The 56,791-nt window shown below is 61.7% G+C and carries 53 protein-coding genes (1 of these 53 only partly in view); 34 read left to right on the top strand and 19 right to left on the bottom strand.

Translation table 11 applies throughout. From position 1 onward, the window contains the following. Positions 1-289: 289 nt before the first annotated feature. Positions 290-859, bottom strand: coding sequence for a pseudouridine synthase (locus KHO31_RS05095; protein WP_201140552.1), 570 nt, complete (start codon positions 857-859; stop codon positions 290-292). Between the two features lie 338 nt (positions 860-1,197). Here KHO31_RS05095 and icd point away from each other — a divergent pair, with 338 nt between their 5' ends. Then, a complete protein-coding gene (gene icd, locus KHO31_RS05090) occupies positions 1,198-2,454 on the top strand; it encodes an NADP-dependent isocitrate dehydrogenase (RefSeq protein ID WP_201070822.1) in 1,257 nt (418 codons plus the stop codon). Positions 2,455-2,764: 310 nt separating this feature from the next. Here the strand turns inward: icd and KHO31_RS05085 are convergent, their stop codons facing one another. Next, positions 2,765-2,971 (bottom strand): cold-shock protein, encoded by a 207-nt coding sequence (locus KHO31_RS05085; RefSeq protein ID WP_007180614.1) that lies wholly within the window; start codon positions 2,969-2,971, stop codon positions 2,765-2,767. A 554-nt stretch (positions 2,972-3,525) separates the two neighbouring features. Here KHO31_RS05085 and clpS point away from each other — a divergent pair. Together clpS and clpA are read left to right on the top strand one after the other, a co-directional pair. Continuing rightward, positions 3,526-3,840 (top strand): ATP-dependent Clp protease adapter ClpS, encoded by a 315-nt coding sequence (gene clpS / locus KHO31_RS05080; protein ID WP_028197902.1) that lies wholly within the window; start codon positions 3,526-3,528, stop codon positions 3,838-3,840. Beyond that, the gene (gene clpA / locus KHO31_RS05075) at positions 3,837-6,134 is read left to right on the top strand and encodes an ATP-dependent Clp protease ATP-binding subunit ClpA (protein WP_120289911.1); all 2,298 of its coding nucleotides are present in this window, start codon (positions 3,837-3,839) and stop codon (positions 6,132-6,134) included. The genes clpS and clpA overlap by 4 nt, the downstream gene beginning before the upstream one ends. 120 nt (positions 6,135-6,254) lie before the next feature. Here clpA and dut read toward each other — a convergent pair whose 3' ends face one another. From dut to KHO31_RS05045, 6 genes are all read right to left on the bottom strand, one after another. Then, positions 6,255-6,701: a dUTP diphosphatase gene (dut, locus tag KHO31_RS05070; RefSeq protein WP_201070820.1), complete on the bottom strand. Its 447-nt coding sequence runs from the start codon at positions 6,699-6,701 to the stop codon at positions 6,255-6,257. Between the two features lie 14 nt (positions 6,702-6,715). Further along, positions 6,716-7,735 (bottom strand): LLM class flavin-dependent oxidoreductase, encoded by a 1,020-nt coding sequence (locus tag KHO31_RS05065; protein ID WP_201070819.1) that lies wholly within the window; start codon positions 7,733-7,735, stop codon positions 6,716-6,718. Positions 7,736-7,810: 75 nt separating this feature from the next. Further along, a complete protein-coding gene (gene coaBC, locus KHO31_RS05060) occupies positions 7,811-9,025 on the bottom strand; it encodes a bifunctional phosphopantothenoylcysteine decarboxylase/phosphopantothenate--cysteine ligase CoaBC (RefSeq protein WP_201070816.1) in 1,215 nt (404 codons plus the stop codon). Between the two features lie 63 nt (positions 9,026-9,088). Continuing rightward, positions 9,089-9,595 carry a signal peptidase II gene (gene lspA, locus KHO31_RS05055; RefSeq protein WP_201070813.1) on the bottom strand — a complete coding sequence of 169 codons (507 nt, stop codon included), beginning with the start codon at positions 9,593-9,595 and terminating at the stop codon, positions 9,089-9,091. Next, the gene (gene ileS / locus KHO31_RS05050) at positions 9,595-12,432 is read right to left on the bottom strand and encodes an isoleucine--tRNA ligase (protein WP_201070811.1); all 2,838 of its coding nucleotides are present in this window, start codon (positions 12,430-12,432) and stop codon (positions 9,595-9,597) included. Before ileS ends, lspA begins: the two co-directional genes overlap by 1 nt. Positions 12,433-12,601: 169 nt before the next feature. Then, the gene (locus KHO31_RS05045) at positions 12,602-13,597 is read right to left on the bottom strand and encodes a bifunctional riboflavin kinase/FAD synthetase (RefSeq protein WP_201070808.1); all 996 of its coding nucleotides are present in this window, start codon (positions 13,595-13,597) and stop codon (positions 12,602-12,604) included. Positions 13,598-13,715: 118 nt separating this feature from the next. Between KHO31_RS05045 and purN the strand changes: the two genes are divergently transcribed. The 6 genes from purN to nadC all read left to right on the top strand — a co-directional run bounded on the left by purN (position 13,716) and on the right by nadC (position 20,636). Then, entirely contained in the window at positions 13,716-14,369 is a 654-nt protein-coding gene (purN, locus tag KHO31_RS05040) for a phosphoribosylglycinamide formyltransferase (protein WP_201070805.1), read from the top strand. Continuing rightward, positions 14,366-15,625, top strand: coding sequence for an RsmB/NOP family class I SAM-dependent RNA methyltransferase (locus KHO31_RS05035; RefSeq protein WP_201070802.1), 1,260 nt, complete (start codon positions 14,366-14,368; stop codon positions 15,623-15,625). Before purN ends, KHO31_RS05035 begins: the two co-directional genes overlap by 4 nt. 74 nt (positions 15,626-15,699) lie before the next feature. Beyond that, entirely contained in the window at positions 15,700-17,055 is a 1,356-nt protein-coding gene (locus KHO31_RS05030; RefSeq protein WP_201140550.1) for a mechanosensitive ion channel family protein, read from the top strand. A gap of 203 nt (positions 17,056-17,258) precedes the next feature. Continuing rightward, positions 17,259-18,455, top strand: coding sequence for a DesA family fatty acid desaturase (locus tag KHO31_RS05025; protein WP_201070797.1), 1,197 nt, complete (start codon positions 17,259-17,261; stop codon positions 18,453-18,455). 142 nt (positions 18,456-18,597) lie between these two features. Beyond that, positions 18,598-19,737, top strand: coding sequence for a quinolinate synthase NadA (gene nadA / locus KHO31_RS05020; protein WP_201070794.1), 1,140 nt, complete (start codon positions 18,598-18,600; stop codon positions 19,735-19,737). Beyond that, positions 19,737-20,636: a carboxylating nicotinate-nucleotide diphosphorylase gene (gene nadC / locus KHO31_RS05015; protein ID WP_201070791.1), complete on the top strand. Its 900-nt coding sequence runs from the start codon at positions 19,737-19,739 to the stop codon at positions 20,634-20,636. The genes nadA and nadC overlap by 1 nt, the downstream gene beginning before the upstream one ends. A gap of 90 nt (positions 20,637-20,726) precedes the next feature. Here the strand turns inward: nadC and nadB are convergent, their stop codons facing one another. The 4 genes from nadB to radC form a co-directional block, all read right to left on the bottom strand. Further along, the gene (gene nadB, locus KHO31_RS05010) at positions 20,727-22,325 is read right to left on the bottom strand and encodes an L-aspartate oxidase (protein ID WP_201070788.1); all 1,599 of its coding nucleotides are present in this window, start codon (positions 22,323-22,325) and stop codon (positions 20,727-20,729) included. 233 nt (positions 22,326-22,558) lie between these two features. After that, positions 22,559-22,726 (bottom strand): 50S ribosomal protein L33, encoded by a 168-nt coding sequence (rpmG, locus tag KHO31_RS05005; RefSeq protein ID WP_006050116.1) that lies wholly within the window; start codon positions 22,724-22,726, stop codon positions 22,559-22,561. Between the two features lie 10 nt (positions 22,727-22,736). Further along, a complete protein-coding gene (gene rpmB / locus KHO31_RS05000) occupies positions 22,737-22,970 on the bottom strand; it encodes a 50S ribosomal protein L28 (protein WP_007180631.1) in 234 nt (77 codons plus the stop codon). A 239-nt stretch (positions 22,971-23,209) separates the two neighbouring features. Beyond that, positions 23,210-24,055 carry a RadC family protein gene (gene radC, locus KHO31_RS04995; RefSeq protein ID WP_211622825.1) on the bottom strand — a complete coding sequence of 282 codons (846 nt, stop codon included), beginning with the start codon at positions 24,053-24,055 and terminating at the stop codon, positions 23,210-23,212. Between the two features lie 196 nt (positions 24,056-24,251). Here radC and KHO31_RS04990 point away from each other — a divergent pair, with 196 nt between their 5' ends. From KHO31_RS04990 to KHO31_RS04960, 7 genes are all read left to right on the top strand, one after another. Beyond that, positions 24,252-24,707, top strand: coding sequence for an FKBP-type peptidyl-prolyl cis-trans isomerase (locus KHO31_RS04990; RefSeq protein WP_201070782.1), 456 nt, complete (start codon positions 24,252-24,254; stop codon positions 24,705-24,707). A gap of 2 nt (positions 24,708-24,709) precedes the next feature. Next, the gene (ispH, locus tag KHO31_RS04985) at positions 24,710-25,669 is read left to right on the top strand and encodes a 4-hydroxy-3-methylbut-2-enyl diphosphate reductase (protein WP_201070781.1); all 960 of its coding nucleotides are present in this window, start codon (positions 24,710-24,712) and stop codon (positions 25,667-25,669) included. A 543-nt stretch (positions 25,670-26,212) separates the two neighbouring features. Continuing rightward, positions 26,213-27,412: a branched-chain amino acid ABC transporter substrate-binding protein gene (locus tag KHO31_RS04980; protein WP_201070780.1), complete on the top strand. Its 1,200-nt coding sequence runs from the start codon at positions 26,213-26,215 to the stop codon at positions 27,410-27,412. 230 nt (positions 27,413-27,642) lie between these two features. Further along, on the top strand, positions 27,643-28,593 hold the full coding sequence (locus tag KHO31_RS04975; RefSeq protein ID WP_074282431.1) for a branched-chain amino acid ABC transporter permease: 951 nt from the start codon (positions 27,643-27,645) through the stop codon (positions 28,591-28,593). Between the two features lie 26 nt (positions 28,594-28,619). After that, entirely contained in the window at positions 28,620-29,789 is a 1,170-nt protein-coding gene (locus tag KHO31_RS04970) for an ABC transporter permease subunit (protein WP_120289935.1), read from the top strand. A gap of 20 nt (positions 29,790-29,809) precedes the next feature. Then, the gene (locus tag KHO31_RS04965; protein WP_120289937.1) at positions 29,810-30,610 is read left to right on the top strand and encodes an ABC transporter ATP-binding protein; all 801 of its coding nucleotides are present in this window, start codon (positions 29,810-29,812) and stop codon (positions 30,608-30,610) included. After that, complete coding sequence (locus tag KHO31_RS04960) at positions 30,610-31,326, top strand: ABC transporter ATP-binding protein (protein ID WP_201070779.1); 717 nt, start codon at positions 30,610-30,612, stop codon at positions 31,324-31,326. Before KHO31_RS04965 ends, KHO31_RS04960 begins: the two co-directional genes overlap by 1 nt. A gap of 89 nt (positions 31,327-31,415) precedes the next feature. Here the strand turns inward: KHO31_RS04960 and KHO31_RS04955 are convergent, their stop codons facing one another. From KHO31_RS04955 to KHO31_RS04945, 3 genes are all read right to left on the bottom strand, one after another. Next, the gene (locus tag KHO31_RS04955) at positions 31,416-31,883 is read right to left on the bottom strand and encodes a GNAT family acetyltransferase (protein WP_201070778.1); all 468 of its coding nucleotides are present in this window, start codon (positions 31,881-31,883) and stop codon (positions 31,416-31,418) included. 18 nt (positions 31,884-31,901) lie between these two features. Continuing rightward, positions 31,902-33,086 carry an acetylornithine transaminase gene (locus tag KHO31_RS04950; protein WP_201070776.1) on the bottom strand — a complete coding sequence of 395 codons (1,185 nt, stop codon included), beginning with the start codon at positions 33,084-33,086 and terminating at the stop codon, positions 31,902-31,904. A gap of 388 nt (positions 33,087-33,474) precedes the next feature. Then, on the bottom strand, positions 33,475-34,506 hold the full coding sequence (locus KHO31_RS04945) for a CDP-6-deoxy-delta-3,4-glucoseen reductase (protein WP_201107699.1): 1,032 nt from the start codon (positions 34,504-34,506) through the stop codon (positions 33,475-33,477). A gap of 94 nt (positions 34,507-34,600) precedes the next feature. Here KHO31_RS04945 and KHO31_RS04940 point away from each other — a divergent pair, with 94 nt between their 5' ends. Then, complete coding sequence (locus tag KHO31_RS04940; protein WP_201070768.1) at positions 34,601-35,653, top strand: Rossmann-fold NAD(P)-binding domain-containing protein; 1,053 nt, start codon at positions 34,601-34,603, stop codon at positions 35,651-35,653. A gap of 123 nt (positions 35,654-35,776) precedes the next feature. Here KHO31_RS04940 and KHO31_RS04935 read toward each other — a convergent pair whose 3' ends face one another. Then, the gene (locus KHO31_RS04935) at positions 35,777-35,965 is read right to left on the bottom strand and encodes a hypothetical protein (protein ID WP_201070765.1); all 189 of its coding nucleotides are present in this window, start codon (positions 35,963-35,965) and stop codon (positions 35,777-35,779) included. Between the two features lie 168 nt (positions 35,966-36,133). After that, positions 36,134-36,844 carry a pseudouridine synthase gene (locus tag KHO31_RS04930; protein ID WP_211622823.1) on the bottom strand — a complete coding sequence of 237 codons (711 nt, stop codon included), beginning with the start codon at positions 36,842-36,844 and terminating at the stop codon, positions 36,134-36,136. A 93-nt stretch (positions 36,845-36,937) separates the two neighbouring features. Between KHO31_RS04930 and KHO31_RS04925 the strand changes: the two genes are divergently transcribed. The 9 genes from KHO31_RS04925 (at position 36,938) to KHO31_RS04885 (ending at position 47,920) form a co-directional block, all read left to right on the top strand. Then, complete coding sequence (locus KHO31_RS04925) at positions 36,938-38,194, top strand: MFS transporter (protein ID WP_201070758.1); 1,257 nt, start codon at positions 36,938-36,940, stop codon at positions 38,192-38,194. A 182-nt stretch (positions 38,195-38,376) separates the two neighbouring features. Continuing rightward, complete coding sequence (locus KHO31_RS04920) at positions 38,377-39,342, top strand: MurR/RpiR family transcriptional regulator (RefSeq protein ID WP_201070755.1); 966 nt, start codon at positions 38,377-38,379, stop codon at positions 39,340-39,342. Continuing rightward, positions 39,339-40,331, top strand: coding sequence for an isoaspartyl peptidase/L-asparaginase family protein (locus tag KHO31_RS04915; protein WP_201084726.1), 993 nt, complete (start codon positions 39,339-39,341; stop codon positions 40,329-40,331). Before KHO31_RS04920 ends, KHO31_RS04915 begins: the two co-directional genes overlap by 4 nt. An 87-nt stretch (positions 40,332-40,418) precedes the next feature. Next, complete coding sequence (locus KHO31_RS04910; protein ID WP_211622821.1) at positions 40,419-42,341, top strand: dipeptide ABC transporter ATP-binding protein; 1,923 nt, start codon at positions 40,419-40,421, stop codon at positions 42,339-42,341. A gap of 117 nt (positions 42,342-42,458) precedes the next feature. After that, positions 42,459-44,021 (top strand): glutathione ABC transporter substrate-binding protein GsiB, encoded by a 1,563-nt coding sequence (gene gsiB, locus KHO31_RS04905; protein WP_211622819.1) that lies wholly within the window; start codon positions 42,459-42,461, stop codon positions 44,019-44,021. Positions 44,022-44,129: 108 nt separating this feature from the next. Then, complete coding sequence (gene gsiC, locus KHO31_RS04900) at positions 44,130-45,050, top strand: glutathione ABC transporter permease GsiC (protein WP_201107696.1); 921 nt, start codon at positions 44,130-44,132, stop codon at positions 45,048-45,050. 7 nt (positions 45,051-45,057) lie between these two features. Beyond that, complete coding sequence (gsiD, locus tag KHO31_RS04895; RefSeq protein WP_201107695.1) at positions 45,058-45,963, top strand: glutathione ABC transporter permease GsiD; 906 nt, start codon at positions 45,058-45,060, stop codon at positions 45,961-45,963. Next, positions 45,960-47,087 (top strand): DmpA family aminopeptidase, encoded by a 1,128-nt coding sequence (locus KHO31_RS04890; protein ID WP_211622817.1) that lies wholly within the window; start codon positions 45,960-45,962, stop codon positions 47,085-47,087. The genes gsiD and KHO31_RS04890 overlap by 4 nt, the downstream gene beginning before the upstream one ends. Continuing rightward, entirely contained in the window at positions 47,087-47,920 is an 834-nt protein-coding gene (locus tag KHO31_RS04885) for a M55 family metallopeptidase (RefSeq protein WP_201107693.1), read from the top strand. Before KHO31_RS04890 ends, KHO31_RS04885 begins: the two co-directional genes overlap by 1 nt. A 23-nt stretch (positions 47,921-47,943) precedes the next feature. On the opposite strand, the gene KHO31_RS04880 is transcribed toward KHO31_RS04885, so the two are convergent. Next, positions 47,944-48,897 carry an alpha/beta fold hydrolase gene (locus tag KHO31_RS04880; protein ID WP_201107692.1) on the bottom strand — a complete coding sequence of 318 codons (954 nt, stop codon included), beginning with the start codon at positions 48,895-48,897 and terminating at the stop codon, positions 47,944-47,946. Between the two features lie 214 nt (positions 48,898-49,111). Between KHO31_RS04880 and KHO31_RS04875 the strand changes: the two genes are divergently transcribed. Together KHO31_RS04875 and KHO31_RS04870 are read left to right on the top strand one after the other, a co-directional pair. After that, on the top strand, positions 49,112-50,497 hold the full coding sequence (locus KHO31_RS04875) for an amino acid permease (RefSeq protein ID WP_201070732.1): 1,386 nt from the start codon (positions 49,112-49,114) through the stop codon (positions 50,495-50,497). Positions 50,498-50,638: 141 nt separating this feature from the next. Continuing rightward, positions 50,639-50,863, top strand: a complete 225-nt coding sequence (locus tag KHO31_RS04870; RefSeq protein WP_201070729.1) for a DUF6900 domain-containing protein — start codon at positions 50,639-50,641, stop codon at positions 50,861-50,863. Positions 50,864-50,924: 61 nt separating this feature from the next. On the opposite strand, the gene KHO31_RS04865 is transcribed toward KHO31_RS04870, so the two are convergent. Beyond that, positions 50,925-51,956, bottom strand: coding sequence for an AraC family transcriptional regulator (locus KHO31_RS04865; protein ID WP_201070726.1), 1,032 nt, complete (start codon positions 51,954-51,956; stop codon positions 50,925-50,927). Positions 51,957-52,098: 142 nt separating this feature from the next. Between KHO31_RS04865 and KHO31_RS04860 the strand changes: the two genes are divergently transcribed. The 6 genes from KHO31_RS04860 to KHO31_RS04835 all read left to right on the top strand — a co-directional run. Then, positions 52,099-52,506: a carboxymuconolactone decarboxylase family protein gene (locus KHO31_RS04860; protein ID WP_201070723.1), complete on the top strand. Its 408-nt coding sequence runs from the start codon at positions 52,099-52,101 to the stop codon at positions 52,504-52,506. A gap of 45 nt (positions 52,507-52,551) precedes the next feature. Continuing rightward, positions 52,552-53,607, top strand: a complete 1,056-nt coding sequence (locus KHO31_RS04855; RefSeq protein WP_201107691.1) for a BKACE family enzyme — start codon at positions 52,552-52,554, stop codon at positions 53,605-53,607. A gap of 83 nt (positions 53,608-53,690) precedes the next feature. Beyond that, a complete protein-coding gene (locus tag KHO31_RS04850; RefSeq protein WP_201071117.1) occupies positions 53,691-54,968 on the top strand; it encodes an MFS transporter in 1,278 nt (425 codons plus the stop codon). Continuing rightward, positions 54,965-55,807, top strand: a complete 843-nt coding sequence (locus KHO31_RS04845) for an SDR family NAD(P)-dependent oxidoreductase (RefSeq protein WP_236071085.1) — start codon at positions 54,965-54,967, stop codon at positions 55,805-55,807. Before KHO31_RS04850 ends, KHO31_RS04845 begins: the two co-directional genes overlap by 4 nt. Positions 55,808-55,820: 13 nt before the next feature. Continuing rightward, positions 55,821-56,003 carry a DUF1289 domain-containing protein gene (locus tag KHO31_RS04840; protein WP_201070720.1) on the top strand — a complete coding sequence of 61 codons (183 nt, stop codon included), beginning with the start codon at positions 55,821-55,823 and terminating at the stop codon, positions 56,001-56,003. A 46-nt stretch (positions 56,004-56,049) separates the two neighbouring features. Further along, positions 56,050-56,791: the 5' portion of a 3-(methylthio)propionyl-CoA ligase gene (locus KHO31_RS04835; protein WP_201084723.1), read on the top strand. It continues 899 nt past the right edge of the window; only the first 742 of its 1,641 coding nucleotides appear in the window; the start codon lies at positions 56,050-56,052; the stop codon falls past the right edge of the window.

Here is a 56,791-nt window from a genome sequence, read left to right as displayed (position 1 = left end):
CCAAAGGCCCTTAAGGCTGAATGCCGGATAGCTTCGGGCGGCATCTGCGTCGAATAACGCGTGAGATCGCGCACTGGTTGACGTGTTTTTTGTGGAAAATTTATATGCCGGCGTGCTGATGCAAATGAATGGCTGCGCAGCGATCGCGTCCACAATTGTTTCACGCCTTTTTTATATTCGTTTCACGCGCTATTTTGTTTGCGGATACAACGAGTTAGCATTTTGGCGGCGAGTCAAAATGCAAGGTTGATGCGGGTTCGGTGCGGGCGTGGCGCGCAAGAAAACAGGTTCAGACGATGCCTTCCCATGGAGCCGTCAGCGGCAATTCAACGCTCTCTTCTGGCTGCAGTCCGAGCGAAAAAATATCGAGTGCGCCGATGCCGACGCGCACGAGGCGCAACGTCGGAAAACCCACCGCTGCAGTCATGCGTCGCACCTGACGGTTCTTGCCTTCGGTGATCGACAATTCGATCCACGTGGTCGGGATCGCTGCGCGATAGCGGATCGGCGGCGTGCGTGCCCAGAGTGAATCCGTCGGCTCGACGTATTCAGCGAGACAAGGTCGCGTCACGTAGTCGCCGAGATCGACGCCGCGCACGAGCTTCTTCAACGTGGCATCATCAACGGCGCCTTCCACTTGTGCCCAATAACGTTTGACAAGTTTGTGACGCGGCTCGGCGATACGCGCTTGCAGCGCGCCGTCGTCGGTGAGGAGCAGCAGCCCTTCGCTATCGGAGTCGAGTCGGCCCGCCGGATAGACGCCGGGGACCTTGACCCAGTCAGCCAGCGATGCGCGCGTTTCATGCGGCGAGAACTGGCAGATGGTGCCGAACGGCTTGTTCAGGGCGAGAAGGCGCATAGGGAGGTCGGTGAAAGTCGGGTGGCGGCGGCCGCTGCGGGAAGCGTCGCCCAAGCCTTGAGAGGCGCTGGATCGATAGTAAATGGCGGGATAATAATGCATAATGCGCGGCGGCAAATCCTTTGTCTTATATAAGACATAAGAGTAAGCGGCCTCGCTGATTTGATTTTCGACAAGGTTGGAAAACCCCGAACCGCCGTGGCCTCGTTGCCGCGCCGCCGTGGGCTAGAATAGACGGCCTAGCCGCTCGCGGGCGTCCGGCATTGCGCGTAGCGAGGAGCACCCAGTTTTCGCAGTCTCCCATCAGCTTTCAGCACAGCTTTCACTGGAGTCCGATCATGCCGTATCAGCACATCAAGGTTCCGACTGGCGGTGACAAGATCACTGTCAACGCAGATTTCTCGCTCAATGTTTCCGACCAGCCCATCATTCCGTATATCGAAGGCGACGGAACGGGCCTCGACATCACGCCGGTGATGTTGAAGGTGGTGGATGCCGCAGTAGAAAAAGCTTACGCGGGCAAGAGAAAAATCCATTGGATGGAAATCTATGCAGGCGAGAAGTCGACTAAGGTGTACGGCCCGGATGTGTGGCTGCCGGAAGAAACGCTGCAGGTGCTGAAGGAATACGTCGTCTCGATCAAGGGGCCGCTCACCACGCCGGTTGGCGGTGGTATCCGTTCGCTGAACGTCGCACTGCGTCAGGAACTCGATCTGTATGTTTGCCTGCGCCCGGTTCAGTACTTCAAGGGTGTGCCTTCGCCGGTGCGTGAGCCGGAAAAGACCAACATGGTGATCTTCCGCGAGAACTCGGAAGACATCTACGCCGGCATCGAATGGCCCGCCGAGTCGGAACAGGCCAAAAAGGTCATCAAGTTCCTGCGGGAAGAAATGGGTGTGAAGAAGATCCGCTTCCCGGAAACCTCGGGGATCGGTATCAAGCCGGTGTCGCGCGAAGGCACGGAACGCCTGGTGCGCAAGGCGATCCAGTATGCGCTCGACAACAATCGCCGCTCGGTCACGCTGGTGCACAAGGGCAACATCATGAAGTTCACGGAAGGTGCATTCCGCGACTATGGTTATGCGCTGGCGCAAAAAGAATTCGGCGCGGAGCTGATCGACGGCGGCCCGTGGATGAAGATCAAGAACCCGAAAACGGGTACCGACATCGTGGTGAAAGACGTGATCGCCGACGCGTTCCTGCAGCAGATTCTGCTGCGTCCCGCGGAATACGACGTGATCGCCACGCTGAACCTGAACGGCGACTACGTTTCGGACGCGTTGGCTGCGCAAGTCGGCGGTATCGGGATTGCGCCTGGCGCGAATATGTCGGATTCAGTCGCGATGTTCGAAGCCACGCACGGCACCGCGCCGAAGTACGCCGGCAAGGACTACGTGAACCCGGGTTCGGAAATTCTCTCGGCCGAGATGATGTTGCGCCACATGGGCTGGACTGAAGCAGCCGACCTGATCATCAAGTCGATGGAAAAGTCGATTCTGCAGAAGCGGGTGACGTATGACTTCGCGCGTTTGATGGAAGGTGCGACGCAGGTGTCCTGCTCGGGCTTTGGTCAGGTGTTGATCGAAAACATGTAAGCGATTTGCGCAGGGTTCTCCAACTCGAATGCAAAACCCCGGCGCCGTTAGGCGGCCGGGGTTTTTGTTTTTACCCGCGGCAATGGCATTGCGGTGTGCGAAGAGGCGATTCTGCTCGCCGCCTGGCGGTACGGCACAGTCGTGCAGCGGGATTTTCCGCTATATGAGATTTGGGGGTGGCGAAGCAGCGCGCCCGGTGTTAGCGGCTATCCGCCACGCGACGGTGACCGGAGGCAGGTTTGAAGGGCGGCCCTTCCAAAAAAGAAACCCGGCGCGAAGCCGGGTTTCAAAGGACGGGTATCGAACAGGTTCAGGCAGGTGCCTGGATGTTCGATGCCTGTTTGCCTTTCGGGCCTTGCACGACCTCGAAGGTTACTTTTTGACCTTCCTTGAGGGTCTTGAACCCATTCATCTGGATGGCCGAGAAGTGTGCAAACAGATCTTCACCACCTTCGTCAGGCGTGATGAATCCGAAACCTTTTGCGTCATTGAACCATTTGACCGTACCAGTTGCCATTCCAACTTCCCCTGTAACTCATGTCACTACCACGAGCCCTCGAAAAGCTCGACGACCGCGTGATGCAGCCGCTCCCTCCTCACAAGCTCACCATCGGCATTTTTTCGAATTATGGCTCAGTGAAAAAAGTGCCAGCTTGATTGTTGAGGCTCTTTATTCGAGTGTCAAGAAAATTTTGAGATGCCGTTGTCGCGTTGCAAACAGGCGTTTTCCAGGGTTTTTCCCGCTTTTGTTTTGTTATGTGCGGTTGCCCAAGCGGGCGGTCTTGAAAAGTCGCATAATCGACTCACATGCTGTTCTGCGGGTCGCGCACCCTCCGCTGGCCGGGCGAGCGCCTTCAGCCAGCTCTGGCAGGTTGTGCGATACTCGATCCGACTGCAGCGCAGCACGGCTGCGACGCATCACAGGATAGGGGCCGGCTCCGCAATCGGCTCGTCGAATGACGCAACGCTTTTGGGGTAATCACCCATCATGCGGTAGCGAACGGGCTCACCGGCCGGTCGGCCGGGTTTTGACAGGATTGCGGGCCTGTCCTAGTTGTTTAGAATGGGTGTATGGCGATTATCCCGGACAAGCAGGACAGCACCGTACTGGAGCGGCAGGAAAAGAAGCTGAAGCCGCCGTCCATGTACAAGGTGGTGCTGCTGAATGACGACTTCACGCCAATGGAATTTGTCGTGATGATCGTGCAGGAATATTTCAATAAAGATCGTGAAACCGCAACACAGGTTATGTTGAAGGTGCATCGCGAGGGCAGGGGAGTTTGTGGGGTCTATACGCGGGACATCGCGTCGACCAAAGTCGAGCAAGTCGTTACCCACGCACGGCAGGCCGGGCATCCGCTGCAGTGTGTGATGGAGGAAGCATGATTGCCCAGGAACTGGAAGTCAGCCTGCACATGGCGTTCATGGAAGCACGCCAGGCGCGGCACGAGTTCATCACGGTCGAACATCTTTTGCTGGCACTGTTGGACAATCCAACGGCGGCTGAGGTGTTGCGTGCATGCGCGGCCAATATCGAGGATCTGCGCCAGAACCTGCGCAACTTCATTCATGACAACACGCCGACCGTGCCTGGCACGGACGACGTCGACACGCAGCCCACGCTGGGATTCCAGCGTGTGATCCAGCGCGCGATCATGCATGTGCAGTCCACCTCGAATGGCAAGAAGGAAGTGACCGGCGCGAATGTGCTGGTTGCGATCTTCGGCGAGAAGGATTCGCATGCGGTGTACTACCTGCAACAGCAGGGCGTGACGCGTCTGGATGTGGTGAATTTCATCTCGCATGGCATCGCCAAGACCAGCAGCACGGACGCCGCGAAAGCGAGCGACGCGAATGCCGAGTCCGACGAAGCCGCCGCGCAGAAGGAAACGCCGCTCGCCCAGTTCACGCAGAACCTGAACCAGATGGCGAAAGACGGCCGCATCGACCCGCTGATCGGGCGCGAGTCGGAAGTCGAGCGCGTGGTGCAGGTGCTGTGCCGCAGGCGAAAAAACAATCCGCTACTGGTCGGTGAAGCCGGTGTCGGCAAGACGGCGATCGCCGAAGGGCTCGCCTGGCGCATTACGCGCGGCGAAGTGCCTGATATTCTGGCCGATGCGCAGGTGTATTCGCTCGACATGGGCGCGCTGCTCGCCGGCACCAAGTATCGCGGCGACTTCGAGCAGCGTCTGAAGACGGTCCTCAAGGAATTGAAGGAACGTCCGCACGCGATCCTGTTCATCGACGAAATTCATACGCTGATCGGCGCTGGCGCCGCGTCGGGCGGTACGCTGGACGCATCGAATCTGCTGAAGCCGGCGTTGTCGTCGGGCACGCTGAAGTGCATCGGCGCGACCACGTTCACGGAATATCGCGGCATCTTCGAAAAAGACGCGGCATTGTCGCGCCGTTTCCAGAAGGTCGACGTGACCGAGCCGACCGTCGAACAGACTGTGGCGATCCTGCGCGGCCTGAAGTCGCGCTTCGAAGAGCATCACGGCGTGAAGTATTCGTCGGGTGCGCTGTCGGCGGCGGCTGAGTTGTCGGCACGCTTCATTACGGATCGTCATCTGCCGGACAAGGCGATCGACGTGATCGACGAAGCGGGCGCGGCGCAACGCATCCTGCCGAAGTCGAAGCAGAAGAAGACCATCGGCAAGAACGAGATCGAAGAAATCATCTCGAAGATCGCCCGTGTCCCGCCGCAAAGCGTGTCGCAAGACGATCGCAGCAAGCTGCAAACGCTGGATCGCGATCTGAAGAGCGTGGTGTTCGGACAAGATCCGGCCATCGACGCGCTGTCGGCCGCGATCAAGATGGCGCGGGCCGGCCTCGGCAAGCTGGACAAGCCGATCGGTGCGTTCCTGTTCTCCGGCCCGACGGGCGTCGGCAAGACGGAAGTGGCGAAGCAACTGGCGTTCACGCTGGGGATCGAGTTGATCCGTTTCGACATGTCGGAATACATGGAGCGTCACGCGGTGAGCCGTTTGATCGGTGCGCCGCCGGGCTATGTGGGCTTCGATCAGGGCGGTCTGTTGACCGAAGCTGTCACGAAGAAACCGCATTGCGTGCTGCTGCTCGACGAAATCGAGAAGGCGCATCCGGACATCTACAACGTGCTGCTGCAGGTGATGGACCACGGCACGCTGACAGACAACAACGGCCGCAAGGCGGACTTCCGTAACGTCATCATCATCATGACGACGAACGCGGGCGCTGAGGCAATGGGCAAGTCGGTGATCGGCTTCACGAATCGTCGGGAAACCGGCGACGAAATGGTCGACATCAAGCGCATGTTCACGCCTGAGTTCCGTAACCGTCTGGACGCGACGATCAGCTTCCGCTCGCTCGATGAAGAAATCATCATGCGTGTGGTCGACAAGTTCCTGATGCAGCTGGAAGATCAGTTGCATGAGAAGAAGGTCGATGCGCTCTTCACCGACGCGCTGCGTGCTCACCTCGCGAAACACGGTTTCGATCCGTTGATGGGCGCGCGCCCGATGCAGCGTCTGATCCAGGACACGATCCGTCGTGCGCTGGCCGACGAGTTGCTGTTCGGCAAGCTGATGAATGGAGGCCGCGTGACGGTGGACGTGGATGCCGAAGACAAGGTGCAGTTGACCTTCGACGAGCATCCGGCACCGCGCAATCCGAATCCGGAAGCGGTTGAGGTCGAGTAAGTTTCAGTCGTACCTCTGAAAGCAGAACGGCGCGGGTTAAACCCCGCGCCGTTCTGCTTTTTGCCTTGTGCGAAGCGCTTTCTGGAAGCGCTGTCTTCGCACTTAGGGCAGCGTGGTGTCTTAGTGCTTGCCCGTGCTGCCGAACCCACCCGCACCGCGGTCGCTCGTTTCGAAATCGTCGACGATGTTGAACTCGGCCTGGACCACCGGCACGATAACGAGTTGCGCAAGGCGTTCCATCGGATTCAGCACGAACGTAGTTTCGCCACGATTCCACGTAGAGATCATCAACTGACCCTGGTAATCCGAATCGATCAGGCCGACCAGATTGCCCAGCACGATCCCATGCTTATGGCCCAGACCCGAACGCGGCAGAATCAACGCCGCATAACCCGGGTCGGCGACATGAATCGCCAGACCTGTCGGCACCAGCGCGGTTTCACCGGGTTTCAGCGTCAACGGTTCCTCGAGGCAGGCGCGCAGGTCGAGGCCCGCGCTACCGGCGGTTGCGTAGGCCGGGAGTTGGTCGCGCATGCGCGCATCGAGAATCTTCAGGTCGAGTTTCATGCAGGTTCGAAGGTTTAAGGGGTGGAGGCCGGGCGCCCAAGTTGGAACGCGTCGGCGAGAAGTTCATAGGAGCGCAGCCGGGCGCGATAGCTGCCGGCTACGGTGAGGACGATCAGTTCGTCGGCCTGGAACTGTTCCTGCAAGGCATGAAGCCGCGCAGTGACGGTTTCGGGCGTGCCGATGATGCTGCGCGGCTTCTCGCGGTCGATCACCAGTCGCTCGCGCTCACCGTACTCCTGCGCGATGCCTTGTTCGACCGACGGGATCGGTTCGTTCAGACCATAAGCCATTTGCACTCGACGCAGGTCGACGGCTTTTTCGAGGTCGGCGGCTTCCTGTTCCGTGTCTGCACAGATCACGAACACGGAGACAGCCAGGTACGGCTGCTGCGCTTCCAGACTGGCTTTGAAGCGCTCTTGATAGGCCTCTGTCACCTGGTGCCCGAAATGCGCGTTGATGAAATGCGCGAACGCAAAGCGGAGACCGAGTTGTGCCGCTAGCAGGCCACCGAATTCGCTCGAACCGAGCATCCACAGTTGCGGGCGCGTAGCGATCTGCGGCTGCAGCAGCACGCCATGCGCAAGGTGACCTTCGGGCAACGTACCGTGCATCAGGCCGACCAGGTCGGCAACCTGCTGCGGGAAAATGTCGCCGCGATTGTAGGCGCCGGCCGCAACCGCCTGCGCCGTGTGCATGTCGCCGCCAGGGGCGCGTCCCACGCCGAGGTCGATGCGATTCGGAAATAGCGCCTCGAGCATCATGAATTGCTCGGCGACTTTGAACGGGCTGTAGTACGGCAGCATCACGCCGCCGGAGCCCAGGCGAATGCGTTGGGTCACGCTGCCGAGGCGCGCCAGCATCACCTCGGGGCAGGGGTTCGACACGCCACGCAAGCCGTGATGCTCGGCGCACCAATAGCGCGTGTAGCCGAGGTCGTCAGCAAGCTGCGCGAGTTCCACGGTAGCGGCGATTGCGTCCGCCACCGAGTGCCCGCCGATCACGGGTGTTTGATCGAGCACGGAAAGTAGCGTCATGTCAGTACTGCTCCAGATGATTCGGTGCGCCAGGGGTGCGCGCGGCGAACGCTGCATGCGCTGTCGCGTGAGGCTCTAGCGGATCCGACTTGTTTCGGGCAGGCGCTTGGCAATTTCGGCAATCAGGGCGCGCGCGAGCGTCTGCTTATCGGCGCGCGGCAGCTTCGTTACACCGCCTGCTTCGAACAGAATTACCTCGTTGTCGTCAAGACCGAAAGTCAGCGGGCCGAGGTTGCCGATCAACAGCGGCACGTTCTTGCGAACGCGCTTTTCTTCGCCATGCACTTCGAGGTCGCCGCTTTCCGCTGCAAAGCCGACGGTGAAAGGCGGATGCGACAGCTTGGCGACCGATGCCAGAATGTCCGGATTCTCGACGAAGGTGAAGGTAGGCAGGGCACGTTCGGTGGTTTTCTTGATCTTGTGTTCGCTGGCGTGATCGACGCGCCAGTCGGCCACTGCAGCCACGCCGATGAAGATGTCGGCGTCGGCGACCGAGCGCATCACCGCGTCGTGCATTTGCTGCGCGGTTTGCACGTCTTCGCGGAACACGCCCCACGGTGTTTCCAGCGACACCGGACCGGCGACCAGATGCACTTCGGCGCCGGCTTGCTGCGCGGCGCGTGCCAGTGCAAAGCCCATCTTGCCGCTCGAACGATTGGTGATGCCGCGCACCGGATCGAGCGGCTCGAAGGTCGGGCCGGCAGTCAGCAACACGCGACGGCCGGACAGAATCTTGGGCGAGAAGAACGATGCGATCGCCTCGAACGTGGCGGCTGCTTCGAGCATCCGACCGTCGCCGGTTTCGCCGCACGCTTGCGCACCCGAATCGGGGCCAAGCACTTCAATGCCATCCGCGCGCAGCTGTGCGACGTTGCGTTGGGTGGCCGGGTTTTGCCACATCTGCCGGTTCATCGCCGGCACGACGAGCAGCGGACAATCGCGCGCGACGCACAGCGTCGACAGCAGATCGTCGGCCATGCCGTGTGCGAGTTTGGCGAGGAAGTCGGTAGAGGCAGGTGCAATGACGATTGCGTCGGCTTCACGCGACAGATCGATGTGCGCCATGTTGTTCGGCACGCGACCGTCCCACTGGCTCGTGTAGACGGGGCGGCCGGACAATGCCTGCATGGTGACGGGTGTGATGAACTGCGTGGCCGCTTCGGTCATCACGACCTGTACGGTCGCGCCGGCCTTGGTCAACAGACGCGTGAGTTCGGCGATCTTGTAGCAGGCTATGCCGCCCGTCATGCCGAGGACGAGGTGCTTTCCTGCGAGTTCTGCGGTTGCCAACGAAAGCCTCCGACAAAGCGTGGTGGCAGCCAACGGCGCGGTGCACCGCCGCTCGCCTTCAAACTAGCGTGTACTGCGCACGCGCCGCAACTCGTCGAGCACGAGCAGGATCGCGCCGATCGTGATCGCGCTGTCGGCGAGATTGAACGCCGGCCAGTGCCACGTGCGTACGTGGAAGTCGAGAAAGTCGATCACATGGCCGTACGCGAGCCGGTCGATCACATTGCCGAGCGCGCCGCCGAGAATCAGCGAGAGCGCCGTGCAGAACATTTTCTGTCCGCCGTGACGCTTGAGCAGGTAGCAAATCACAAGTGCCGCGACCACGCCGAGCGCGGTGAACGCCCAGCGCTGCCAGCCGCCCGCCATCGCGAGGAAGCTGAAGGCGGCGCCACGGTTGTACACGAGGATCAGGTTGAAAAACGGCGTGACCTCATGCGGAACACCGTAGGCAAACACCTTCTGGACCGCGATTTTTGTCAGCTGATCGAACAGGATCACGATCAGCGCGACGCCAAGCCACGGGGCCAGCGAACTGTTGCCGACCGACGTTTTCGACATGGTTTTTGCCATTATGCCGCGCTCCTCGCTTCGCCGTTGCCGAACAGATTGCTGAAGCAGCGGCCGCACAGGGTGGGATGCTCGGCGTTGGCGCCGACGTCCGCGCGGTAGTGCCAGCAGCGTTCGCACTTCAGATACTTCGAGGCGATCACTTCGACGCTTTCTTCCGCTTCGCTGTCGACCTTCACGACGTTCGCCGCCGACGTGATCAGCACGAACTTCAGGTCGTCGCCGAGGCTCGTGAGCGCGTCGTAACGCGCGCCGCTCGCGCGGATTTCGACCTCGGCCTGCAGCGACGAACCGATCAGGTTCGCAACGCGTGCTTCTTCCAGCGCCTTGGTCACGTCGCTACGCGCGGCGCGCAGCAGCGTCCATTTGTCGAGCAGGTCGCCGGCTTGCGGTACTGCCGGGAACGCGTGATAGGTCTCGGTGAAGATCGTTTCGCTGTTCGGCGAGAAGATCTTCCACGCTTCTTCGGCGGTGAACGACATGAACGGCGCCATCAGGCGCAGCAGGCCGTGTGCGATGTGATACAGCGCGGTCTGAGCCGAACGGCGTGCGACGGAGTCAGCCGCCGTGGTGTACAGACGGTCCTTCAGCACGTCCAGGTAGAAGCCGCCCAGGTCTTCGGAGCAGAACGTCTGCAACTTCGCGACGACCGGGTGGAACTCGTACTTGTCGTAGTGCGAGAGGATGTCGTTCTGCAGATTCGCCGACAGCGCCACCGCATAACGATCGATTTCGAGCCAGTCTTCGACGGGACGCGCGTGTTGCGCGAAGTCGAAATCGGACAGGTTTGCGAGCAGGAAGCGCAGCGTGTTGCGGATGCGGCGATAGCCTTCCGTCACGCGCTTCAGGATCTCTTCGGAGATCGCCAGTTCGCCCGAGTAATCGGTCGACGCGATCCACAGGCGGATGATTTCCGCGCCGAGCCGGTTGGCCACTTCATGCGGGTCGATACCGTTGCCGAGCGACTTGCTCATCTTGCGGCCTTCGCCGTCGACAGTGAAGCCGTGCGTGAGCAGCGCGTTGTACGGCGGACGGCCGTCGAGCATCGAAGCCGTCAGCAGCGACGAGTGGAACCAGCCGCGGTGCTGGTCCGAGCCTTCCAGATACAGGTCAGCCGGGAATTGCAGTTCGTCTTTGTGCGAGCCGCGCAGCACGTGCCAGTGCGTCGTGCCCGAATCGAACCAGACGTCGAGCGTGTCACGGTTCTTCTCGTACATGTTGGCGTCGTCGCCGAGCAGTTCGCGCGGGTCGAGCGTTTGCCACGCTTCGATACCGGCCTTCTCGACGCGTTGCGCGACTTCTTCGAGCAATTCCAGCGTGCGCGGATGCAGCTCGCCGGTTTCCTTGTGCACGAAGAACGCCATCGGCACGCCCCATTGACGCTGACGCGACAGCGTCCAGTCCGGGCGATTGGCGATCATGCTGAACAGGCGCTGCTTGCCCCACGACGGATAGAAGGCGGTGTTCTCGATGCCTTCGAGCGCGGTTTCGCGCAGCGTCTTGTCGGTGTCGTTCGGCTTCACGTCCATGCCGGCGAACCATTGCGAGGTCGCGCGGTAGATGATCGGCGTCTTGTGGCGCCAGCAGTGCATGTAGCTGTGCGTGTACTTCTCGGTGCGCAGCAGCGAACCGGCTGCCTGCAAGGCTTCGACGATCTGCGGATTGGCCGCCCAGATCGACAGGCCGCCGAACAGCGCGAGCGATTCGATGTAACGGCCGTCGCCCATCACCGGGCTGATGATGTCCGAATCGGCCATGCCATGCGCCTTGCACGACACGAAGTCTTCTACGCCGTACGCCGGCGACGAGTGAACCACACCGGTACCCGTTTCGGTCGTGACATAGTCGCCGAGATAAACCGGCGCCGTGCGCTTGTAGCCCGGATGGGCGGACGAGAGCGGATGGTTGAAGCGCAGGTTGACGAGCTTCGCGCCGGGCGTGGTGGCGATGACCGTGCCTTCCAGGCCGTACAGTTTCAGGCACGCTTCAACGCGTTCTTCGGCAAGGATCAGCAAGCCGCGCGGCGTATCGACCAGCGCGTAGACGATTTCCGGATGCAGGTTCAGCGCCTGGTTGGCGGGGATGGTCCACGGTGTGGTGGTCCAGATCACGATGCCGCCTTCGTTGCGCGGCAGCGCCTTCAGGCCGAACGCATGCGCGGTCTTTTCCGGCTCGGCGAAGCTGAACAGCACGTCGATGGTCGGATCGCTCTTGTCCGCGTACTCGACTTCCGCTTCGGCCAACGCCGAGCCGCAGTCGAAACACCAGTTGACCGGCTTCAGGCCGCGGAACACGTAGCCCTTCTCCATGATCTTCGCGAGCGCGCGGATTTCGCCGGCTTCGTTCGTGAAGTTCATCGTCTTGTACGGGTTGTCCCAGTCGCCCAGCACACCCAGACGGCGGAAGCCGACCTTCTGCTTCTCGATCTGCTCAGTCGCGTAAGCACGCGCCTTCTGCATGACTTCAGCGGCCGGCAGTGACTTGCCGAACTGCTTCTCGATCTGGATTTCGATCGGCATGCCGTGGCAATCCCAGCCCGGCACGTAGACCGCGTCGAAGCCCGCCAGATTGCGCGCCTTGACGATCATGTCCTTGAGGATCTTGTTCACCGCGTGGCCGAGGTGGATGTCGCCATTCGCATACGGCGGGCCGTCGTGCAGGATGAACTTCTTGCGGCCTTTGCTGGCCGCGCGGATCGTCTCGTAGACCTTGCGCTCCTGCCATTCCTTGACCCATTGCGGCTCGCGCTTGGGCAGGTCGCCACGCATCGGAAACGGCGTGTCGAGCAGGTTGACCGGGTAGCGTGACTGCGGTTTCGAATCGGCTTTCTTGTTGCTCATGATGAGGTCGCGGTGAATTCTTTCTAAGCGCAGCGAAGCTGCGGGTTGCGCACGAAGCGCAGGGCGTTGGGCGCGCCCGGCAGGCATGTCGCGTGATCCACGGACGCCCTTCGATGCGCGCAGCGGTGGGTACATGCAGCACTCAGCGCGCTCGCATGTACCGCGGCGGCTATCTAATTCGGTCGGTGGCCGAGGTGGCGAAACCGGTGGAACGGCTGCCCGGCGTGCCGGCGCCGACGGCCGCAAACCACGCGCGCGCATTGGCGACGTCGCGCGCGATGGCGGCAGTCAGCGTTTCGAGGTCGACGTACTTTTCCTCGTCGCGCAGCTTTTTCAGGAATTCGACGCGCACGAGTTTGCCATACGCATCGCCGTGCCAGTCGAGCAGATGCACCTCGAGCAGCACGCGGCCGGAATCGTCAACGGTGGGGCGCAAGCCGAGGCTCGCGACGCCCGGCAGCGGCTCGTCCGCCACGCCATGCACGCGCACCACGAAAATGCCCGCCAGTGCCGGACGCTTATGCGCGATCGGCAGATTGAGCGTGGGGAAACCGAGATCGCGGCCGAGCTTCATGCCATGCACGACGTGGCCGCTGATCAGGTAATCGCGGCCCAGCGCAGCGCGCGCCGAGTCGAGATCGCCCGCCACCAGCGCGGCGCGCACGCCCGAGCTGGAAATGCGCGCGCCGGACGGGTCGGCCACGGTTGCCATCTGCTCGACTTCGAAACCGTATTGCTGACCTGCGGTCTTGAGCGAGGCGAAATCGCCCGCGCGTTTCGCGCCGTAGCGGAAGTCGTCGCCGATCATCACCCAGCGCGCATGCAGCCCGTTGACGATGATCCGTTCGACAAACGTATCCGGCGACTGGCTTGCGAAGGTGTGATTGAAATGCTCGACCACGACCCGGTCGACACCATTGGTGCGCAGCGCCTCGAGCTTGTCGCGCAGCATCGCGATTCGCGGCGGCGCGCCAGCGGGGTTGAAGAATTCGCGCGGGTGCGGCTCGAAGGTCATCACGCAGACGGGCAGGCCGCGTGCATCGGCTGCGGCCCGGACGTGGGCGAGCAAAGCCTGATGGCCGCGGTGGACACCGTCGAAGTTGCCGATGGTCAGTGCGCAGGGCGCACGGCTTTCAGCATTGGGAAGACCGCGGAAGACTCTCACGATAGCGGGTTTGAGGTAGGGCGGCCAGGGTGCCGCAAAACAAACGATTATAAACGCTCAGCGCACGAGACGGCGGCGCGTCGCCGTTTCAGTGTCCCTCGAATGATAAAATCCGCGAATGAAAAAACTCGTCATCCTGATTTCCGGACGGGGAAGCAACATGGAAGCTATCATTCGCGCCTGCGCGGACGAGGGCTGGGCGGCGCAAGTCGCCGCTGTGATTGCCAACCGTCCTGACGCCGCGGGCCTTGCGTTCGCTGCGTCGCACGGCATTGCCACGGCGGTGGTCGACCACCGCCAGTTTCCCGATCGCGACAGCTTCGATGCCGCGCTGGCGAAAGAAATCGACAGTTTCGCCCCTGACCTGGTCGTATTGGCCGGCTTCATGCGGGTGCTCACGGCCGGTTTCGTCGACCATTACGCCGGGCGCATGCTCAACGTGCACCCGTCGCTGCTGCCAAGCTTTCCGGGGCTGAAAACCCATCAACAGGCCCTTGACGCCGGCGTGCGGCTGCACGGGGCGTCGGTGCATTTTGTCACGTCGCAGCTGGATCACGGGCCGATCGTCGCGCAGGCGGCTGTCCCCGTTGAGGCTGGCGACACCCCCGCCATGCTCGCGGAACGCGTGCTGGCAACCGAACACATTATTTATCCACGCGCGGTGCGCTGGTTCGTCGAAGGGCGTCTTGCCCTTGACGGCTTGCGTGTCACGCTTACGCCGCCGGAGCCGCAATGGCTCTTTGCCGGTCACACCGCCGGAGAGGGCGCATGAGATTACATGGTTTTTTGATTGGACAAACTGAGACTTTGCTGGCTGAAGTCCTGAAACTGAACGGCCCGGCTGACGCCACCACGAGCCGCTTTTTCCGCGCGCATCCGAAGCTCGGGCACGGCGAGCGCGGCGTGATCGCCGAGGCAGTCTTCGCGGTGCTGCGCCGCCGGATGGAATTCGCCCACCTGGCCGAGGGTGGCGCGGGCAGCCCGGCGCGCCGCATGGCCTTGCTGGGACTGATGCAGACGGCGGGCCGCACGGCCCTCAAGCCGTTCTTGTCGGAAACCGAATCGCACTGGCTCGAACACGTCGCGAAGATCGACCCTGAAAGCCTGCCGCTGCGGATTCGCCTGAATCTGCCCGACTGGATCCATCAGGCGCTGTCCAAGCGCTTCGAACCCGCGGAACTGGCGCAACTGGCTGCCGCGCTGAACTATCCGGCGCCGCTGGACCTGCGCGCCAACCCGATCAAGGCAAGCCGCGACGACGTGCTGAACGCGCTGTCGAAGGCCGGTATCGAAGGTGGCGCGACGCCTTTCGCGCCGTTCGGCGTGCGGGTGGTCGGCAAGCCGCCGCTCACCAAGCTGGACGCGTTCCAGCACGGCTGGGTCGAAGTCCAGGACGAGGGCAGCCAGTTGCTGTGTTCGCTGGTCGCGCCCAAGCGCGGCGAAATGATTGTGGATTTCTGCGCGGGCGCCGGCGGCAAGACGTTGGCGCTGGGCGCGGCGATGCGCTCCACCGGGCGTCTGTACGCCTTCGACATCTCCGAGCGCCGTTTGGCCAAGCTCAAGCCGCGCCTCGCGCGTAGCGGGCTGTCGAACGTCAATCCGGTGCTGATCGACAGCGAACACGATGCGAAGATCAAGCGTCTGGCCGGCAAGATCGACCGCGTGCTGGTCGACGCGCCGTGCAGCGGCCTGGGTACGCTGCGCCGGAATCCGGACCTGAAGTGGCGCCAGTCGCCTGAATCGGTCGCCGAACTGGCACCTAAGCAAGCGTCGATTCTCGCCAGTGCCTCGCGTCTGGTGAAGAAGGGTGGCCGTCTCGTCTACGCCACCTGTTCGATTCTGGAAGAGGAAAACGAAGCCGTCGTGCAGCAATTCCTCGCCAACCATCCGGACTTCGCATTGGTGCCGGCGCGCGACGTGCTGGCCGAGCAGCGCATCGACCTGGAAATGGGCGATTACCTGTCGTTGTGGCCGCACCGTCACGCCACTGACGGTTTCTTTGCAGCCGTGCTGGAACGCCAGAGCTAAACGCAACAGCTAGTCTGCCTGCGCGGCCGGGTTCCTTTCCTGAACCCGGCCGCGTCGGCGATTTCGGCGACATTATGCAAAACCGCATTTTTCCTCACATGTTCGGCGACCTCGCGCGCGACTTCGGCCAGCCGGTGATGTTGTGGCAGGTCGGCGTCCTGCTGGGGACGCTTGCCGTTGCCTGGCTGCTCGCGCGTCTTGTGCGCCGTTCGCTCGATCTGCGCCGTCAAACGCGGTACCAGACCCTGCGCTTCGGCGCGGAAAGCCTGAACCGCGCCTTCTTTCCGCTGATCGGGGCGGCGCTCGTGTGGCTTGCGCAGGCGATCACCGGCCAGTTCATGCACACCGCGCTGCTCGATCTGGCGCTGGTGCCGCTGATCGGTATCGGCCTGATTTACATCGTGTTTTTCTTCGCCCGGCGAGTCTTCAGTCAAGACGGCGTGAGCCATCCATGGCTGTTCCTGGTCGAGAAGGTCGTCTCGCTGATCGTCTGGATCGGCATGGTGCTCACCGTCATGGGCATTCAGGATGACGTGATCGCCTGGATGGGTAGCGTGCACTTCAAGGTCGCGAATGCGCACATGACGCTGCTCTCGCTCACCACGGGCCTTCTGTGGGTGTGCGTGACGATGATCGTCGCGATGTGGCTCGGCGCCACGTTCGAAGACCGCCTGATTCGCTCGACGACCCTCGATGCCAACCTCAAAGTGGTGGTGGCGCGGGTTGGCCGTGCTGCGTTCGTGCTGGCGGCGGTGCTGATCAGCCTGTCGCTGGTCGGCATCGATATCACGGTGCTGGGCGTGTTCGGTGGGGCGCTGGGCGTGGGTCTCGGCTTTGGGTTGCAAAAGATCGCCAGCAACTACGTCTCGGGTTTCATCATTCTGATCGACCGGTCGCTGCGCATTGGCGACACGATCAATGTCAGCGGCCTGCAGGGCATGGTCACGCAGATCCGCACGCGCTATACGGTAGTGCGCGGACTGGACGGCATTGAAACGCTGATCCCGAACGAAAAGCTGATTACGGACGTGGTGCAGAACCAGTCGTCCTTTTTGACGCGCGGCTACGCCAAGGTGGCAGTGCAGGTTGCCTACACGTCAGACGTCGAGCAGGCGATGGCGCTGCTGGCCCAGGCCGCTCAAGGCGTTGCGCGGGTGCTTCAGGAGCCGGCGCCTACGGCCTATATGGTTAGCTTCGGCGCCGATGGCATCAACCTCGAACTGGGTTTCTGGATCGAAGACGCGGCGACAGGCACGTCAGGCGTGCGCTCGGCGGTCAATCGCAACATCTGGCGTTTGTTCTCCGAACACGACATCTCGATTCCATTCGCGCAACGCGAAGTGCGAATCGTCGGCAATGTGAGCAACGCCATGCCGAAAGCGGTAACAATGACCGCTCCAGCGGCAAATCAGGCCGACAGCGCCCGCTGACGGGCACTTCGAACCCGCCGGCCGGTCTAAAAATGGTCTCCGGCGTGTTCCATCTTGTTGATGCCGCACAAAAAATTCCTATTTGTTACAAACACTTGGAACGCTTCAAGTAGAATATCATCCAATCCCGCTGTATGCTTTCACTTTCTTGACACGCGCATTTCGCGTGTGTCTGGCGTCTCTTGTTCCACAGGTAAATTGCCTTGTTGAATTCCTTGCTCGATTTCCTTGCCCACGGTCTGCTGCGCTTCTCGTGGTGGCAACTTGTGCTGTACACGCTGGTCGCGACGCACATCACGATCATTGGCGTGACGGTCTATTTGCATCGTTGCCAGGCGCACCGCGCGCTGGAGTTGCATCCGGTCGTCAGTCATTTTTTCCGTTTCTGGCTGTGGATGACCACAGGTATGCTGACCGGCCAATGGGCCGCGATTCACCGTAAGCATCACGCCAAGTGCGAGACCGAAGAAGATCCGCACAGCCCGCAAACGCGCGGCATCTGGAAGGTGCTGCTCGAAGGCGCGGAACTGTACCGTTCCGAAGCCAAGAATGAAGAAACGATGCGCAAGTTCAGTCACGGTACGCCGAACGACTGGATGGAACGCAACGTCTACACCAAGTACCCGATCCTCGGCGTGAGCCTGATGATGGTGCTGAACGTCGCGCTGTTCGGCGTCGTTGGTCTGACGATCTGGGCCGTGCAGATGGTGTGGATTCCGTTCTGGGCGGCTGGCGTGGTGAATGGCCTCGCGCATTGGTGGGGTTATCGCAACTTCAACTCGTCGGATGCCAGCACCAACATCTTCCCGTGGGGCATCATCATCGGCGGCGAAGAATTGCATAACAATCATCACACGTATGCGACTTCGGCCAAGCTGTCGAACAAGTGGTACGAGTTCGATATCGGCTGGATGTACATCCGCATCATGTCGGCGTTCCGTCTGGCGAAGGTGAAGAAGGTCGCGCCTACGCCGCGTCTGACCACCGGCAAGCTGGTGCTCGATCAGGACACGTTGCAAGCCGTGCTGGCGAACCGTTACGAAGTCATGGCGCGTTACGGCAAAGCGCTCAAGCGCGCATATCGCCAGGAGTTGGCGCATCTGAAGGAAGTTGGCGCACGCGAAAAGTATCAGGTGATGCGCGGTGCGCGTAGCTGGTTCCACAAGGAAGAAGCGGGTCTCGATGAACCGCAGAAGCGCCAGTTGCCGCAAATCTTCGCGAACAGCCAGAAGCTGAAGACCTACATCGACATGCGCAACGAACTGGCAGCGATGTGGGAGCGTTCGAATGCCTCGCGCGATCAACTACTGATTCAGCTGCAAGACTGGTGTCATCGCGCTGAGCAAAGCGGTATCAAAGCGCTGCAAGAATTCGCGATGCGTCTGCGCCGTTATGCTTGATCGTATGCCTGAGCGCGAAATCTATTAAAATTTCGTTACGTCACAAAACCCCGCGTTGGCGGGGTTTTGCTTTTTGGGCCGCGGCAATTTCAACGACACACGATTGACAGTCCGCGGCGGCAGAGCGAAGGCAGAGGAGATCATGGATCAGCAGGCGATCAGGACCGTCGAATACGACCGGCCACAGGCGCAGGGCACAACCTGCGGGATCGGGCAGGCGTGGGCGAAGGTGCCCGACGTGCCGTCGGCGGAACAGAAGGTGGCGCTGAAGGAGCGCATCCGCGCATTGCTCAAGCGCGAGAAAGCCGTGCTCGTCGCGCACTATTACGTCGACGCGGAATTGCAGGAACTCGCCGATGAAACCGGTGGCTGCGTGGCCGACTCGTTGGAGATGGCGCGTTTCGGCCGCGATCACGAGGCGCAAACGCTGGTGGTGGCGGGCGTGCGTTTCATGGGCGAGACCGCGAAAATCCTCAGCCCGGACAAGCGCATTCTGATGCCTGATCTCGACGCGACCTGCTCGCTCGATCTCGGCTGTCCGGTCGATGAATTCTCGGCGTTCTGTGACGCTCACCCGGATCGCACGGTGGTTGTGTACGCGAACACTAGCGCGGCCGTCAAGGCTCGTGCGGACTGGATGGTGACGTCGTCGATCGGGCTGGAAATCGTTGCCGATCTGCACGCACGCGGCGAAAAGATTATCTGGGCGCCGGATCGGCACCTCGGCAACTATATCCAGAGCAAGACCGGCGCGGACATGCTGCTGTGGCAGGGCTCGTGTCTCGTGCACGACGAATTCAAGGGCATTGAACTCGACCTACTGCGCGCCGAATATCCGGGTGCAAAAGTGTTGGTGCACCCAGAGTCGCCAGCTAACGTGGTCGCGCAAGCGGACGTGGTGGGTTCGACAACCCAGTTGATCGACGCCGCGCAAAAACTCGACGCGACGCATTTCATCGTGGCGACCGACCTCGGCATTCTGCACAAGATGCAGCTCGCTGCGCCCGGGAAAACGTTGATCGCGGCGCCGACGGCCGGCAACAGCGCGACCTGCAAGAGCTGCGCGCATTGCCCGTGGATGGCGATGAACGGCCTCGCCAATCTGGCCGACGTGCTCGAGCGCGGTCATAACGAAATCTTCGTCGACCGGGCGATTGGCGAACGGGCGCGTCTGCCGATCGACCGGATGCTCGACTTCGCGGCGCGTCACAAGAAACGCGTACAAGCCAGCGGCGACCTCGCGCGCGACGCGCAACTGTATTCGAACGTGGGGGCGGCGTGATGGGGGCGGTGGAACGCAATCAGGTCGAGGCGGTGTCGCCGCTGTTCGTGGAGATTCATGCGCAGTATGGCGCGGCATTTGATGCCGCGTTGGAGCGCAACGTCGCCGACGCGCTGGCCGAAGATGTTGGCACAGGCGATCAGACTGGCCGCCTTGTTCCCGCAGATGACGTGCGCGATGCACGCATCATCGTGCGCGAAGATGCAGTGCTGTGCGGTGTGCCGTGGTTCAACGCGGTGATGCGCCAGGTCGATCCGCGTATTGACGTGCAGTGGCGTTATCGCGAGGGCGATCGGATGACGGCCGATACGCCGGTCTGCGCGCTGCGCGGTCCGGTCCGTGCACTATTGACTGCTGAACGAAACGCGTTGAACTTCCTGCAACTGCTGTCGGGCGTGGCGAGCGCAACGCGCCGCTATGTCGACGCCATTGCTCACACCCAAACACGCGTGCTCGATACGCGTAAGACCTTGCCGGGTCTGCGGCTCGCGCAGAAATACGCAGTGCGCGTGGGCGGTGGGGCGAATCAGCGGCTAGCTTTGTACGACGGTATTCTGATCAAGGAAAACCACATTGCCGCAGCCGGCGGCGTGGGTGCGGCAATGGATGCGGCGCTTGCGCTGAATGCGGGCGTGTCGATCCAGATCGAAGTCGAAACGCTGGCCCAACTGGAAACCGCGTTGGCGCATCGCGCGCAATCCATACTGCTGGACAACTTTTCGTTCGATGCAATGCGCGACGCGGTACGTATCACGGCAGGGCGGGCAGTGCTGGAGGTCTCCGGCGGCGTGAATTTCGAAACGGTGCGGACCATCGCGGAAACGGGCGTCGATCGCGTGTCGATCGGTGCTTTGACCAAAGATGTGCGAGCAACGGATTACTCGATGCGGATCGTCTGAGCCGCGCGCACCTGAGCTTAAGCTTGCGCAATCAGTGAAAAGGCCATCGCCCGAGAACCGGCGATGGCCTTTTCATTCCAGCTTCAGAAATCACACGTTGCGGTTGCGTACATGCTCCGGCGACAGCACCGTTGGCAGCGCTTTTGGCAGCGTGGCCGGCCAATCGCGGCTGAAGTGCAAGCCGCGGCTTTCACGCCGTGAGCGAGCGCCCTCGACGATCAGCGACGCCACGTCGACCAGATTGCGCAGTTCAAGCAGATCGCGGTTCACCTTGAAGTTCGCGTAATACTCGTGAATCTCGTCACGGAGCAGGGCAAGCCGGTGCCTGGCTCGCGCGAGCCGCTTGTCCGTACGCACGATGCCGACGTAGTTCCACATCAGGCGGCGCAGTTCATCCCAGTTGTGCGCGACCACCACTTCCTCGTCCGGATCGGACACACGGCTCTCGTCCCAGTCCGGCAGCGGCGCATGGACGGCGGCGCCGAAACCTTCTTCCTCGATGGCCTGCGCAGCGGAGCGTCCGATCACGAGGCACTCGAGCAAGGAGTTACTGGCAAGCCGGTTCGCACCGTGCAGGCCTGTGCATGACGTTTCACCGACCGCATAGAGGCCGGCGAGATCAGTCCTGCCGGCCAGGTCCGTTACGACGCCGCCGCACGTATAGTGCGCGGCAGGCACAACCGGAATTGGCTCTTTGGTGATGTCGATGCCGAATTCCAGGCAGCGGGCCAGAATCGTCGGGAAGTGTTCATGGAGGAATTCAGGCGGCTGATGGCTGATGTCGAGGTAGACGCAATCGATGCCGCGCTTCTTGATCTCGAAGTCGATCGCACGCGCGACGATATCGCGTGGCGCGAGTTCGGCGCGTTCATCGTGGTTCGGCATGAAGCGCGTGCCGTCCGGTAGTTTCAGAATGCCCCCTTCGCCGCGTACTGCTTCCGAGATCAGGAACGACTTCGCGTAAGGATGGAACAGGCAGGTCGGATGGAACTGGATGAATTCCATGTTCGACACGCGGCAGCCTGCGCGCCAGGCCATCGCGATGCCGTCGCCGGTCGCGGTGTCGGGGTTCGTGGTGTACAGATAGACCTTGCCGGCGCCGCCGGTGGCGAGCACCGTGTGCGGCGCTTCGATTGTCACGGTGCGGCCGCTTTGCAGATCGAGTGCATACAAGCCGTGGCAGCGGCGGCCTGGCATTCCGAGACGGTCCGACGTGATCAGATCGATCGCGTAGTGATCTTCAAGCAGCGTGATGTTCGGATGGTTGCGTACACGCTCGCTGAGCGTGGCGACCACTGCGTGGCCTGTTGCATCCGCAGCATGAATGATCCGGCGATGGCTATGGCCACCTTCGCGTGTTAGATGAAAGCCGAGTTCGGCGGCGTCGTCTTTAGTGAACGGCACACCTTGATCAATTAGCCATTCGATCGCCGCACGTCCATGCTCGACGATAAAGCGTGTCGCCGCCTCGTCGCACAGACCGCCACCGGCGACGAGTGTGTCGCGGACATGGTTTTCGATGCTGTCCGCCGAATCCAGTACTGCGGCGATCCCGCCTTGCGCCCAATCGCTCGCACCTTCGGTCATCGATCGCTTGGCGACCACCGCAACCCGCCGGGTCTCCGCGAGATTGAGCGCGACGCTCAAACCTGCCAGACCGCTACCGACAATCGCCACATCGAATTCCATCGCCTGCATCTCCGTCTTTCGTTTTTGCCATGACGGCATGCTGTGCATGCCGCTAAAACGAGAAAGGATACGCGTCGTGACGAATGAGGGAAAGCTGGCCGAACGGGATAAGACTGTTCTGGCAGGTAAAGGACAGCTAAACAGCGATATTGGAGCGCAGAAACAAAAAAGCCTCGCACGAATGCGAGGCTTTTTTGCAAATACTTTTGCCTTCGTCAGGCAGGAGCCAAGACTTACTTAATCTTGGTTTCCTTGTAGTCAACGTGCTTACGGACGACCGGATCAAATTTCTTGATCAGCATCTTTTCCGGCATGTTGCGTTTGTTCTTCGTCGTCGTATAGAAGTGACCCGTGCCTGCGGTCGATTCCAACTTGATCTTATCGCGTGCGCCTTTCGCCATGATTTACTCCTTAGGCTTCACCGCGTGCGCGCAAATCTGCGAGCACAGCGTCGATACCGTTCTTGTCGATCAGGCGCAGGCCGGCGTTCGAAACGCGCAGACGCACCCAACGGTTTTCGCTTTCCACCCAAATACGGCGGTTTTGCAGGTTCGGCAGGAACCGGCGCTTGGTTTTGTTGTTCGCGTGGGAAACGTTGTTGCCGCTCATCGGCGCTTTCCCAGTTACTTGGCATACGCGTGCCATGAGAGCACTCCTAATACGCTAATTCTGAGTTCGAACGCCGTGAAAGTTTCCCGAAAAGAGCTGCGCTTAAGTTTTTGAACTTCAGTCGCATTTCCTTTCCGGAACGCCTTGGTGGCTTCGGAACAGGGGGGTTGGAAATAGGCAAACCGGAATTCTAGCAGAAAAAAAGCCGCAAAATCAAACCTTATTTGCGATGCCGAACACGGCGCAACGTTGTCGCGACCCTGATTCGCGCCATCTCACGGCCAGCCGGCGCGGGCAAACGAGTACGTGTTATCTGCGCCGATCACGAGATGATCGATCAATTTCACGTCGATCAGCGCAAGGGCGTCGCGCAGCGTATGCGTCAGCCGGCAGTCGCTTGCGCTTGGCTCGACGGCGCCGGAAGGGTGATTATGCGCGACGATCAGACTGGCGGCATTCAGCGTCAGCGCTCGCCGCACGATTTCGCGTGGATACACCGCCATGCGTGTCAGCGTGCCGCGTGCGCTTTCCTCGCAGCGAATCAACCGATGCCGGGCGTCGAGAAAGAGCGACACGAAGACCTCTTGCGTTCTGCCGCCGATACAAAGGCGCAAATAGTCTTGCACGGCCTCAGGCGAGTTCATCAGCGAACGGTCACGTATTTTATCGACTAGCGAGCGCCTCGCCATCTCCATGATGGCGAGCAACTGCGACTTTTTTGCCGGGCCGATGCCGCGCAGGCCGGCGAAGTCCGAGTAAGTTGCGTCAAGCATTGCCCGCAGCGAGCCGAACCGGTTGAGCAGGGTACGCGCGATGTCGAACACGTCGTGGCCAGGCAGGCCTGAGCCGAGCACCAGCACAATCATTTCGGTATCCGACAGCACGCTGGGTCCCTCCTCGATCAGGCGTTCGCGCGGCATGTCGTTTTTATGCCATTTACCTCGGACGAGCGGTCGGGTTGGGGGCGTGCCGGCGGCCGGGTCGGCGGTGCCGACGTCATTGCCGGCTATGGTATTGCCAGCTGCGGCGTGAGCGCGCGGTGGCGCCGGGGCGGGAGCGGCAGGCGTCGGCGAGGCCGCTTCGAGTGTCGCTTTGTTTATCGTGCAGGCATAGTCGGCCATATAGATATGAATCCTCCAATTCGGGTTTGCGGCGGCGCCCGGTGTCCAGCCGCGCTGCGATGCGCAGGACGTAAGCCGCTGCCCGCTATGTGGCTTACAATAGACGCTTTGCGCATGGCACCCCGACGGATTGCCACACGCGTCGACTGCGCCAGCGGCGCACGCGTGCAGCGCGCATCGACTGAGCGAGCATTGCATGAGCATCATCGACATTTCTGAAGTGAAACCCGGTTCACATGTGACGCTTCATTACCGGCTTTCCCTTGCCGATGGCGCTGAAGTCATCAATACGTTTACCGACAGGCCGGCCACGTTGCTGCTTGGTGCGGGTCAACTGGCGCCGCCGCTGGAAGATATTCTGCTGGGTTTGAAGGTGGGCCACCATTCGACCTTTCAGCTAACGCCGGGACAGGCGTTCGGTCCGCGCAATCCTGAGCTGATCCAGCGCGTCTCGCTGGCGACGCTGAGCGAAAACAGCATGATCGGGGAGGATTTTTCGCCGGGTGACCTGGTCGAATTCAACGCGCCGGGTGGCGGCCGCTACGCTGGCGTCCTGAAAGAAGTCGGCGAAACGTCTGCGTTGTTCGATTTCAACCATCCGCTTGCCGGCCAGGCGCTGGCGTTTGAAGTGAAAATCATCGGGATTCTGTAAACATGAGCATCACGGATACGACTCTTGCCGAAGCCGAGATCCTGCTGGCGCAGCCGCGTGGATTCTGTGCCGGCGTCGATCGGGCCATCGAAATCGTAGAGCGGGCCATCAAGCTGCACGGCTCGCCGATCTACGTGCGCCACGAAATCGTCCACAACGCCTATGTCGTCGAGGATTTGCGCAAGAAGGGCGCCATCTTCATCGAGCAACTGGAAGAAGTGCCGGCCGGCAATACGGTCATTTTCAGCGCCCATGGCGTGTCGAAAGCGGTGCGCTCGGAAGCCGAGTCGCGCGGCCTGAGGGTGTACGACGCAACCTGTCCGCTCGTGACCAAGGTGCATATCGAAGTCGCGAAGATGCGCCAGGACGGCTTCGACATCGTGATGATCGGCCACAAGGGCCACCCCGAAGTCGAGGGTACGATGGGGCAGGCAGGCGAGGGCATGCATCTGGTGGAAGACATCGAAGATGTGCAAGCCTTGCAACTGGCCGATCCCGAGCGGATCGCGTTCGTGACGCAAACCACGCTGTCGGTCGACGACGCAGCCGAGATCATCGGTGCCCTGAAGGCGAAATATCCGGCGATCCGCGAGCCGAAGAAGCAGGACATCTGCTACGCCACGCAAAACCGTCAGGATGCGGTCAAGTTCATGGCGCCGCAATGCGACGTCGTGATCGTGGTCGGCAGCCCGAATAGTTCGAACTCGAACCGGTTGCGCGAGCTGGCCGAAAAACTCGGCGTGCCTTCCTATATGGTGGATTCGCCGGATCAGATCGATCCGGTCTGGGTTGAGGGCAAGCGCCGGATCGGCGTGACGGCGGGCGCCTCGGCGCCTGAAGTGCTGGCGCAAGCGGTGATCGCCCGGTTGCGTGAGCTCGGCGTGCGCAACGTGCGTGCGCTCGAAGGCATCGAGGAAAACATCGCGTTTCCGCTGCCGCGCGGGTTGGGTCTGCCTGCCTGACAATCTGCCGACGTTTTTGAAAGAAAAGCGCGCCCTTGGGCGCGTTTTTTTTTACGTCTGCAGATTTGTGCGTCTGCCGATAATAAAGTGCCAGATCATCACATCAAGCCGTTTTAAGTGTTCTCCCACACAAATTCTTTTGAATTGTGATCTGGTTTTTAATCGACGCGACGGTGATGCGGCCCCGTTTAAATCATCTCAAACGCGTTATGCCGATTTTTGACGCACTAAAATAGTGCGCGCGCTCCGATATCAATGGAAACGTAATACTTAACGCGAACCACGGCGCAATCGGGGGTCGGGCCATATCACCGCAACACTTGATGCCATTGGGCGCGACGGTGGTGCAACTGATGCACGGAAAATAGTCGCAACCCGGTTGCGCCCATTGCCGTATTTGTCTCTCAAAATAAGGTTGCAATGCAGGAAAACCCCACCGTTTCAACAATATTGCGCGTCGCATAATTGGAGTTACAATGCGCGCGTTCTCAAGGCCTCCGGGTCCCGAACAACGGATTTTGCAAGGCGCGGGAGACCTACTTAATGCGAGTCAAATTTGCTTACGCCGTGTCCATCGTGACCGCGGTTGCGATGTTGACCGCGTGCGGCAAGAAGCAGGATGGCGAGGCGGGAGCAGGGGCATCGGCTGCCTCGGCGGCAGCGGCACCGGCAAGCGAGGCGATTGTCGTGAAAATCGGTCATGCGGCCCCATTGACGGGCAGCATTGCACATCTCGGTAAAGACAATGAGAACGGCGCGCGTCTGGCGGTCGAGGAAATCAATACACAGGGATTGACCATCGACGGTCACAAGATCCAGTTGGAGCTCGACGCGCAAGATGACGCGGCGGACCCGAAAACGGGTACGGCGGTCGCTGAAAAACTCGTCGAGGATCATGTTGTCGCCGTGGTCGGACACCTGAATTCGGGCGTCTCGATTCCAGCGTCAAAGATCTATAGCGATGCCGGGATCGTGCAGATCTCGCCGTCGTCAACGAATCCGGGGTACACGCAGCAAGGTTTCAAAACGACTTATCGGGTGGTTGCGACCGATGCCCAGCAGGGTCCGGCGCTTGCCAACTACGCGACGAAAGTGCTCGGCGCGAAACGCATCGCGATTGTCGACGACTCGACCGTATACGGTAAGGGACTGGCCGACGAGTTTGCGAAGACGGTACAGGCGAGCGGGGCGAAGATCGTCGCGCGCGAAGCCACGAATGACAGGGCTACGGAGTTTCAGGCCGTCCTTAGAAAGATCAAGCGTGTTCAGCCGGACGTGATCATGTTCGGCGGAATGGACGCGACGGGCGGGCCGTTTACCAAACAGGCGGCGGCGCTCGGTATCAGGGCAAAAATCCTTGGCGGCGACGGCGTGTGTACCGACAAGGTGGGTGAGCTGGCGGGAACCGCCGTGCAAAACCTGGTCTGTTCGGAGGCGGGACTCGCGCTTTCGAAAATGGACAAGGGAGCGGACTTCGAAAAGAAGTACGTCGACCGCTTCCACACGCCGGTGCAGATTTACGCACCGTTCACGTATGACGCTGTGTACGTGATTGTCGATGCAATGAAGCGCGCTAATTCGATCGAGGCGCCCAAGGTGCTGGCTGCGATGCCGTCCACCGATTACAACGGGGTAATCGGCCACATCGCGTTCGACGACAAGGGTGATTTGAAAGAGAGCGCCATTACGCTTTACGACTTCAAGGACGGCAAAAAAGCGGTCCTCGACGTCGTGAAGATGTGATGACGGGACGTTCAGCCTGACGGCACCGAAACCACCCAACGGTGCCGTTTTTGCATCCGCCATCGGCAAGTCCGCGACTGCATCACAGTCGTAAGACGAACCAGGCAGCGGATAACCCTTACCGGTCTTTTACATCAGTACCCGCAGTGCCGTTGAGATTGGCGTACCGCATCACCGCCCACCGGCTGATGAAGAACGCGAATCCAGTCGCACGGGCTAAGGAGCATTAAATGGATATCTTCATCCAGCAGGTCCTCAACGGGCTGGTGCTTGGCAGCGTTTACGCCATCATCGCACTGGGCTATACGATGGTTTACGGCATCCTGGGCATCATCAACTTCGCGCACGGCGATGTGTTGATGGTCGGCGCGATGGTTGCGCTCTCAGCCATAGGCGTGCTTCAGAACCACTTTCCCGGCCTCGGCAATGTGCCGACGCTCATCATCGCGTTGATCATCGCGGCAGTGGTTTGCTCGCTGGTCGGCTACACGATCGAGCGCGTGGCCTACCGGCCGTTACGTAAAGCGCCGCGTCTCGCCCCGCTGATTACCGCGATCGGCGTGTCGATTCTGCTGCAGACCCTCGCGATGATGATCTGGTCGCGCAACCCGCTGCCGTTCCCGCAGCTGTTGCCCACCGACCCGATCAACGTGATCAAGGCCACCGACACGACGCCTGGCGCCGTGATTTCGATGACCGAAATCGTGATCATCGTGGTGGCGTTCCTCGTGATGGGCGGCCTGCTGCTACTGGTTCACAAGACCAAGCTCGGCCGCGCGATGCGTGCGATCGCTGAGAACCCGGGCGTCGCCAGCTTGATGGGCGTGAACCCGAACTTCGTGATTTCGGCGACCTTCATGATCGGCTCGGCGCTTGCTGCTCTGGCCGGTGTGATGATCGCGTCCGAATACGGCAATGCACACTTCTATATGGGCTTCATCCCAGGTTTGAAAGCCTTTACCGCGGCGGTGCTGGGCGGGATCGGCAATCTCGGCGGGGCGATGGTGGGCGGCGTGCTGCTCGGCCTGATCGAACAGTTGGGGGCGGGTTATATCGGTAACCTCACAGGTGGTGTGTTCGGCAGTAACTATCAGGACGTGTTCGCATTCATCGTGCTGATCATCGTGCTGGTGTTCCGTCCGTCGGGTCTGCTCGGCGAACGTGTTGCGGATCGCGCTTGATCCCGGGCCATAAGGAGTAAACAGACATGACCTCAATTCAACCGATCGAGCCGTCCACGACGCTCATCCCTGAAAAGAACCTGACGAAGACGCTGACCGTCGGCATCATCACCGCGATCTTCGTGATCGCGGCACCGATGATCATCGGCGCGGCCGGCGGCAACTACTGGGTCCGCGTGCTCGACTTCGCGATGCTATACGTGATGCTGGCGCTGGGTCTCAATGTGGTGGTCGGCTTCGCCGGCCTGCTGGACTTGGGCTACATCGCGTTCTACGCCATCGGCGCCTACGTCGCGGCGCTGCTGTCTTCGCCGCACCTGACCTCGCAGTTCGAGTGGATCGCGCATCTGTTCCCGAACGGGTTGCACACGCCGATCTGGATCATCGTGCCGATCGCCATGGGGCTCGCCGCGACGTTCGGGATTCTGCTCGGCGCGCCGACCCTGCGTCTGCGTGGCGACTATCTCGCGATCGTGACCCTGGGCTTCGGGGAAATCGTGCGGATCTTCATGAACAACCTCGACCGTCCGGTGAACATCACCAACGGCCCGAAGGGGATCACGGGGATCGACCCGGTGCAGGTGGGCGGCTTCAGTCTGGCGCAGACACACACGTTCCTCGGGTTCTCGTTCCCGTCGGTGTACATGTATTACTACCTGTTCGTGTTGTGCTCGCTGCTGGTGATCTGGACGTGTACGCGCTTGCAGCACTCCCGTATCGGCCGTGCATGGGCCGCGATCCGCGAGGACGAAATCGCCGCCAAGGCCATGGGCATCAACACGCGTAACGTGAAGTTGCTGGCCTTCGCAATGGGCGCGTCGTTCGGCGGTCTGTCGGGCGCGATGTTCGCCGGCTTCCAGGGCTTCGTGTCGCCGGAATCGTTCACCTTCTGGGAATCGGTCGTGGTGCTGGCCTGCGTGGTGCTGGGCGGCATGGGCCACATCCCCGGCGTGATTCTCGGGGCGGTGCTGCTCTCCGTGTTCCCCGAATTCCTGCGCTCGACGATGGGTCCGCTGCAGAACGCGATCTTCGGCCATGAAATCGTCGATACGGAAGTGATCCGTCAGCTGCTGTACGGCCTCGCGATGGTCGTGATCATGCTGTACCGCTCGGAAGGCTTGTGGCCGTCGCCGAAGCACGAAGACAAGATTGCGAAACTGGCGAAGCGCGCCGGCAAGAAGCCGGTGCGCGCCTGAGGCCCGCGTGGAGAAATCATATGAGCGATAACGTAAACAACAGCGTGGGCAGCGATCAGATCCGCCTGTCGGTGAAAGGCGTCAACAAGCGCTTCGGCGGCCTGCAGGCACTGTCCGACGTCGGTCTGCAGATCAAGTCGGGCCAGATTTACGGCCTGATCGGTCCGAACGGCGCCGGCAAGACGACCTTCTTCAATGTGATCACGGGTCTGTACACACCCGATTCGGGCGAGTTCAAGCTCGACAACGTGGAATACACGCCGACCGCTGTCTACCAGGTGGCGAAGGCGGGTATTGCGCGTACGTTCCAGAACATCCGTCTGTTCGGCGGCATGACCGCGCTGGAAAACGTGATGGTCGGCCGTCACGTGCGCACGAAGCATGGCCTGATCGGCGCGGTGTTTCAGACGCCGGCTGAGCGCCGCGAAGAGCGCGAGATCAAGGAACGCGCAATTGAACTGCTGGAATACGTCGGCATTGCCCAGTACGCGGACTACACGTCGCGCAATCTGTCGTACGGTCACCAGCGTCGTCTGGAAATCGCCCGTGCACTGGCAACGGATCCGAAGCTGCTCGCGCTGGACGAACCGGCTGCCGGCATGAACGCAACGGAAAAGGTCGAGCTGACCAAACTGCTCGACAAGATCCGCAGCGACGGCAAGACGATTCTCCTGATCGAACACGACGTGAAACTGGTGATGGGTCTGTGCAACCAGATGACGGTGCTCGACTACGGCAAGGTGATTGCGCAAGGTCTGCCTTCAGACGTGCAGAAGGATCCGAAGGTGATCGAAGCTTATCTGGGTGCGGGGGTCCACTAATGGCAACGGCAATGTTGAAAATCAAGGGCCTGCAGGTCAATTACGGCGGCATCCAGGCAGTCAAGGGCATCGACCTCGAAGTCGCGCAGGGCGAACTGGTCACGCTGATCGGCGCGAACGGCGCGGGCAAGACTACGACGATGAAGGCGATCACGGGGCTGAAGCCGTACTCGGCAGGCGACATCGAGTACATGGGGCAGTCGATCAAGGGCATCCCGGCGCACGAACTGCTTAAGCGCGGTCTGGCGATGGTGCCGGAAGGCCGCGGCATTTTCTCGCGCATGTCGATTGTCGAGAACATGCAGATGGGGGCTTATCTGCGCAACGATACCGACGCCATCAAGTCGGACGTCGATCGCATGTTCGGCTTCTTCCCGCGCCTGAAGGAACGGGCGACTCAATACGCGGGAACGCTTTCGGGCGGCGAACAGCAGATGCTGGCGATGGCGCGCGCGATCATCAGCAAGCCTAAGCTGTTGTTGCTGGATGAACCGTCGATGGGTCTTTCGCCGATCATGGTCGAGAAGATCTTCGAAGTGGTGCGGGCGATTTCCGCTGAAGGCATGACGGTGCTGCTGGTCGAGCAGAACGCGCGTCTGGCGTTGCAGGCGGCGAACCGCGGCTACGTGATGGACTCGGGTCTGGTGACGATGTCCGGCGACGCGAAGCAGATGCTGGATGATCCGAAGGTGCGGGCAGCGTATCTGGGTGAATAACTCGGACTAAGCTTGCTTCAGCCATAAAAAGGCCGCATGCGCTTCAATCGCGCATGCGGCCTTTCTCTTTTCAAGCGCTTGCGTGGCGCCTACGCGGCCGGCGTTTCCGCCAGTTCGCCAAGGCGTTTGCCTAGACTGACCACGGCATCGGCGCGATAACCGAGCCCTTCATAGAACGCGCGCACGTCGGCCTTCGCGGACAGCACCTGCAGATTCAGCTTCGGGCAGCCTCGTTCGGTTAGCGCGGTTTCAACATGCGCAACCAGACGCGTGCCGATGCCGTGACGACGCAACGATTCATCCACCGCGAGCGAATACAGCCAGCCTCGGTGCCCGTCGTAGCCTCCCATCACCGTGCCGACGATACGCTCGCCGAACACCGCGACAAAGAACAGTTCCGGTTGCGTCGCCAGCTTGTTGGCGATCGACAGATGCGGATTGCGCTGCGGCCTCGTCACGTCCCGGTACTCGGGGAACGCTTCCTGCCACAGCGCGACCACGGCATCGGTGTCACTCGCCTCGAAGCGGCGGATCGATAACGTTGCGCTCGTCGTCATACGCGCTTTCCTGGGTGATTACAGCGTGTCGAGAATCGAACGCAGCATCGCCATCATCTGGTCGACTTCTTCGTTCGTGACGTTCAGCGCCGGCATAAAGCGCAGCAGGTTCGGACGCGCGGCGTTCAGCAGCAGGCCGTCGGGTTGCATCACGCGAGCCTTTTCGACGATCTGATTGCCGATGTCCTTGCCGAGCAACAGGGCGCGCAGCAGACCTTCGCCGCGTTCACCTTCGAAACCACGTTCTTCCGACAGTTCGAGCAGTTTGGCGCGCAGATACTCGCCACGCGCGCGCACGCCTTCGAGGAAGCCCGGCGCGGTCAGTTGCGAGATCACCGAGTAGCCGACCGCGGTCATCAACGGATTGCCGTTGTACGTGCCGCCCTGGTCGCCTGGTTCGAACACGGCGATGTCGGCTTTCGAGAGCAGTGCCGCGAGCGGTACACCGCCGCCGATGCCCTTGCCGAGCGTCATGATGTCCGGTTCGATGCCCGACAGTTCGTACGCGAACAAGGTACCGGCACGGCCGCAACCGCTTTGTACTTCGTCGACGATCAGCAGCAGGTTGTGCTGCTTGGTCAGCGCGCGCAGTTGCTGCATGAACTCGCGCGTGGCGGGAATCACACCGCCTTCGCCCTGAATCGGCTCGAGCATCACCGCGACGGTTTTCGCGTTGATGAGCTTTTCAACCGACGCGATATCGTTCAGATCCGCTTTCGGGAAGCCCGGCACCTGCGGAGCGTAGATCGTGTCCCAGCCCGGCTTGCCGCTTGCGGACATGGTGGCGAGCGTGCGGCCGTGGAAGCTGTGATCGAACGTGATGATTTCGAATGCGCCGTCCTTGAACTTCTTGCCCCACTTGCGCGCGAGCTTGATCGCGCCTTCGTTCGCTTCGGCGCCGCTGTTGGCGAAGAACACCTTGTCGAAGCAGCTGTGCTGCGTGAGCAGGCCCGCGAGTTGTGCCATCGGGCCGTTGTAGAACGCCGGGGACGGATTGAGCAGCAGCTGCGCCTGTTTGTTCAGCGCTTCGATCATGCCGTCGTTGCAGTGGCCGAGACTGTTGACCGCCCACCCCTGAATGAAGTCCAGATATCGCTTGCCGTTATTGTCGTAGAGCCAGGAGCCCTTGCCGTGCGTGAAAACGATTTCGGGCCGGTTCGTGATGTACATCAGCGACTCGATCGGGTACTCATTGAAATTCATGACGGCGGGCTCCAGACAGCGGGGTGAAGGGTTAATGAGCGGTTGGCCGGATATGAAACAGGGGCCGGAGAAAAACAAAAAAGCGGACAAAAAAAGCAAACAAAAAAGCCACGGCATGCCGTGGCTTTCATGATTCGAACTGCTTGCGCCTTTGTGCGGCGCGAATCCGTGACGAAGCCAGCGGCGCCCCTAAGGGAGCGGCGAGCGGCGACGTCGGAGTTCGGACTGGATGCGGTTCATGCGCGAAAGAATACGACAAGGAAAGCGCTGGTGTAAACCATGAATTTGCACAAATCCGCACCATGGGCGGATTTGTGCCAGTTTGCCAGCTTGCTGATTTCGATTTGATGAACGGCCCGATCGTCGTCCGATCAAGCCGTTCACCTCGTCAAACGGCGTTCGCCAGATCCGCTTCGCTCGTGAAGGAATCCGCGTAGAACTCGTCTTCCGGCAGACCGTGATGCTGGGTGAAATCGCGCTGGGCCGACTCGACCATCACCGGTGCGCCGCACGCGTACACCTGGTACGGCGACAGATCCGGCAGATCCTCGATCACCGCGCGATGCACGAAGCCGACGCGGCCCGTCCACGCATCGCTCGCGTCCGGTTCCGACAGCACCGGCACGAACTTGAAGTTCGGGATCTCGCGAGCCCATTGTTCGGCCAGATCGAGCAGGTACAGGTCTTTCTTGCGGCGCGCGCCCCAGTACAGCGTCATCGGCCGGTCGAGGTTCTTGAACACCGCATGTTCGACGATCGCTTTCAGCGGCGCGAAGCCGGTGCCCGACGCCAGCAGCACGATCGGCTTGTCCGAATCTTCGCGCAGGAAGAAGGTGCCGAGCGGCGCTTCGAAGCGCAGGATGTCGCGCTCCTTCAGCGTGTTGAACACGTGATCGGTGAACGCGCCGCCCGGCATATGACGGAGGTGCAATTCGACGGGGCCTTCCGCGTGCGGTGCGCTCGCCATCGAGTAGCTGCGGCGCTTGCCGTCCTTCAGAATGAATTCGAGGTACTGGCCGGCCAGATATTGCAGACGTTCGTTGGCGGGCAATTGCAGCTTCAGCACGACGACGTCGTCGGCCTTGCGCTCGATTGCGTTCACGCGGCAGGGCAGTTTCTTGACCTGCACGTCGCCCACGCCGGCCACTTCGCGGATATCCACTTCGAGATCGGAGCATGCCGTCGCACAGCAGAAGAGCGCCATGCCACGCGTTTTTTCGTCGTTCGACAAGGCCGACGACGAATGCTGACGCTGTTCGACCTGACCGCTAACCACCGTGCCTTTGCATGAGCCGCAGGCGCCGTTCTTGCAGCCGTACGGCAGGCCGATGCCCTGGCGCAAAGCCGCGATCAGGACCGGTTCGTCCTGTTCTACCTGAAACTGCCGGCCGCTTTGCCGGAGCGTGACGTTAAATGCCATAGAGTGTTCGAAATCGAAAAGTCGGTAATCGTTATCGGACCCGCTGTACAACTGTGCGGTACCTGCCGCGCTTGACGGCTACAATGCGTCCACCATGAAAGCGACACGAAATTTACGCCGGCCGCGCGTGCTGATTGTTGGCTGCGGTGACGTCGGCATGCGCTGCGTGCCCTTGTTGCGGCCACGCGCGCATATCTTCGCGCTCACCAGCCACGCCGGGCGCAGCGCCGAATTGCGCGCCGCTGGCGTCACGCCGCTGGTCGGCGACCTCGATGCGCGCCGCAGCCTGAAGCGGCTCGCCGGCCTCGCGCAGACGGTGCTGCATCTCGCGCCACCGCAAAAGACCGGCGATGACGACCGCCGTACCCGCGCCTTGCTCGCAACGCTGAGTACGCGCCGCGACCGTGCGCCGCGTGCCGCGCGCAGTGCGGCCGCGCCGGTAGGGCGGCTGCGCCGCGGGTTGCGCAACATGAGTGCCTCGTGGGCGGAATCTGAAGCAGCCAATATTGTACCCGACCGGGTGCGGTGGACCGCCGCGTCGCATGCGCCTGTGCGGCTTGTTTACGCAAGCACGACAGGCGTCTACGGCGATTGCGGCGGCGCGTGGATCGACGAGACGCGTGCGCCGCGGCCGGCCAATGCGCGCGCCAAACGTCGCGTGTCGGCCGAACAGCAATTGCGGCGCGCCACCGCGCGAGGCGTGGTCGCCGCGAGCATTGCGCGGATTCCAGGTATCTACGCGGGCAACCGTCTGCCGCTCGCGCGGCTGGAAAAGCGCACCCCGGCCTTGGTCGACGCCGACGACGTCTACACCAACCATATCCACGCCGATGACCTCGCCGCGATCCTCGTGCGCCTCGCCACGCACGGACGGCCGGCGCGCGCGATCCACGCGTCCGACGACACGTCGCTGAAAATGGGAGAGTACTTCGATGAGGTGGCCGATGCGTTCGGCCTCGAGCGCGCGCCTCGCATCACGCGCGCGGAGGCGGAGCAGCAGATCGAGCCGACCTTGTTGTCCTTCATGCGTGAGTCGAGGCGGCTTGTGAACAAGCGCCTCAAAGAGGAGCTGCGCGTGCGCTTGCGGTATCCGAGCGTTGAAGATTATCTGCGTGACGCGGGTAGAGCGACGAAAACACGCCCCTAGGCGGCGCGTTTCAAGGTATTCGGCTGAGGGCAACTAGTCGCCGCGCCGGGCAATGTCCGGCGAAATTGCGCGTGTGTCACGCCGCGCCGATCGAGGACGTCGACGTCGCGCGGCCTCACTGGCTTACGTCAGTGCCGGCAACGCCTCCAGCAACAGGAAGCACAGCAGTGCGCCGATCAGTGCGCCGATCAGGTTCGGATGATACTTGTGCCGTAGCCGCATCATGACCAGCAGTCCGCCGATCAGAACCAGCCCGAGGCACGTGAAAGCGATCATCACATACGAGATCGCGATGGTGTCGTAGATGACCATGGCGCCCCTCCTTGAACTCTTTGTAGTCTTTGTTTAAACGAGTATAGGGCGAGCTGTAAGGAAGAGCATGTTGCGATGCAGCGTGTAATCAGGTGTCCCGCAGGGCCTGTGTGCGGGCGCGCACACGATTCTCCTGATGCATCAAGGCTTTAAAAGGGCCCTACCGGTTTACCCGCTCCGTAAAGATCCGAGGTCGGTTTCGTCGAGCCATTGCCACGCCCCTTCTGCGAGCGTCGCGGGCAACGCGAGTCCGCCGATCCGCTCGCGATGTAGCGCTTCGCAACGGTTGCCGGCCGCCGCGATCATCCGCTTGACCTGGTGATACTTGCCCTCCATCACGGTAAGAGCAAGCGCGTGTTCGCCGCGGGCCTGGGCGTCGACGGCGGCGATCGGCTTGGGCTCGCCGTGCAGCAAGACGCCGTCGCGCAAGGCACGCAATTGGGCGTCGTCGATCGGGTGGCGCGTGGTCGCGATGTACAACTTCGGCACTTTGCGCTTCGGCGACGTGAACATGTGAACGAACTTGCCGTCGTCGGAGAGCAGCAGGAGGCCGGTGGTGTCCTGATCGAGACGGCCCACGCATTGCACGCCGCGCTCGGCGAACTGCGGTGGCAGCAGGCTGAACACGCTCAGATGATGCTGCGGATCGCGCGAACATTCGTAGCCGGCGGGCTTGTTCAGAAGCAGATAGGCGTGCTCGCGATACGGCCAGACGGCACCGTCCACGCTGAAGCGGAACGTGCTGTCATCGGTTGGAAAATCGGCGTCGGCATCGGCGCAGACGGCGCCGCCGATGCTCACGCGGCCGTCGCTGATCAGTGCCCGGCATTGGCGGCGCGAGCCGAAACCTTGAGTGAAGAGGATGCTTTCGAGATTCATGGCGAGCGAAGAATAACACCGCAAGAAGCGGAGCGCCGCGTGGCGCCATTGCGAACACGATGAGCTTTCCCATTCCGTTGCAGGAGTTCATCGATGCCCGCCGCTTCTTCGTCGTCTTCATCCGCGATCCGTCTGCCGGCCGCATTCCAGCGGCTCGCATGGTCGAATCTGGTCGCGCAATCCGCCGAGCAGATCAGCCTCGCCGCCGCGCCGCTCGTCGCCGTCTTCGCGCTCGGCGCTGGAGCGCGCGAGACCGGTTTGCTGCAAACCGCGCAGACACTGCCGTTCCTGTTGTTGTCGATTCCGCTCGGCGTATGGGCTGACCGCCGCTCGCGCCGCACGTTGATGGCGCTCGCCGAAAGCGTGCGCGTGGTCGCGATGCTGTGCGTGCTGCTGCTTGTGATGACGCACTCGCTGAGCTTGCCGCTGCTTGCCGCGCTCGGTTTCATTGCCGCAACCGGCACGGTTGCCTACAACGTCGCGGCGCCTTCGCTGGTGCCCTCGATCGTGCCGCGCGAGGCCTACGCCAGCGCGAACGGCCGTCTCGAACTGGCGCGCAGCGTCGCGTATTCAGCGGGGCCTGCACTCGGCGGACTGCTGGTCGGCTGGATCGGCGCGGGATGGGCGTATGGCTGTGCGTCTGGACTATCGGCGCTGGCCGTCGCGTTGCTCGCGGGGCTGCGCGAACCGCCGCGAGCGGCCGCTCCCCAGCGTCACTTCCTGCTGGAACTGCGCGACGGTACGCGCTTCGTGCTGCGCGACGCGCTGCTGCGTCCAATGCTCGCCACCGCAATCTTCTTCAACCTCGGTTTCTTCGTACTGCAAGCGGTGTATGTGCCGTACGCCGTGCATCGTTTGGGCTTGAGCGCGTCGATGGTCGGCGTGACGCTCGGCGCGTACGGTGTCGGTATGGTGTGCGGCGCGCTCGCCGCACCGGCCATCGCGCGACGCCTCGCGTTCGGCCGCGTGTTGATCATTGGACCGTCGTGCGGTTTGCTCGCCTCGCTCGTGATGGTGGCGACCATCGTCACGCCGTCGTTCTGGCTCGCGATGCTGAGCTTTTTCCTGCTCGGCGCAGGACCGATTCTGTGGGTGGTCGGCTCGACCACGCTGCGCCAGGCGATCACACCTGAACGGATGATGGGCCGCGTCTCGGCGCTCAACAGCACCGCGACCTTTGGCGCGCGGCCGCTGGGCGCATTGCTCGGTGCGGCGATCAGCGCGCGCTGGGGGATGGATGCATGTCTGGTCGCGGCTGCCATGGCTTTCCTTGTGCAGGCGCTGATTATCGTCATGTCGCCGGCGGCGCGACTTGCGGACATTCCCGAGGGCGCAGCAGTCGCGCAATGAAAACCCGTTTTCATCGGACCGCCGCATTGCATCTCGATGTGCCTGCTGGCGTCCGTGAAAACCCTTGAAAATGAAAATGAATTTTTTTCTGATGCGTTTCTATGTAAATATACTTTCATTCATTTTCATTACGCCCGGAAGGAAGTCCTCTTGGAGGGCAACCACCACGCCGGCTCGCTCGCATGATTCATCACTCGTCCGTTGCATCGAACCCCGCCGAGCAGGCCATCGCCGCGCGTATCGCGACAGCGATGCCGACCCTTACGCCGATCCATCGGCGCATGGGCGAATACGTGCTGGCGAATCTGTTCCGTGCGGCGACCATGCGCATCGACGAATTGGCGAGTGTGGTCGGTGCGTCGGTGGCGACAGCGAATCGCTTCGCTCGCGCGCTCGGCTTCGACGGTTATCCGCAGTTTCGGGAATCGCTCGTACGCGGTTTCGAAGCGACGCTCGCGCCGGTAGAGCGGCTGCGTAGCGCGCAGGAATCGCTCGCCTCCGGCGACGATCTGATCGACGCGTCGCTCGAACAGGCTGCATCCAATCTGCAATCCACCCGCTCAGCGATCGACAGCGCCGCCGCCGAGGCCGCTGTAGAAGCGATCATCTCCGCGCGTCGCGTCTTCGTGCTCGGCGCCGGTTCGAGCGCGTTCCTTGCTGGCCTGATGGAGCACGGCCTGATGCCGTATCACGACAACGTGCAGTCGCTCGCGTTCGTCGGCGGACCGTCGCATGCCGCGCGGCGTCTGTTCGCTTCGAACGAAGGCGATCTGGTGATCGGGATCGCGTTTCCACGTTACGTCGAAGACACAATCGAACTCGCGAGGCGTGCGGCAAGTCGCGGGGCACGCGTGCTTGCGCTGACTGACGGCCCGCGCTCGCCGCTCGCGCAATTCGCCGATCTCTCGCTCTATATCCGCTCCGAGCGACGGCTCGCGGCCAACGCCGATTCGGCCGTGCTGGCCGTCATCGAAGCGCTGTGCGACGCGGTCGCCTATCGGGCGAAACGCTCGGTGAAGGCCGCCGCCGAGGTCTCCGAATTCGTGCTGCCCTGGCTCACCGATCCGCAAACGACGGGTGCCGGCACAAGCGAGCAGCCTGTGCGCGCTTCAACCCGTACCACCCGTACCACGAAAGCCAAAAAATGAACTCCAACGCAGTCATTGCCATTCACGGCGGGGCAGGCACGATCCTGCGCGCATCGATGTCGGCGAGCGCCGAAGCCGACTACCACGCTGCCTTGCACGCCGTGTTGAGCGCGGGACAACGCGTCCTCGCCGACGGCGGCAGCGCGCTCGACGCCGTCAGCGAAGCCGTGCGTCTGCTCGAAGACTGCCCGCTCTTCAACGCGGGCCGTGGCGCGGTCTACACGGCGGCCGGCACGCATGAACTCGACGCGGCCATCATGGACGGCAGCACGCTCGAGGCCGGCGCGATCTGCTGTGTGACGCGCTTACGCAATCCGATTCTGGCGGCGCGCCGCGTACTCGAGCGCAGCGAGCATGTGCTGTTTACCGGCGCAGGCGCAGAAGCCTTCGCGGCCGCGCAAGGACTCGAATTCGTCGAGCCTGAGTATTTCCATACTGAAGCGCGTCATCGCCAGTGGCAGCTTGCACGCGGTCAGGATCGCGTGGTGCTCGATCACGACGGCGCGACGCTGGCCTCCGCGTCATCTTCGAGCGACGACGATCCCACGCCGCACGAGCCGATCGATCCGAATCGCAAGTTCGGCACCGTGGGTGCGGTCGCGCTCGATCAGCATGGGCACGTGGCGGCCGCGACCTCGACGGGTGGCGTCACGAACAAGCAGGTGGGCCGGGTCGGCGATACGCCGCTGATCGGCGCGGGCTGCTATGCGGACGACGCAACCTGCGCGGTCTCGACCACCGGCTCCGGCGAGATGTTCATGCGCATGGTCGCGGCGTACGACGTCGCGGCGCAGATGGCGTACCGCAACGTTTCACTCGAAGAGGCGGCGCACGACGTGGTGATGAACCGTCTGCCGAAGATCGACGGACGCGGCGGTCTGATCGCCGTCGATGCACGCGGCAACGTCACGCTGCCGTTCAATACCGAGGGTATGTATCGCGGTTTCGCGCGGATCGGTGAGACGCCGGTGACGGCGATCTATCGCTAATGCTGTCGCGCTGCGCCTTCGTCTGAACTGTTGCTAGAACTTTCGCTTGAACCACTGTTAGCCGCGTCCGAATCCAAAGGAACCATCGTGCCGACTTCATTGCACACCGCTCGCCCGCTTATCGAAACCTTGCCGCCGCAACGCGTGCTTGCGGTCGACGATCTGTCGGTCGCATTTCGCAACGGCGACAAGACCTTCAACGCGGTGCGCAATCTCTCGCTGACGGTCGAGCGAGGCGAAACGCTGGCGATCGTCGGCGAATCGGGTTCGGGAAAATCGGTGACATCGCTTGCATTGATGCGGCTGATCGAGCATGGCGGTGGGCGCCTTGCCGGCGGCAGCATCGCCTTCCGGCGCCGCGACGGCAGCGTGCTCGACCTCGCGAAAGCGTCGTCCGGCGCGATGCGTTCGATTCGCGGCGCCGACATCGCGATGATCTTCCAGGAACCGATGACCTCGCTCAATCCGGTATTCACGGTCGGCGATCAGATCAGCGAAGCAATTGCCTTGCATCAAGGGAAGAGCCGTTCTGCCGCGCACGCCGAAACGCTGCGTCTGCTCGAACTCGTGCGCATTCCCGAAGCGCGCCGGGTGGCCGCCCGTTTTCCGCATCAGCTATCCGGCGGCATGCGCCAACGCGTGATGATCGCGATGGCGCTGTCGTGCAAGCCCGCACTGTTGATCGCCGACGAACCTACTACCGCGCTCGACGTGACGATCCAGGCGCAGATCCTGCAATTGATTCGCGGCCTGCAGGACGAGATGAACATGGGCGTGATCTTCATCACGCACGACATGGGTGTGGTCGCCGAGGTGGCCGATCGCGTATTGGTGATGTATCGCGGCGAGAAAGTGGAAGAGGGGGCGTCGGATGTGCTGTTCGCCGCGCCATCGCATCCTTATACGAAGGCGTTGCTTGCCGCGGTTCCGCGCCTTGGCGCGATGCAGGGCACCGATCTGCCTGCCAAGTTTCCGATTCTGACCGTCGAGCAGGCGGCGCTCACCGGCACCGACGAGCCCGTTCGTCCCGCGGCCGCTGTAGCGAAAGAAACACAACCGCTGATTCACGACAGCACGCCGCCGATTTTGCGGGTGCGTGACCTGGTCACGCGCTTTCCAGTCAAGAGCGGTGTGTTCGGACGCTTGACGGGCCGCGTGCACGCGGTCGAGAAAGTCAGCTTCGATCTGCGCCCGGGTGAAACACTGGCACTGGTCGGCGAATCGGGTTGCGGTAAATCGACGACAGGCCGTTCGCTGCTGCGTCTGGTCGAAAGCCAGAGCGGCTCGATCGAATTCGACGGCAAGGAAATCAGCTCGCTCACAGGCCCTGCGTTGCAAGCGCTGCGCCGCGATATCCAGTTTATTTTCCAGGACCCGTTCGCATCGCTGAACCCGCGTTTGACGGTCGGCTTCTCGATCATGGAGCCGCTGCTCGTGCATGGCGTTGCTCAAGGCGCGGAGGCGCAAGCACGCGTTGCGTGGCTGCTCGAAAAGGTCGGCTTGCCGCCCGAAGCCGCACGGCGCTATCCGCACGAATTTTCGGGCGGACAGCGGCAACGCATTGCGATTGCGCGTGCTCTGGCATTGAATCCGAAAGTCGTGATCGCCGACGAATCCGTCTCCGCACTGGACGTTTCCGTGCAGGCGCAGATCGTTAACCTGATGCTCGACCTGCAACGCGAGCTCGGTGTCGCGTATCTGTTCATTTCGCACGACATGGCGGTGGTGGAGCGTGTCAGTCATCGCGTGGCGGTGATGTATCTCGGCCAGATCGTCGAGATCGGTCCGCGCCGCGCGGTATTCGAAGCGCCGCAGCACCCGTACACGAAGAAGCTGATGGGCGCGGTGCCGGTCGCCGATCCGGCACGCCGTCACGCGAAACGCATGCTCGCCGCCGATGAGATTCCGAGCCCGATCCGCGGACTGAACGACCAACCGATCGTGGCGCCACTGGTCGCGGTTGGACCGGATCATTTCGTGGCTCAGCATCGGGTCGGCGGCGCTTACTAGAACTAGACGCGAACATAGACCCGAGCGCAGACCTGAACGAAGCGCCAAACCTGAAGCAAAGCCATTTTCTCTCGCAGCACATAACCCTGTTTCACTTCGCAGTCTGGAGCCAACCTCATGAACCTGCTGGTCCCGTCTTCTCCGTTTCGTTTGCGCGCGCTGGTCAGCGGCGGCGCGGTGGTGTTCGCGATGCTCGCGGGCAATGTGGCGCACGCTGATACGACGGCGGTGATGGCCGTTGCGTCGACCTTCACTACGCTCGATCCGTACGACGCGAACGACACGCTGTCGCAAGCCGTTGCCAAGTCGTTCTATCAAGGCCTGTTCGGTTTCGACAAGGACATGAAACTGGTCAACGTGCTGGCCGATAGCTACGAAGCGAGTCCGGATGCCAAGGTCTACACATTCAAGCTGCGCCACGGCGTGAAGTTCCAGGACGGCACTGACTTCAACGCCGCTGCAGTCAAAGCGAACTTCGACCGCGTGACCGATCCGGCGAACAAGCTCAAGCGCTACAACATGTTCAACCGCATCGAGAAGACCGAAGTGGTCGATCCGTACACGGTGAAGATCACCCTGAAGGCGCCGTTCTCGGCGTTCGTCAACGTGCTGGCGCATCCGTCGGCGGTCATGATTTCGCCCGACGCGCTGAAGAAGTACGGCAAGGACATCGCGTTCCATCCGGTCGGCACAGGCCCGTTCGAACTGGTGAAGTGGGACCCGGCAGGCGACCTGACGGTGAAGAAATTCGCCGGCTACTGGAAGAAGGGTTATCCGAAGGTCGATGCAATCGACTGGAAGCCGGTGGTCGACAACAACACGCGCGCTGCGTTGATGCGCACTGGCGAAGCGGACTTCGCGTTCCAGGTGCCGTTCGAACAGGCCGCGCAATTGCAGTCGAGCCCGAAGGTCGATTTGATCGCGTCGCCGTCGATCATCCAGCGCTATATCAGCCTGAACGTCAACCAGAAGCCGTTCGACAACCCGAAGGTGCGTGAAGCGCTGAACTACGCGGTCAACAAGGACGCGCTGACAAAGGTTGCATTCGCCGGTTATGCGACGCCGGCTGATGGCGTGGTGCCGCAAGGTGTCGATTACGCAGTGAAGCTCGGCCCGTGGCCGTACGATCCGGCGAAGGCGCGTGAGCTGCTGAAGGAAGCGGGTTATCCGAACGGTTTCGAAACGACATTGTGGTCCGCGTATAACTACTCGACCGCGCAGAAGGTGATTCAGTTCGTGCAGCAGCAGTTGGCGCAAGTCGGCATCAAGGCGCAGGTCGAAGCACTCGAAGCGGGTCAACGTGTCGCGAAGGTGGAAAGCGCGCAGGACCCGGCGACCGCACCCGTGCGGATGTACTACGCGGGCTGGTCGTCGTCGACGGGTGAAGCGGACTGGGCGATTACGCCGCTGCTCGGATCGGTCTCGTTCCCGCCGAAGATGGTCAACACCGCGTACTACAAGAACGACACCGTTGACAGCGATCTGAAGCAGGCGCTCGAAACCACCGACCGAGCAAAGAAGGCGGAGCTTTACACCGACGCGCAAAAACGCATCTGGGCCGACGCGCCGTGGATCTTCCTCGTTAAGGAAAAGGTTGTGTATGCGCGCAGCAAGCGTTTGTCGGGCGCGTATGTTGCGCCGGACGGCTCGTTCAATTTCGACGAGATTGCGATCAAGTGATGAGCTGACCGTCCGGCGCGGCGTGTTCTTCACGAATGCACGAGCCGGACGGTCGCGTACTGCTCTGAGAGATCTCTCGTTACCCGCATCATTGCCGGATTGGGTTTCATGCTGAACTTCCTCGTCAAACGTATCTTTGGCCTGCTGCCGACGCTCTTCATCGTCGCCGTGCTGGTGTTCCTGTTCGTGCATCTGTTGCCCGGCGATCCGGCGCGCCTCGCGGCCGGTCCCGAAGCGGACGAAGCGACCGTTGCGCTGGTGCGAGCCGATCTCGGTCTCGACAAGCCGATGCCGCAGCAATTCGCCAACTTCTTCGTGAAGATCGCGCATGGCGACTTCGGCACGTCCACGCGCAGCAAGCGGCCGGTCAGTCAGGAAATTGGCGAGCGCTTCATGCCGACGCTGCTGCTTACGCTCGCGAGCATGGTGTGGGCGGTGGTGCTCGGCATGGGTATCGGCATCGTCTCAGCCGTGTGGCGCAATCGCTGGCCGGACCGGCTCGGCATGACGCTCGCGGTGTCGGGTATTTCGTTTCCCGCGTTCGCGCTCGGCATGCTGCTGATGGAGATTTTTTCGGTGAAGCTCGGCTGGTTGCCGATTGTCGGCGACGGTTCCTGGAAGAGCTACGTACTGCCGTCGCTCACGCTCGGCGCGGCGGTGGCGGCGGTGATGGCGCGCTTCACCCGTGCCTCGTTCGTCGAAGTGATGAATGAAGATTTCGTGCGCACCGCGCGCGCCAAGGGTGTGCCCGAACGGCTCGTGATCGTCAAACACTGCCTGCGCAACGCAATGATTCCCGTCATCACGATGATGGGGCTGCAATTCGGCTTTCTGCTGGGCGGCTCGATCGTGGTCGAAGTGGTATTCAACTGGCCGGGTCTCGGACGCCTGCTGGTGGATGCCGTGGCGATGCGCGACTATCCCGTGATTCAGGCCGAAGTGCTGTTGTTCTCGCTTGAGTTCATCATTATCAACCTGGTTGTGGACGTGCTGTACGCCGTCATCAACCCGACCATCCGTTTCAAGTGAGGCCCGCATGAGCATCTCAGTCACCGAGGCGAATGCGGCCAAGGCCGCCCTCGTAGAAAGCGCGATCCGCACGCCGTGGAGTGAATTCTGGCGCAAATTCCGTAAGCAGCATGTGGCGCTCGGCGCCGGTATTTTCGTGCTGCTGCTGGTCGCGGTCGCGATTCTAGCGCCGCATATCGTGCCGTACGACCCCGAGAATTTCTTCGACTATGACGCGCTGAACGCGGGGCCCTCGGCCGCGCATTGGTTCGGCGTCGATTCGCTGGGCCGCGATATTTTCAGCCGCATTCTGGCGGGTTCGCGTATTTCGCTTGAGGCCGGTTTCCTGTCGGTGGCGATCGGCGCGGTGATCGGCACATTCTTCGGCTTGCTGGCCGGTTATTACGAAGGCTGGTGGGACCGCATCACCATGCGTGTCGCCGATGTGCTGTTCGCGTTTCCCGGCATTCTGCTGGCGATCGGTGTGGTTGCGATTCTCGGCAATGGCATGATCAATGTGATCTGTGCGGTGGCGATTTTCAGCATCCCGGCGTTTGCGCGGCTCGTGCGCGGCAATACGCTGATGCTCAAGCAACTCACGTATATCGAAGCGGCGCGCAGCATCGGTGCATCGGACTGGACCATCATCGTGAGGCATATTCTGCCGGGGACGATTTCATCGATTGTGGTGTACTTCACGATGCGAATCGGTACTTCGATCATCACGGCGGCAAGCTTGTCGTTTCTCGGACTCGGTGCGCAACCGCCGATGCCGGAGTGGGGCGCGATGCTCAACGAAGCGCGCGCCGATATGGTTACCGCGCCACATATCGCGCTGTTTCCGAGTCTGGCGATTTTCCTCACCGTGCTGGCGTTCAATCTGCTCGGCGACGGTTTGCGCGATGCGCTCGATCCGAAGCTCGACCGGCCATGAGGTTGACCGAAACTGCCGGTGAGAAGGCGCCGCATATCGGGGTGTTGCCAAGTGGCCCGCGAGGGACGCTTGCCGACATCGAAGGCGTGACCGTAGGGCATTGCACGCTGGATGAAGGCGCAGTGCAAACCGGCGTGAGCGTGATCCGTCCGCATCCTGGCGATCCTTTTATCGCGAAGGTGCCCGCGGCTGCTTCTGTGATCAACGGATTTGGCAAAAGCATCGGGCTCGTGCAAGTCGAAGAACTCGGCGTGCTGGAAACGCCGATTGCGTTGACCAATACGTTCGGTGTTGCTGCGGTCGCTCAAGCGCAGATTCGCGCTGCAATTCGCGCCAATCCGCAAATCGGACGCGAGTGGTCGACTGTCAATCCGCTGGTGTTCGAATGTAATGACGGATACCTGAACGACATTCAGGCTTTAGCGGTAAGCGAACAGCACTATAACGATGCATGCGACGCGGCAAGCGTTGACGTCGCGAGCGGTTCGGTTGGCGCTGGCCGTGGCATGTCCTGCTTCGATCTGAAGGGCGGAATCGGCAACGCATCGCGCGTCATTGACGTAGCAGGGCGGAGCTATACGGTCGGCGCACTGGTGCTCGCGAACTTCGGCCGCCTGCCGATGCTGACGATCGACGGCGCGCCGCTCGGCCGCGTGCTGGCCGGACGCGCAGCCAAATCTGTCGCAGCTGGCTCGGCGGCCGTGGCAACATCAGCGAATTCGGCGATCCAGGCGACAGCCTCGAAACCCGAGCAAGGTTCGATCATCATGATCGTCGCCACTGATGCGCCACTCGACGCTCGCCAACTCAAGCGGCTGTCGCTGCGCGCCGCGGCCGGTCTCGCACGAACCGGCTCGGTGTACGGGCACGGCAGCGGCGACATCGCGTTGGCGTTTTCGACGGCCTACACCGTGCCACACGAATCCGACTTTGTCGCGCTGCCGCCCGTGCTCGCCGATGCGCGCCTCGATCCGCTCTTCCGTGCCTGCGCGGACAGCGTCGAGCAAGCGATCGTCGATGCGCTGTGGCGTGCCACGTCGGTGACGGGCCGTGACAACCATCGTCGCCTATCGCTGCACGACACAGCGCCCGACCTCGCTCAACTTCTCAAGCAATCTTCCTGATGAAAGTCCTGATTTCCGCCGACATCGAAGGCGTAGCCGGCGTGTTCCATCCCGAGCAAACGCGTGCGGGCAACGGCGAATACGAAGCCGCGCGGCGCTGGATGACACTCGAGGCCAACGCCGCGATTGAAGGCGCGTTCGCAGGTGGTGCGACGCATGTCTGGGTCAACGATTCGCACGGCGGGTTCCGCAATCTGCTACCCGATCTGCTCGATGCGCGTGCCCAGGTCGTGCTCGGCAAACCGCGCACACTCGGCATGATGGCCGGCCTCGAATACGGCGCGGCGCTGGTGTTCATGATCGGCTATCACGCCAGGTCGCAAACGCTCGGCATTCTCTCGCACACGATCAACAGCTTCGCGTTCGCGCGCGTCTTGATGAACGGTGTCGAAGTCGGCGAGGCAGGATTGTATGGAGCCCTGGCGGAAGAATATGGCGCACGTGTAGCGCTTTTATCCGGCGACGATGTGTTCGCTGAGGAGACCGCGCCACGTTTTCCCGGCGCGCGTTTTGTCGTCACCAAGAGCGCGACGGGGCATGCAAGCGGCGTCACGCAAACGCCGGCAAGCGCTCGCGATGCAATCGAAACTGCCGCACGCGAAGTGGTGCGGCATTCAATCGACAAGGGTCATGCGCCGCACGCCACGCGTGCTATCGCGAAGCCCGTCGAGTGCGAGTTGCGTGTGCAAACTACCGCGCTTGCCGATCTGTTCTGCCAATGGCCGACGCTCACGCGTGTGGATGCCGTTACGTTGCGCTTTAGCGCGGAGTCGGCGGAACACGCGGTGCGCATGTTGAATTGTCTATCGGCGATGTCGTTCATGTTGCGCTGAGGGGCGCTGGAGCCGGCCACTGCCTACTGTTGCCGGCTCAACTCCCGCGCTGCACGATCGATCACGTCCGCAACAGCGGCCGCATGCGACACCGGCGCAAGATGGCTCGATGCAATAGGTATGACCTTCGCCCCCATCCGGTCGGCCATGAATTTTTCGACCGCGGGCGATACCGCGCGGTCCTTGGTCGTCAATACATACCACGACGGCTTTTCTTTCCACGCTACGTGGCTGACCGTTTCGCTGAAGGCCGTGGCGGCGATCGGCTGTTGCGCGGCGGAGAGCACGCGCGTCAGATTCTCGGGCACGTCGGCGGCGAAGTCGGCGTGATACTTGCTGCGGTCGAGCCACAGAAAGCCCGTCGGGTCTGCTGTGATGCCTTGGTTCGCGGGCATCGGCGCCGCGCGCTTCATCAGGTCCATTGTCGATTCATGCAGGTCCGGCGCGATCGCCGCCACGTAAACGAGACCCGCGACGTTCGGTGCGTTCGCACCGGCTTCGGTGATCACGACACCACCCCATGAATGCCCCACCAGGATGGTCGGGCCATCCTGGCGCGCGAGGACGCGGCGGGTGGCCGCGACATCATCGGCGAGCGACGTGAGCGGGTTCTGCACCGAACTCACGTGATAACCCTTCTGCTGCAACTTCGCGACGACGCCGTTCCAGCTCGACCCGTCGACGAACGCGCCATGAACCAGCACGACATTGCGTACGGGGCCGGTCATCGGCGCTGCGGATGGTGTGGGGGCTCTTGCGGCGGCGGGTGCAGCGGGGGCGGCGGTAGGGGGAGCGGGAACTGCGGCCGGTGCGGCGGGTGGAGGGGGCGGCGCTTCAGGCGCGCTCGACTCCATACCCGGCATGTCGGCTGGTTCGGCGGCGGGTTCTGCCGTAGGCGCCGCAGTTTGCGCGAGGGCACCCGCCCCGGCGAAGCAGAGACACAAAGCAGCGGCGCAAAGCAGACGTTTGGGCGACATGTTGAATCTCCGAAGGCGGATACCTCGACTAGGGCAACATACAGAAGCACCACGCCAGTGACAATCACTATCCTTGCCGTTAAGTGCGGCGCAGAACCAAGCGCGGGTTGCTCCCAGTATTGAGGTAATTTCGGGCACGGTAAAATTTCAGGTTCTGCCGGGGCGGACCATAAGTCCGATCGGGTGATCGATATCCATACACTGGGGCGCAATTTTGAATAGTGCACAGCAGCAAGACGGCCTGAAGCGCGGGCTTAAGAATCGTCACATCCAGCTGATCGCGCTGGGCGGGGCGATCGGCACCGGCTTGTTTCTCGGCTCCGCCAGCGTGTTGAAGGCAGCCGGCCCGTCGATGATTCTCGGCTACGCGATCGGCGGCATCATCGCCTTCATGATCATGCGGCAGCTTGGTGAAATGGTCGCGCAGGAGCCGGTTGCCGGTTCGTTCAGCCACTTCGCCTACAAGTATTGGGGCGATTTCCCCGGCTTTCTGTCCGGCTGGAACTACTGGGTACTGTATGTGCTCGTGAGCATGGCCGAACTGACCGCAGTCGGCACCTACGTGCATTACTGGTGGCCGGGGGTGCCCACGTGGGTCTCCGCGCTGGTGTGCTTCGCCATCATCAATGCGATTAATCTCGCCAACGTCAAAGCATACGGCGAAACCGAATTCTGGTTTGCGATCATCAAGGTGGTGGCGGTGATCGGCATGATCCTGTTCGGCGGCTATCTGCTGATCAGCGGCCATGGTGGGCCGCAAGCCTCGATCACCAATCTCTGGGCCGACGGCGGCTTTTTCCCGCACGGTTTTCATGGCCTGTTCATGATGCTCGCGGTCATCATGTTTTCGTTCGGCGGCCTCGAGTTGATCGGCATTACGGCTGCTGAAGCGGCCGACCCGCAGAAAAGCATTCCGAAGGCCGTGAATCAGGTGATCTACCGGATTCTGATTTTCTACATCTGCTCGCTGGCGGTGCTGCTCTCGTTGTATCCGTGGAATCAGGTGGCGGCCGGCGGCAGCCCGTTCGTGATGATCTTCTCGCAGATCGGCTCGACGCTGACCGCGAACATTCTCAATGTGGTGGTGCTGACCGCGGCGCTGTCGGTGTACAACAGCGGCGTGTATGCGAATAGCCGCATGCTCTACGGTCTCGCGGAACAGGGTAACGCGCCGCGTGCGCTGATGAAGGTCGACCGGCGTGGCGTGCCGTATATGGCGATCGGTTTGTCGGCGCTCGCTACGTTTACCTGCGTGATCATCAACTATCTGATTCCGGCTGAAGCGCTCGGTTTACTGATGGCGCTGGTAGTGGCCGCGCTGGTGTTGAACTGGGCGCTGATCAGCCTGACGCATCTGAAGTCGCGCAAGGCGATGGTGGCGGCAGGCGAAACGCTCGTGTTCAAGTCGTTCTGGTTTCCGGTCAGCAACTGGATCTGTCTCGCTTTCATGGCGCTGATCCTCGTGATTCTGGCGATGACGCCGGGCCTGTCGGTCTCAGTGTGGCTCGTGCCCGCATGGCTGGTCGTGATGTGGGCCGGCTATGTGTTCAAGCGCCGGCGTGCCGCGATGCATGGCGGCGCGCGAGTCGTAGGGCAGTAAGGCGGATAGTGGCCGCCCGCACCTTTGACGTCGGGCGGGCCAATTTCGAGAAGAGCTTCAATATGCGGCGGAACGTCACATATTGCTTAGGCAATTATTGCCTAAGCTGATAAGTGCAATGTCGCATGTCAGGAGCCGAACATGAACACCACCATCGAACACGACGCACGTTTGGACTTGTTGCTGTCGATCGCGCATGAAGCGCTCGGCATCACGACGTTCGAACTGAGCGGCAAGGCGAGCGCCGATTTACGCATCGTGCGCGTCGATAGCCTCGCGAGAGCGCTAGAAGCGGCCTACGACGCCGGTCTCATGACCGGGCGGGGCTTTCAGATAACGGCGGGGACCGGCAAGGAAGCGGTGTGAGGATGACATCCCGAAACCCCGCTTGGCGACAGTTAGAATTCGCGGCCCAATGCGCTGCCTGCTATGCAAGCGCATCGTCGGTGCCACCGCTTCGTTGTCCTTTTCTGCTGCGCCACGCCGAAACGCTGCAGCCGAAGCGGCCGCCGAACCAGCGGGAAAACGCGCTCAACGATGAGAAGCCCAACAGCGTCGCGACTTCGGACAGCGGCCGGTCGCGGCTTTCAATATATCGAACCACCATCTCAACGCGCACCGCATCGACAATCGACAAATAGGTTTCGCCGTGATGCGCGAGGTGACGATTCACGGTCCTGCGATCCACGCCCAAATCCTGTGCTACCCGGTCGACCGAGCAGATGCCGGACGGAAGCAGTGCGATAACCAGCTTCCGTACCTTGTCGGACATTGTTGCGTTGGATTGAAGCAGCATTGAATCCATGTACCGGCGCACCTGCTGCGCCAGGACCGGATCATAGGTTGGAATCGCGGCGTCCAGATCAGATGCGAGGCACACAACGCCGTCAAAATCCTGGTTGAACGAGACAGGTGCGCCAAACACGCGCGCGTGCACGACAAGGCTGGCGGGAGCCTCATGTGTGAAGCAGACCGTGCGCGGCTTCCAGGCAGTTCCAAGAATCATGCTCAGCATCCGGTACATGACGCCCAGCACCAACTCCGTTGCCTGGCGCACGGAGCCCGGAATGCCGCCCATGAGGTCTTCCCGGATGATGGCAAGTCCCTCCGTTTCCTCGAGGCGCATGACGAGCGCTTCGTTGTGCAGCCTCAGGTAGCGCTCCATGGATTCCAGCGCTTTGCGAAGTGTCGGTTGTTCACGGACCGCAAAGCCAAGCGGACCAAGATTGGAAAGATGACGCGTCTCCGCCATGCGCAGACCGAAATCCTCAATTTCAGCGGCCCGAGCCGACCTCTCCAGCAATCGTCCCACCGCATCGGCCGGAACCATGATGTCTGGATCGAGCAACGCCGACCGGCTAATGCCGGCATAGCGCAATTGCTCATACGGATCCACGCCCACCGATCGAGCCACCTCGACGTAATTGGTCAGGGACGCGCTACGAAGCAAATAGACCATATGGTTTTCCCCTGCTGTCCCGAAATGTAAATTTTTTGCCCCAGCATGTCAAACCGCCGTTCGCCAGACGTCGATACTTGAGTCCATTGATGCACGACGCACTCATGCGATTGTGCGATTCGAGAAGTCAAGGAGACGAACGATGAGCAACGAGACGGAGCGCCGCGCCACACCGGTCTGCGACCAGCTGCGCGCGACCGGCAACTGGAATCCCGCCTGGGACGCGATTGCCGAACTCGATCCCGCGTGGGCCGAGAAATTCATGGTGATGGGCATGCACCCCGTGATGTCGGGCGTGCTCGAGCCCAAGGTTTTCGAATTCCTCGCGATAGCGGTCGATGCGTCCTGCACGCACATGTATGCGCCCGGCACACGTCGCCATATCCGTAAGGCGCTCGAGCTGGGCGCCACCCGGGAAGAAATTGCAGCGGTCCTGCAAGCGGTGAGCGTCCTTGGCATCCATTCGAGCAGCCTTGGCGCGCCGATCCTGCTTGAAGAGCTGGCGGCCATCGAGCAGGCCAAAACTGCCGGCGCCCAGGTTGCCGCCTAATTGCCCGAACCCAGCACTACGAACCCACTAAAGAGGAAGACAAACATGCATTTCCTGGACGATTCCCTGCTGCCTGAAAATCAGGAAAAACTCGTGATTCAGGTGGCGCCGTACGGCCCGCAATGGATCCCCGGCGATTCGGAGGATATCCCGGTCACGATGGACGAACAGGTCCAGAAAGCCGTCGATTGCTACAACGCGGGCGCGACCGTCCTGCACGTGCACGTCCGCGAAGTTGACGGCAAGGGCAGCAAGCGTCTGTCCAGGTTCAACGAGATGCTGGCCCGCCTGCGCGAAGCGGTGCCTAAGATGGTTCTGCAGGTTGGCGGCTCGATCTCGTTCGCACCGGAGGATGAAGGTCTGGCCGCCAAGTGGGCCAATGACGACACGCGCCACATGCTGGCCGAACTGGATCCGCGGCCTGATCAGGTGACGGTGGCGATCAACACCAGCCAGATGAACATCATGGAGCTGCTGGTCGAGGCCGACTACGCAGGCACCTCGCTGGCCAATCCGGCGTACCAGGCTGCCTACCGCGACATGATCGTGCCGTCCAATCCGTCCTGGCACGTCGAACACCTCCGACGCCTGGTCGCTAGCGGCATCCAGCCGCACTTCATGTTGGGGAACCTGACGCAACTGGAAACCGTCGAGCGCCTGATTCGCGCTGGGACCTACACCGGCCCGTTGATCCTCAACTACGTCGCGATTGGTGGCGGAGCGGCCGGGCTGCATCCGGCGGACATGCTCGAGTTCGCCCGCCGTACCCCGGACGGCGCCGTGCTCACGCTCGAAACGCTGGGCCGGTATGTGGTGCCGATGAACACGATGGCGATCGCGATGGGCCTGCACGTGCGCGTCGGCATCGAGGACACGCTGCTCGGCCCGGACGGCGAACGCGCGACCTCGGTGCAGCAGATCGAACAGATGGTCCGCATTGCGCGCGAGCTCAATCGCGACATCGCCAGCGGCGAAGATGCCCACCGCATCTACCAGATCGGCACGCATTGGGGCAGCACCGACGAGACGCTGAAGAACCTAGGCATGGTGCCGAACCGCACGCCCGTCCAGCGCGGCGGGGCGGCACGCAAGGCCGCCTGACAGAGGGTCGCAAGACGGCACGCGGCAGCGTACTGCGCGCTGTCTCGCTAGCAACCCACGCCCCTCAGTTCTGGAGACAGATGATGTACTGGAAAAAAAGCCCGCCTGCCATTCTGGCGTCGCTGCTGGTGATCCACCTGCTGGCGCACATCGACCGCAACATGCTGCTCGGATTCTCGCCGCAGATCATCAAGGATCTGGTGCTCAGCAATGCGCAATATGGCTTTCTGGTCGGCGCGGTGTGGGTACTGAGCTTCGGCGTGATGGCGATGTTCATGGGCACGCTGGCAGACCGCTTCAGCCGTACCCGCGTCATTGCCGCCGGCGTGCTGATCTGGAGCGCCTGCACGTTGGCCTCGGGCCATGCACAAAACTTCGAACAGATGGTCGTCGCGCGATTTTTCGTGGCCAGCGGCGAAGCGGCCCTGGTACCCGCCGCGGTGGCCCTGCTGGCTGAGCTCTTTTCCGAGCAGAGGCGAGGCGCGGCAATGGGGCTGTTTTTCATGGGCATCCCCCTGGGAATCGGCTGTAGCTTCCTGCTCGCCGGCAGCTTTGGTGCGACGCACGGCTGGCGCACTACGTTCTATGTCCTGGGCATCGTCGGCGTCGCCATCGCCTTGCCGCTGGCGCTGCTCAAGGAAGACCGCAGCCGGCTCTCGCCGCAGGAACGCGGCGCAGCCTTCCTGCCACAGGTGCTCGCGGTCCTGCGCATCGTTAGGGGCACCCCGGCGCTGGGCTTCATGATCACTGGCTTCGTGCTGGTCCATCTGGTTTTTGCCAGCTTCGCCTTCACGCAGTTATGGCTCGTCAACGAACGCGGCATGAACGCGGCTGGCATTGCCACCCGGATCGGCACGCTACAACTGGTGTTCGGCACGCTTGGCGCGGCGGTAGGTGGCGTCATGAGCGATCGCGTGGCGCGAAAGTTGCGCGGAGGACATGCGAGCTTCATGGCACTCATCGTCGTGATCTGCGCGCCGTTGATGCTGGCATATCGTTTCACACCTACCGGGTCGCCCCTGTTCTACATCGGCATGTGTGCCGGATTCTTCCTGCCGCTGGCGGTGTACGGCCCGGGCATGACGGCGCTTGCGAACATGACGCCGCAGAACATGCGCTCGACGGTCACCGGCTTCACGATGCTGGCAATCAATGTATTCGCTCTGGCCATCGGCGCCGTGGTCGTCGGTATGGCCGCCGACTATTTCATCAAGGCGGGTGTGACCGCTCCGCTGACTGGCGTACTGATTGCCACCGACGCGCTGGCGATCAGTTCAGCACTATTTTTCGCACTGGCGGCGCGTGCCTCACGCAGGCAGCGAATGCTCGCGCTTGAAAATGTACAACCTGTGAGGTCATGAAAATGCAGAGCCAACGCCAGAATCTGGCAGGGCGTGTCGCCCTCGTCACCGGTGCCGGCCGCGGCATGGGCGGTGCCATTGCCATCGACCTCGCCAGAGCCGGCGCAAGCGTCGCGATTTGCGACATCGACATGCCTGCGCTGGAAGAGACGCGCGCAGCGGTAGAAGCGGCCGGCGCGCCGTGTCTGGCGCTGCGCTGCGACGTGTCGTCGAGCAGCGAAGTCGCCAATATGTTTTCCCGCATCGTCGAGCGCTTCGGCACGCTGCACATCCTTGTCAACAATGCCGCGCTTGTACCGAACAGCCCGGTCGATACCGGGCGCCGCAACAGGCACTACGCGTATATGACCACGCCCGTGCCGCGGCAGTCCCTGGGCTTCACCAGTGCCATGAGCGACGAAGAGTGGCATCGCTACTGGGACGTCAACGTGCATGGCCTGTTTTATTGCACACGCGAAGCGCTCAGGCTGATGGAGCCGCAGCGCGACGGCAGGATCATCAACATCGCGTCGATAGCCGGGATCTCGGCCATGAGCGCGCATAGCCCGCATTACAGCGCCACCAAAGGTGCCGTAGTTGCCTTCACCAGGTCGGTCGCCGCAGAAGTGGCAGGGGCCAATATCTTCGTCAACGCAATGGCGCCGGGCGGTGTGGCGACTCCCGAATTTACGAATTACTTTGAGGCCGCCGGCGAGGAGAAGTGCAACCAGTTCTGGCAGCTCTGTCCCGCCGGACGTCTGGGCACGATGGAGGAATACGCGTCGATGGTGACCTACCTGGCCGGCGACCACTACCTGGTCGGCCAGATCATCAGCCCGAATGGCGGTGCAGTGATATGACGGAAGAAGCGCGATGAACCCGGGCGAACCCGCCGGCAATCCCTGCATCAATATTTGCAGAATGGATCATAACGATAAGTTCTGCCAGGGGTGCTGGAGAACGCTACCGGAGATTAGTCGCTGGGACCGGATGAGTGACCAGCAAAAGGCAGACGTCGCAGCCTTGCTCGAACGCCGCCGCCACGAAAAGGTGTGACTGTCGGCAGCGGCCCGTGACCCCGTAACAGAGAATGGACTACCGTATGAACGGCCTGATGTTGCAAAAGCAGTTGTTAATTTCCTCGTTGATCGAGCATGCGGATCGCCATCATGGCGATACGGAAATCGTGTCGCGCCGGGTCGAGGGTGACATTCATCGCTACACCTTCCGCGATTGTCACCGTCGTGCCCGTCAGGTGGCCAATGCACTCGTGAGCCTCGGCGTCAGGGCGTCCGATCGCATCGGCACGCTCGCGTGGAATGGTTATCGCCATATGGAGCTGTACTACGGCATTTCCGGCATGGGGGCGGTGATGCACACGATCAATCCGCGCCTGCACGTGGATCAGATCGCCTACATTGCCGACCATGCGGAAGATCAGTATCTGTTCTTCGACCTGACCTTCCTGCCGTTGGTGAAAGCGATTGCTGGCCGCTGCAGGACGATCAGGGCGTTTATCGCAATGACCGACCGCGCGCACCTGCCACAGGATTCCGGAATTGCCAACCTGCTGTGCTACGAAGACCTGGTCGAAGGGCATTCCCCGGACTACACGTGGCCGGATTTTGACGAGGACACTGCCTGCACGCTGTGCTACACGTCGGGCACGACCGGCAACCCGAAGGGCGTGCTGTACTCCCATCGCTCGTCGCTGCTGCACACCTTTGCTGCTGCCATGCCGGACGCGCTGAACTGCTCGGCACGCGATGTGATCCTGCCGGTGGTGCCCATGTTCCACGTCAATGCATGGGGTCTCCCGTACGTTGCGTGCATGGTCGGGGCCA

It is taken from the genome of Paraburkholderia domus (assembly GCF_905220705.1).
Classification (GTDB): domain Bacteria; phylum Pseudomonadota; class Gammaproteobacteria; order Burkholderiales; family Burkholderiaceae; genus Paraburkholderia; species Paraburkholderia domus.
This window is presented reverse-complemented; position numbering and strand designations above follow the sequence as displayed.

Coding starts and splice junctions, on each gene's coding strand:
- KHO31_RS04915 (WP_201084726.1), top strand. CDS start 39,339: ATGAACTCCAACGCAGTCATTGCCATTCACGGCGGGGCAGGCACGATC.
- purN (WP_201070805.1), top strand. CDS start 13,716: ATGAAAAAACTCGTCATCCTGATTTCCGGACGGGGAAGCAACATGGAA.
- KHO31_RS04865 (WP_201070726.1), bottom strand. CDS start 51,956: ATGGTCTATTTGCTTCGTAGCGCGTCCCTGACCAATTACGTCGAGGTG.
- KHO31_RS05095 (WP_201140552.1), bottom strand. CDS start 859: ATGCGCCTTCTCGCCCTGAACAAGCCGTTCGGCACCATCTGCCAGTTC.
- rpmB (WP_007180631.1), bottom strand. CDS start 22,970: ATGGCACGCGTATGCCAAGTAACTGGGAAAGCGCCGATGAGCGGCAAC.
- KHO31_RS05035 (WP_201070802.1), top strand. CDS start 14,366: ATGAGATTACATGGTTTTTTGATTGGACAAACTGAGACTTTGCTGGCT.
- KHO31_RS04850 (WP_201071117.1), top strand. CDS start 53,691: ATGTACTGGAAAAAAAGCCCGCCTGCCATTCTGGCGTCGCTGCTGGTG.
- KHO31_RS05065 (WP_201070819.1), bottom strand. CDS start 7,735: ATGACGCTACTTTCCGTGCTCGATCAAACACCCGTGATCGGCGGGCAC.
- KHO31_RS04860 (WP_201070723.1), top strand. CDS start 52,099: ATGAGCAACGAGACGGAGCGCCGCGCCACACCGGTCTGCGACCAGCTG.
- KHO31_RS04970 (WP_120289935.1), top strand. CDS start 28,620: ATGACCTCAATTCAACCGATCGAGCCGTCCACGACGCTCATCCCTGAA.
- KHO31_RS04955 (WP_201070778.1), bottom strand. CDS start 31,883: ATGACGACGAGCGCAACGTTATCGATCCGCCGCTTCGAGGCGAGTGAC.
- KHO31_RS04885 (WP_201107693.1), top strand. CDS start 47,087: ATGAAAGTCCTGATTTCCGCCGACATCGAAGGCGTAGCCGGCGTGTTC.
- nadB (WP_201070788.1), bottom strand. CDS start 22,325: ATGGAATTCGATGTGGCGATTGTCGGTAGCGGTCTGGCAGGTTTGAGC.
- ispH (WP_201070781.1), top strand. CDS start 24,710: ATGAGCATCACGGATACGACTCTTGCCGAAGCCGAGATCCTGCTGGCG.
- ileS (WP_201070811.1), bottom strand. CDS start 12,432: ATGAGCAACAAGAAAGCCGATTCGAAACCGCAGTCACGCTACCCGGTC.
- KHO31_RS04880 (WP_201107692.1), bottom strand. CDS start 48,897: ATGTCGCCCAAACGTCTGCTTTGCGCCGCTGCTTTGTGTCTCTGCTTC.
- lspA (WP_201070813.1), bottom strand. CDS start 9,595: ATGGCAAAAACCATGTCGAAAACGTCGGTCGGCAACAGTTCGCTGGCC.
- KHO31_RS04980 (WP_201070780.1), top strand. CDS start 26,213: ATGCGAGTCAAATTTGCTTACGCCGTGTCCATCGTGACCGCGGTTGCG.
- gsiD (WP_201107695.1), top strand. CDS start 45,058: ATGAGCATCTCAGTCACCGAGGCGAATGCGGCCAAGGCCGCCCTCGTA.
- KHO31_RS04930 (WP_211622823.1), bottom strand. CDS start 36,844: ATGAATCTCGAAAGCATCCTCTTCACTCAAGGTTTCGGCTCGCGCCGC.
- clpS (WP_028197902.1), top strand. CDS start 3,526: ATGGCGATTATCCCGGACAAGCAGGACAGCACCGTACTGGAGCGGCAG.
- gsiB (WP_211622819.1), top strand. CDS start 42,459: ATGAACCTGCTGGTCCCGTCTTCTCCGTTTCGTTTGCGCGCGCTGGTC.
- KHO31_RS04945 (WP_201107699.1), bottom strand. CDS start 34,506: ATGGCATTTAACGTCACGCTCCGGCAAAGCGGCCGGCAGTTTCAGGTA.
- KHO31_RS04870 (WP_201070729.1), top strand. CDS start 50,639: ATGAACACCACCATCGAACACGACGCACGTTTGGACTTGTTGCTGTCG.
- KHO31_RS04845 (WP_236071085.1), top strand. CDS start 54,965: ATGAAAATGCAGAGCCAACGCCAGAATCTGGCAGGGCGTGTCGCCCTC.
- KHO31_RS04925 (WP_201070758.1), top strand. CDS start 36,938: ATGCCCGCCGCTTCTTCGTCGTCTTCATCCGCGATCCGTCTGCCGGCC.
- KHO31_RS04990 (WP_201070782.1), top strand. CDS start 24,252: ATGAGCATCATCGACATTTCTGAAGTGAAACCCGGTTCACATGTGACG.
- KHO31_RS04935 (WP_201070765.1), bottom strand. CDS start 35,965: ATGGTCATCTACGACACCATCGCGATCTCGTATGTGATGATCGCTTTC.
- KHO31_RS04965 (WP_120289937.1), top strand. CDS start 29,810: ATGAGCGATAACGTAAACAACAGCGTGGGCAGCGATCAGATCCGCCTG.
- KHO31_RS04855 (WP_201107691.1), top strand. CDS start 52,552: ATGCATTTCCTGGACGATTCCCTGCTGCCTGAAAATCAGGAAAAACTC.
- KHO31_RS05085 (WP_007180614.1), bottom strand. CDS start 2,971: ATGGCAACTGGTACGGTCAAATGGTTCAATGACGCAAAAGGTTTCGGA.
- dut (WP_201070820.1), bottom strand. CDS start 6,701: ATGAAACTCGACCTGAAGATTCTCGATGCGCGCATGCGCGACCAACTC.
- clpA (WP_120289911.1), top strand. CDS start 3,837: ATGATTGCCCAGGAACTGGAAGTCAGCCTGCACATGGCGTTCATGGAA.
- icd (WP_201070822.1), top strand. CDS start 1,198: ATGCCGTATCAGCACATCAAGGTTCCGACTGGCGGTGACAAGATCACT.
- nadC (WP_201070791.1), top strand. CDS start 19,737: ATGGGGGCGGTGGAACGCAATCAGGTCGAGGCGGTGTCGCCGCTGTTC.
- KHO31_RS04975 (WP_074282431.1), top strand. CDS start 27,643: ATGGATATCTTCATCCAGCAGGTCCTCAACGGGCTGGTGCTTGGCAGC.
- KHO31_RS04840 (WP_201070720.1), top strand. CDS start 55,821: ATGAACCCGGGCGAACCCGCCGGCAATCCCTGCATCAATATTTGCAGA.
- rpmG (WP_006050116.1), bottom strand. CDS start 22,726: ATGGCGAAAGGCGCACGCGATAAGATCAAGTTGGAATCGACCGCAGGC.
- gsiC (WP_201107696.1), top strand. CDS start 44,130: ATGCTGAACTTCCTCGTCAAACGTATCTTTGGCCTGCTGCCGACGCTC.
- KHO31_RS04940 (WP_201070768.1), top strand. CDS start 34,601: ATGAAAGCGACACGAAATTTACGCCGGCCGCGCGTGCTGATTGTTGGC.
- nadA (WP_201070794.1), top strand. CDS start 18,598: ATGGATCAGCAGGCGATCAGGACCGTCGAATACGACCGGCCACAGGCG.
- KHO31_RS04960 (WP_201070779.1), top strand. CDS start 30,610: ATGGCAACGGCAATGTTGAAAATCAAGGGCCTGCAGGTCAATTACGGC.
- radC (WP_211622825.1), bottom strand. CDS start 24,055: ATGGCCGACTATGCCTGCACGATAAACAAAGCGACACTCGAAGCGGCC.
- KHO31_RS04950 (WP_201070776.1), bottom strand. CDS start 33,086: ATGAATTTCAATGAGTACCCGATCGAGTCGCTGATGTACATCACGAAC.
- KHO31_RS04920 (WP_201070755.1), top strand. CDS start 38,377: ATGATTCATCACTCGTCCGTTGCATCGAACCCCGCCGAGCAGGCCATC.
- KHO31_RS05030 (WP_201140550.1), top strand. CDS start 15,700: ATGCAAAACCGCATTTTTCCTCACATGTTCGGCGACCTCGCGCGCGAC.
- KHO31_RS04890 (WP_211622817.1), top strand. CDS start 45,960: ATGAGGTTGACCGAAACTGCCGGTGAGAAGGCGCCGCATATCGGGGTG.